The sequence below is a fragment of the Streptomyces sp. NPDC059906 genome, assembly GCF_042730645.1.
GTDB lineage: Bacteria > Actinomycetota > Actinomycetes > Streptomycetales > Streptomycetaceae > Streptomyces > Streptomyces rubrogriseus.
Map to the genome: position 1 here is coordinate 1 of NZ_JBHWKU010000024.1, position 57,010 is coordinate 57,010.

At 71.6% G+C, this 57,010-nt stretch carries 52 protein-coding genes (1 of these 52 cut by a window edge); 29 read left to right on the forward strand and 23 right to left on the reverse strand.

From position 1 onward, the window contains the following. The 4 genes from ACFV9J_RS29150 to glgB all read left to right on the forward strand — a co-directional run. On the forward strand, positions 1–522 hold a 522-nt coding region (locus ACFV9J_RS29150; RefSeq protein ID WP_385358899.1), incomplete at its 5' end, for a DUF3459 domain-containing protein. Beyond that, positions 519–2,225: a maltose alpha-D-glucosyltransferase gene (treS, locus tag ACFV9J_RS29155; protein WP_385358901.1), complete on the forward strand. Its 1,707-nt coding sequence runs from the start codon at positions 519–521 to the stop codon at positions 2,223–2,225. The genes ACFV9J_RS29150 and treS, both read left to right, overlap by 4 nt. A 275-nt stretch (positions 2,226–2,500) precedes the next feature. Beyond that, positions 2,501–3,895: a maltokinase gene (locus ACFV9J_RS29160; RefSeq protein WP_385358903.1), complete on the forward strand. Its 1,395-nt coding sequence runs from the start codon at positions 2,501–2,503 to the stop codon at positions 3,893–3,895. 40 nt (positions 3,896–3,935) lie between these two features. Beyond that, positions 3,936–6,302, forward strand: a complete 2,367-nt coding sequence (gene glgB / locus ACFV9J_RS29165) for a 1,4-alpha-glucan branching enzyme (protein WP_385358906.1) — start codon at positions 3,936–3,938, stop codon at positions 6,300–6,302. Positions 6,303–6,333: 31 nt separating this feature from the next. Here the strand turns inward: glgB and ACFV9J_RS29170 are convergent, their stop codons facing one another. The 4 genes from ACFV9J_RS29170 to ACFV9J_RS29185 form a co-directional block, all read right to left on the reverse strand. Then, positions 6,334–8,601, reverse strand: coding sequence for a HelD family protein (locus ACFV9J_RS29170; protein WP_385358908.1), 2,268 nt, complete (start codon positions 8,599–8,601; stop codon positions 6,334–6,336). Positions 8,602–8,735: 134 nt separating this feature from the next. Further along, a complete protein-coding gene (locus tag ACFV9J_RS29175) occupies positions 8,736–9,050 on the reverse strand; it encodes a thioredoxin (protein WP_385359113.1) in 315 nt (104 codons plus the stop codon). 14 nt (positions 9,051–9,064) lie between these two features. Then, positions 9,065–9,463, reverse strand: a complete 399-nt coding sequence (locus ACFV9J_RS29180; protein ID WP_003973561.1) for a MerR family transcriptional regulator — start codon at positions 9,461–9,463, stop codon at positions 9,065–9,067. Between the two features lie 167 nt (positions 9,464–9,630). Beyond that, positions 9,631–11,031 (reverse strand): cation:dicarboxylate symporter family transporter, encoded by a 1,401-nt coding sequence (locus ACFV9J_RS29185; protein ID WP_385358910.1) that lies wholly within the window; start codon positions 11,029–11,031, stop codon positions 9,631–9,633. A 154-nt stretch (positions 11,032–11,185) separates the two neighbouring features. Between ACFV9J_RS29185 and ACFV9J_RS29190 the strand changes: the two genes are divergently transcribed. Both ACFV9J_RS29190 and ACFV9J_RS29195 read left to right on the forward strand, forming a co-directional pair. Then, entirely contained in the window at positions 11,186–12,868 is a 1,683-nt protein-coding gene (locus ACFV9J_RS29190; protein WP_385358911.1) for an ATP-binding protein, read from the forward strand. Between the two features lie 121 nt (positions 12,869–12,989). Continuing rightward, complete coding sequence (locus ACFV9J_RS29195) at positions 12,990–13,679, forward strand: response regulator (protein WP_362102799.1); 690 nt, start codon at positions 12,990–12,992, stop codon at positions 13,677–13,679. Positions 13,680–13,700: 21 nt separating this feature from the next. Here ACFV9J_RS29195 and ACFV9J_RS29200 read toward each other — a convergent pair whose 3' ends face one another. Further along, positions 13,701–13,838: a hypothetical protein gene (locus ACFV9J_RS29200; RefSeq protein WP_385358914.1), complete on the reverse strand. Its 138-nt coding sequence runs from the start codon at positions 13,836–13,838 to the stop codon at positions 13,701–13,703. A 107-nt stretch (positions 13,839–13,945) separates the two neighbouring features. Here ACFV9J_RS29200 and ACFV9J_RS29205 point away from each other — a divergent pair, with 107 nt between their 5' ends. The 4 genes from ACFV9J_RS29205 to ACFV9J_RS29220 all read left to right on the forward strand — a co-directional run bounded on the left by ACFV9J_RS29205 (position 13,946) and on the right by ACFV9J_RS29220 (position 17,892). Then, positions 13,946–15,322: an extracellular solute-binding protein gene (locus ACFV9J_RS29205; RefSeq protein ID WP_385358917.1), complete on the forward strand. Its 1,377-nt coding sequence runs from the start codon at positions 13,946–13,948 to the stop codon at positions 15,320–15,322. Beyond that, positions 15,319–16,260 carry a carbohydrate ABC transporter permease gene (locus ACFV9J_RS29210; protein ID WP_385358920.1) on the forward strand — a complete coding sequence of 314 codons (942 nt, stop codon included), beginning with the start codon at positions 15,319–15,321 and terminating at the stop codon, positions 16,258–16,260. Before ACFV9J_RS29205 ends, ACFV9J_RS29210 begins: the two co-directional genes overlap by 4 nt. Before the next feature lies 1 nt (position 16,261). Beyond that, positions 16,262–17,101 (forward strand): carbohydrate ABC transporter permease, encoded by an 840-nt coding sequence (locus tag ACFV9J_RS29215; RefSeq protein WP_385358922.1) that lies wholly within the window; start codon positions 16,262–16,264, stop codon positions 17,099–17,101. A 77-nt stretch (positions 17,102–17,178) separates the two neighbouring features. Next, positions 17,179–17,892, forward strand: a complete 714-nt coding sequence (locus ACFV9J_RS29220; RefSeq protein WP_385358924.1) for a helix-turn-helix domain-containing protein — start codon at positions 17,179–17,181, stop codon at positions 17,890–17,892. Positions 17,893–17,932: 40 nt separating this feature from the next. Here the strand turns inward: ACFV9J_RS29220 and ACFV9J_RS29225 are convergent, their stop codons facing one another. Beyond that, complete coding sequence (locus ACFV9J_RS29225) at positions 17,933–18,958, reverse strand: ATP-dependent 6-phosphofructokinase (RefSeq protein WP_385358926.1); 1,026 nt, start codon at positions 18,956–18,958, stop codon at positions 17,933–17,935. A gap of 150 nt (positions 18,959–19,108) precedes the next feature. Between ACFV9J_RS29225 and pta the strand changes: the two genes are divergently transcribed. The 3 genes from pta to pyk all read left to right on the forward strand — a co-directional run bounded on the left by pta (position 19,109) and on the right by pyk (position 23,927). Next, positions 19,109–21,202, forward strand: coding sequence for a phosphate acetyltransferase (gene pta / locus ACFV9J_RS29230; RefSeq protein ID WP_385358929.1), 2,094 nt, complete (start codon positions 19,109–19,111; stop codon positions 21,200–21,202). Further along, positions 21,199–22,422: an acetate kinase gene (locus ACFV9J_RS29235; RefSeq protein ID WP_385358931.1), complete on the forward strand. Its 1,224-nt coding sequence runs from the start codon at positions 21,199–21,201 to the stop codon at positions 22,420–22,422. Before pta ends, ACFV9J_RS29235 begins: the two co-directional genes overlap by 4 nt. A gap of 74 nt (positions 22,423–22,496) precedes the next feature. Next, positions 22,497–23,927 carry a pyruvate kinase gene (pyk, locus tag ACFV9J_RS29240; protein WP_385358933.1) on the forward strand — a complete coding sequence of 477 codons (1,431 nt, stop codon included), beginning with the start codon at positions 22,497–22,499 and terminating at the stop codon, positions 23,925–23,927. A gap of 89 nt (positions 23,928–24,016) precedes the next feature. Here pyk and ACFV9J_RS29245 read toward each other — a convergent pair whose 3' ends face one another. The 4 genes from ACFV9J_RS29245 to ACFV9J_RS29260 form a co-directional block, all read right to left on the reverse strand. Beyond that, positions 24,017–25,411: a hypothetical protein gene (locus ACFV9J_RS29245; protein WP_385358935.1), complete on the reverse strand. Its 1,395-nt coding sequence runs from the start codon at positions 25,409–25,411 to the stop codon at positions 24,017–24,019. Beyond that, on the reverse strand, positions 25,401–25,958 hold the full coding sequence (locus ACFV9J_RS29250; RefSeq protein WP_385358938.1) for a DUF6114 domain-containing protein: 558 nt from the start codon (positions 25,956–25,958) through the stop codon (positions 25,401–25,403). The genes ACFV9J_RS29245 and ACFV9J_RS29250 overlap by 11 nt, the downstream gene beginning before the upstream one ends. Positions 25,959–26,075: 117 nt before the next feature. Continuing rightward, entirely contained in the window at positions 26,076–26,711 is a 636-nt protein-coding gene (locus tag ACFV9J_RS29255; protein ID WP_385358940.1) for a DUF6230 family protein, read from the reverse strand. Positions 26,712–27,366: 655 nt separating this feature from the next. Then, on the reverse strand, positions 27,367–28,344 hold the full coding sequence (locus ACFV9J_RS29260; protein ID WP_385358942.1) for a tetratricopeptide repeat protein: 978 nt from the start codon (positions 28,342–28,344) through the stop codon (positions 27,367–27,369). A 282-nt stretch (positions 28,345–28,626) separates the two neighbouring features. Here ACFV9J_RS29260 and ACFV9J_RS29265 point away from each other — a divergent pair, with 282 nt between their 5' ends. Next, on the forward strand, positions 28,627–29,322 hold the full coding sequence (locus ACFV9J_RS29265; protein ID WP_385358945.1) for a TetR/AcrR family transcriptional regulator: 696 nt from the start codon (positions 28,627–28,629) through the stop codon (positions 29,320–29,322). Between the two features lie 23 nt (positions 29,323–29,345). Here ACFV9J_RS29265 and ACFV9J_RS29270 read toward each other — a convergent pair whose 3' ends face one another. After that, on the reverse strand, positions 29,346–30,314 hold the full coding sequence (locus ACFV9J_RS29270) for an NADP-dependent oxidoreductase (protein ID WP_385358948.1): 969 nt from the start codon (positions 30,312–30,314) through the stop codon (positions 29,346–29,348). Positions 30,315–30,383: 69 nt separating this feature from the next. Between ACFV9J_RS29270 and ACFV9J_RS29275 the strand changes: the two genes are divergently transcribed. Then, positions 30,384–31,397: a GlxA family transcriptional regulator gene (locus ACFV9J_RS29275; protein ID WP_385358951.1), complete on the forward strand. Its 1,014-nt coding sequence runs from the start codon at positions 30,384–30,386 to the stop codon at positions 31,395–31,397. 29 nt (positions 31,398–31,426) lie between these two features. On the opposite strand, the gene ACFV9J_RS29280 is transcribed toward ACFV9J_RS29275, so the two are convergent. From ACFV9J_RS29280 to ACFV9J_RS29300, 5 genes are all read right to left on the reverse strand, one after another. Further along, positions 31,427–33,127 (reverse strand): methylmalonyl-CoA mutase, encoded by a 1,701-nt coding sequence (locus tag ACFV9J_RS29280; protein WP_385358954.1) that lies wholly within the window; start codon positions 33,125–33,127, stop codon positions 31,427–31,429. A 93-nt stretch (positions 33,128–33,220) separates the two neighbouring features. Beyond that, positions 33,221–33,562, reverse strand: a complete 342-nt coding sequence (locus ACFV9J_RS29285; protein WP_361004581.1) for a DUF3817 domain-containing protein — start codon at positions 33,560–33,562, stop codon at positions 33,221–33,223. Between the two features lie 76 nt (positions 33,563–33,638). Next, positions 33,639–34,148: a MarR family winged helix-turn-helix transcriptional regulator gene (locus ACFV9J_RS29290; protein ID WP_385358957.1), complete on the reverse strand. Its 510-nt coding sequence runs from the start codon at positions 34,146–34,148 to the stop codon at positions 33,639–33,641. An 86-nt stretch (positions 34,149–34,234) separates the two neighbouring features. Continuing rightward, the gene (locus ACFV9J_RS29295) at positions 34,235–34,528 is read right to left on the reverse strand and encodes an MTH1187 family thiamine-binding protein (protein ID WP_043383196.1); all 294 of its coding nucleotides are present in this window, start codon (positions 34,526–34,528) and stop codon (positions 34,235–34,237) included. Next, positions 34,525–34,869 carry a DUF3817 domain-containing protein gene (locus ACFV9J_RS29300; protein ID WP_385358959.1) on the reverse strand — a complete coding sequence of 115 codons (345 nt, stop codon included), beginning with the start codon at positions 34,867–34,869 and terminating at the stop codon, positions 34,525–34,527. The genes ACFV9J_RS29295 and ACFV9J_RS29300 overlap by 4 nt, the downstream gene beginning before the upstream one ends. Positions 34,870–35,053: 184 nt before the next feature. Here ACFV9J_RS29300 and ACFV9J_RS29305 point away from each other — a divergent pair, with 184 nt between their 5' ends. The 4 genes from ACFV9J_RS29305 to ACFV9J_RS29320 all read left to right on the forward strand — a co-directional run bounded on the left by ACFV9J_RS29305 (position 35,054) and on the right by ACFV9J_RS29320 (position 37,689). Then, entirely contained in the window at positions 35,054–35,686 is a 633-nt protein-coding gene (locus ACFV9J_RS29305) for an AIM24 family protein (protein ID WP_385359115.1), read from the forward strand. Position 35,687: 1 nt separating this feature from the next. Continuing rightward, the gene (locus tag ACFV9J_RS29310) at positions 35,688–36,338 is read left to right on the forward strand and encodes an AIM24 family protein (protein ID WP_007444719.1); all 651 of its coding nucleotides are present in this window, start codon (positions 35,688–35,690) and stop codon (positions 36,336–36,338) included. Next, entirely contained in the window at positions 36,335–37,111 is a 777-nt protein-coding gene (locus ACFV9J_RS29315) for an AIM24 family protein (RefSeq protein ID WP_385358961.1), read from the forward strand. Before ACFV9J_RS29310 ends, ACFV9J_RS29315 begins: the two co-directional genes overlap by 4 nt. A gap of 101 nt (positions 37,112–37,212) precedes the next feature. Then, the gene (locus ACFV9J_RS29320; protein WP_385358963.1) at positions 37,213–37,689 is read left to right on the forward strand and encodes a MarR family winged helix-turn-helix transcriptional regulator; all 477 of its coding nucleotides are present in this window, start codon (positions 37,213–37,215) and stop codon (positions 37,687–37,689) included. 36 nt (positions 37,690–37,725) lie between these two features. Here the strand turns inward: ACFV9J_RS29320 and ACFV9J_RS29325 are convergent, their stop codons facing one another. Next, positions 37,726–39,165 (reverse strand): sensor histidine kinase, encoded by a 1,440-nt coding sequence (locus tag ACFV9J_RS29325; RefSeq protein ID WP_385358965.1) that lies wholly within the window; start codon positions 39,163–39,165, stop codon positions 37,726–37,728. Continuing rightward, a complete protein-coding gene (locus ACFV9J_RS29330) occupies positions 39,162–39,830 on the reverse strand; it encodes a response regulator transcription factor (protein WP_385358967.1) in 669 nt (222 codons plus the stop codon). The genes ACFV9J_RS29325 and ACFV9J_RS29330 overlap by 4 nt, the downstream gene beginning before the upstream one ends. A 124-nt stretch (positions 39,831–39,954) precedes the next feature. Here ACFV9J_RS29330 and ACFV9J_RS29335 point away from each other — a divergent pair, with 124 nt between their 5' ends. Then, a complete protein-coding gene (locus ACFV9J_RS29335) occupies positions 39,955–40,719 on the forward strand; it encodes a PepSY domain-containing protein (protein ID WP_385358968.1) in 765 nt (254 codons plus the stop codon). Here the strand turns inward: ACFV9J_RS29335 and ACFV9J_RS29340 are convergent. The 3 genes from ACFV9J_RS29340 to ACFV9J_RS29350 form a co-directional block, all read right to left on the reverse strand. Then, complete coding sequence (locus ACFV9J_RS29340) at positions 40,650–41,948, reverse strand: MFS transporter (RefSeq protein ID WP_385358971.1); 1,299 nt, start codon at positions 41,946–41,948, stop codon at positions 40,650–40,652. The genes ACFV9J_RS29335 and ACFV9J_RS29340 overlap by 70 nt on opposite strands. A gap of 262 nt (positions 41,949–42,210) precedes the next feature. Beyond that, positions 42,211–43,167: a methylmalonyl Co-A mutase-associated GTPase MeaB gene (meaB, locus tag ACFV9J_RS29345; protein WP_011030222.1), complete on the reverse strand. Its 957-nt coding sequence runs from the start codon at positions 43,165–43,167 to the stop codon at positions 42,211–42,213. A 65-nt stretch (positions 43,168–43,232) separates the two neighbouring features. Further along, a complete protein-coding gene (locus tag ACFV9J_RS29350; RefSeq protein ID WP_385358973.1) occupies positions 43,233–44,465 on the reverse strand; it encodes an acetyl-CoA C-acetyltransferase in 1,233 nt (410 codons plus the stop codon). 149 nt (positions 44,466–44,614) lie between these two features. On the opposite strand from ACFV9J_RS29350, the gene mce reads away from it, so the two are divergent. The 7 genes from mce to ACFV9J_RS29385 all read left to right on the forward strand — a co-directional run bounded on the left by mce (position 44,615) and on the right by ACFV9J_RS29385 (position 54,579). Continuing rightward, on the forward strand, positions 44,615–45,055 hold the full coding sequence (gene mce, locus ACFV9J_RS29355) for a methylmalonyl-CoA epimerase (protein WP_385358975.1): 441 nt from the start codon (positions 44,615–44,617) through the stop codon (positions 45,053–45,055). Between the two features lie 233 nt (positions 45,056–45,288). Further along, positions 45,289–49,269 carry a polarized growth protein Scy gene (scy, locus tag ACFV9J_RS29360; RefSeq protein WP_385358977.1) on the forward strand — a complete coding sequence of 1,327 codons (3,981 nt, stop codon included), beginning with the start codon at positions 45,289–45,291 and terminating at the stop codon, positions 49,267–49,269. A 207-nt stretch (positions 49,270–49,476) separates the two neighbouring features. Then, complete coding sequence (locus ACFV9J_RS29365) at positions 49,477–50,409, forward strand: cellulose-binding protein (RefSeq protein WP_003973600.1); 933 nt, start codon at positions 49,477–49,479, stop codon at positions 50,407–50,409. A 123-nt stretch (positions 50,410–50,532) separates the two neighbouring features. Next, positions 50,533–51,525, forward strand: coding sequence for an ABC transporter ATP-binding protein (locus ACFV9J_RS29370; RefSeq protein ID WP_385358979.1), 993 nt, complete (start codon positions 50,533–50,535; stop codon positions 51,523–51,525). A gap of 2 nt (positions 51,526–51,527) precedes the next feature. Next, positions 51,528–52,298: an ABC transporter permease gene (locus ACFV9J_RS29375; protein ID WP_385358981.1), complete on the forward strand. Its 771-nt coding sequence runs from the start codon at positions 51,528–51,530 to the stop codon at positions 52,296–52,298. A 134-nt stretch (positions 52,299–52,432) separates the two neighbouring features. Further along, positions 52,433–53,713 (forward strand): ABC transporter ATP-binding protein, encoded by a 1,281-nt coding sequence (locus ACFV9J_RS29380; RefSeq protein WP_385358984.1) that lies wholly within the window; start codon positions 52,433–52,435, stop codon positions 53,711–53,713. After that, complete coding sequence (locus ACFV9J_RS29385) at positions 53,710–54,579, forward strand: ABC transporter permease (RefSeq protein ID WP_385358986.1); 870 nt, start codon at positions 53,710–53,712, stop codon at positions 54,577–54,579. Before ACFV9J_RS29380 ends, ACFV9J_RS29385 begins: the two co-directional genes overlap by 4 nt. A 17-nt stretch (positions 54,580–54,596) precedes the next feature. On the opposite strand, the gene ACFV9J_RS29390 is transcribed toward ACFV9J_RS29385, so the two are convergent. Continuing rightward, a complete protein-coding gene (locus ACFV9J_RS29390; protein WP_385358989.1) occupies positions 54,597–54,929 on the reverse strand; it encodes an ATP/GTP-binding protein in 333 nt (110 codons plus the stop codon). 256 nt (positions 54,930–55,185) lie between these two features. On the opposite strand from ACFV9J_RS29390, the gene ACFV9J_RS29395 reads away from it, so the two are divergent. Continuing rightward, the gene (locus ACFV9J_RS29395) at positions 55,186–56,214 is read left to right on the forward strand and encodes an LLM class flavin-dependent oxidoreductase (protein WP_385358991.1); all 1,029 of its coding nucleotides are present in this window, start codon (positions 55,186–55,188) and stop codon (positions 56,212–56,214) included. 83 nt (positions 56,215–56,297) lie between these two features. On the opposite strand, the gene ACFV9J_RS29400 is transcribed toward ACFV9J_RS29395, so the two are convergent. Then, positions 56,298–56,690 (reverse strand): SCO5389 family protein, encoded by a 393-nt coding sequence (locus ACFV9J_RS29400; protein ID WP_003973607.1) that lies wholly within the window; start codon positions 56,688–56,690, stop codon positions 56,298–56,300. 279 nt (positions 56,691–56,969) lie between these two features. Between ACFV9J_RS29400 and nucS the strand changes: the two genes are divergently transcribed. Then, positions 56,970–57,010 carry the start of an endonuclease NucS gene (gene nucS / locus ACFV9J_RS29405; RefSeq protein ID WP_385358993.1) on the forward strand. It continues 631 nt past the right edge of the window, so 41 of the gene's 672 nt are visible here — the first part of the coding sequence; its start codon is at positions 56,970–56,972; its stop codon lies beyond the right edge, outside the window.

Genomic DNA, 57,010 nt, shown 5'->3' on the forward strand with positions numbered 1-57,010 from the left:
ACCCTCTCCCCCACCTGGGGCATCTACAGCGGCTACGAACTCTGCGAGAACACCCCCCTGCGCCAGGGCAGCGAGGAATACCTCGACAGCGAGAAATACCAGCTCACCCCCCGCGACTGGACCCGCGCCGCCCGCGAGGGCACCACCATCGCCCCCCTCATCACCCGCCTCAACACCATCCGGCGCGAGCACCCCGCCCTGCGCCAACTGCGCGATCTGCACTTCCACCCCACGGACAAGGAAGAGGTGATCGCCTACTCGAAGCGGCAGGGGTCGAACACGGTTCTGGTGGTCGTGAACCTCGACCCCCGCCACACCCAGGAGGCGACGGTCTCGTTGGACATGCCGCAACTCGGCCTGGACTGGCACGAGTCGGTGCCGGTCCGCGACGAGCTGACCGGCGAGACCTACCACTGGGGCAGGGCCAACTATGTGCGCCTGGAGCCGGGCCGTACGCCCGCGCACGTCTGCACGGTTCTGCGACCGTCCCACCCGCAGATCGGAGGGTCACCCACCACATGATCGTCAACGAGCCCGTGCCGGACACCTTCGAGGACACCCCCGCCAAGGACCGGGACCCGGACTGGTTCAAACGAGCCGTCTTCTACGAGGTCCTCGTCCGCTCCTTCCAGGACAGCAACGGCGACGGCATCGGCGACCTCAAGGGCCTGACCGCCAAGCTGGACTACCTGCAATGGCTGGGCGTGGACTGCCTGTGGCTCCCACCCTTCTTCAAGTCACCCCTGCGCGACGGCGGTTACGACGTCTCCGACTACACCGCGGTCCTGCCCGAGTTCGGCGACCTGGCCGACTTCGTGGAGTTCGTGGACGCGGCCCACCAGCGCGGCATGCGCGTGATCATCGACTTCGTCATGAACCACACCAGCGACCAGCACCCGTGGTTCCAGGAGTCCCGCAAGAACCCGGACGGGCCGTACGGCGACTACTACGTCTGGGCCGACGACGACAAGCAGTTCCAGGACGCGCGGATCATCTTCGTCGACACCGAGGCGTCCAACTGGACCTACGACCCGGTACGCAAGCAGTACTACTGGCACCGCTTCTTCTCCCACCAGCCGGACCTCAACTACGAGAACCCGGCCGTGCAGGAGGAGATGATCTCCGGGCTGAAGTTCTGGCTGGACCTGGGGATCGACGGTTTCCGGCTGGACGCGGTGCCGTACCTCTACCAGGAGGAGGGCACCAACTGCGAGAACCTCCCGCGCACCCACGACTTCCTGAAGCGGGTGCGCAAGGAGATCGACGCGCAGTACCCGGACACTGTGGTGCTGGCCGAGGCCAACCAGTGGCCGGAGGACGTGGTCGACTACTTCGGCGACTACACGGCCGGCGGCGACGAGTGCCACATGGCCTTCCACTTCCCGGTGATGCCGCGCATCTTCATGGCGGTCAGAAGGGAGTCCCGCTACCCGGTCTCCGAGATCCTCGCCAAGACCCCCGCGATCCCGTCCGGTTGCCAGTGGGGCATCTTCCTGCGCAACCACGACGAGCTGACCCTGGAAATGGTCACCGACGAAGAGCGCGACTACATGTACGCGGAGTACGCCAAGGACCCGCGGATGCGCGCCAACATCGGCATCCGGCGCAGGCTCGCCCCGCTCCTCGACAACGACCGCAACCAGATCGAGCTGTTCACGGCCCTGCTGCTGTCCCTGCCCGGCTCGCCGATCCTCTACTACGGCGACGAGATCGGCATGGGCGACAACATCTGGCTCGGCGACCGCGACGCCGTGCGCACCCCCATGCAGTGGACGCCCGACCGCAACGCCGGCTTCTCGTCGTCCGACCCGGGCCGCCTGTTCCTGCCCACGATCATGGACCCGGTCCACGGTTACCAGGTGACGAACGTCGAGGCGTCCATGGCCTCGCCCTCCTCCCTGCTGCACTGGACCCGGCGCATGATCGAGATCCGCAAGCAGAACCCCGCCTTCGGCCTGGGCACCTACACCGAACTGCCCTCCTCCAACCCGGCCGTCCTGGCCTTCCTGCGCGAACACGAGGACGACCTGGTGCTGTGCGTCCACAACTTCTCCCGGTTCGCGCAGCCGACGGAGCTGGACCTCAGCGCCTTCGACGGACGCCATCCGGTCGAGCTGTTCGGCGGGGTCCGCTTCCCGGCGGTCGGCGACCTGCCGTACCTGCTGACCCTGGCGGGGCACGGCTTCTATTGGTTCCGACTCCGACGAGGGGAACACGTTGCGTAGTGATACGATTACGCCGCCCTGGTGAACAGGGCCCGAGCCCGCCGGGTGGGTGGCTCGGTCATCAACTGCGCGCGCTTGTCGCGTGAAACCTTTCCGAGCGATCGGCAAGGACACGCTCCTGCTTCGGGTGGCGTGAACACCAATGGTTCCGCCTGCGCAATCTGTAGGCACGGCCTCAGGCCACCATCCGGGCGGGACGGTTTTCTCCGTCCCGCCCCGGGCACCCCTCACGCAACCCGACGCTCCTCCGCACCCGAAGCGGAAAGGACGCGACCATGTCGGAAGCCGTCACACGCACCGTCACGAGCCCGCCAGGCCTCCTTGCGTCACTTGATCCACTACTGCGGGACTGGCTGCCACGACAACGCTGGTTCGCCAGCAAGGGGCGTCCGGTCACCGGGTTCTCGCTGGTCGCCGCCACCGAACTGCTCCCGGCCGACGCCCGCCTCGGCCTCCACCACGTGCTGGTCCGCGCCCACCAGCAGCTCGTGCCCGCACCGGGCGCGCCCGAGGAATCGGGCGACTGCTACCAGCTCCTCATAGGTATGCGCGAGGCGCTGCCACCCCGGCTGACACCCGCGCTGATCGGGCATGTGACCGAGGGCCCCCTGGCCGGACGCACCGCCTACGACGCCCTGTACGACACCCGGCCCACCGAGGTGCTCCTGGAGGCGCTGCGCGCCCGGGCCCGCATCGGCGGGCTCCGCTTCGAGCGGGACCGGGACCGGGAGATCCGCACCGGACTGGTGCCGCGGGTGATGACCGCCGAGCAGTCGAACTCGTCGGTCGTGTACGGAGATACGTTCATCCTCAAGCTGCTGCGGCGGATCGTGCCCGGCGTCAACCCCGACCTGGAACTGCCGCTGGCCCTGGCCCGCGAGGGCTGCCCCCGGGTGCCCGCACCGGCGGGGTGGATGGTGGCGGACCTGTCCGGCCGGTCCTGGGTGCTGGGCGTGCTCCAGCCCTATCTGCAGGGTGCGACCGACGGCTGGGAGCTGGCGCTGCGCGAGCTGGCCAAGGGCGAGGACTTCGCCGCCGAGGCCCGGTCGCTCGGGCGGGCCACCGCCGAGGTGCACACCGCGCTGGCCCGCGCGCTGCCGACGGTCACCCTCGGCCACGCCCAGGCGCGGCAGCTCGCCGACGGCATGATCGAGCGGCTGGCTCAGGCGGCGCGGGCCGTGCCCCTGCTCCGGTCGTACGCGCCCGGGCTGCGGACGGCGTTCACGGCGTTGGCGGACCTGGCTTCGGAGGGCCGTACCTGGTCGGCGCAGCGCGTCCACGGCGACCTGCACCTCGGCCAGTGCCTGCGCTCCCCCGACGGGCAGTGGTCCCTGATCGACTTCGAGGGGGAACCGGCGAAGCCCCTGGCCGAGCGCCGGCTGCCGCAGCCCGCGGTGCGGGACGTCGCGGGGATGCTGCGCTCCTTCGACTACGCCGCGCACTCGGCCGACGTACGGGTGCCGGGCTGGGCCGAGTCCTGCCGGGCCGCGTACTGCACCGGATACGCGGAGGCGGGCGGCCACGACCCGCGCACCGACCCGGTGCTGCTGCGCGCCTACGAGACGGACAAGGCGGTCTACGAGGTCCTGTACGAAGCCCGGCACCGTCCCGACTGGATCGAGGTGCCCCTGTCGGCGGTGCGCCGCCTGTCCGTGCCCGAACCGGCCTGACGTCCCCGCCCGCTCCCACCGCACCCAGGAGGCTTCTCCCGTGACCCCCCGCCCCTCGTCCAGCGGCCCCGACCCGAAGAAGACGACCGGGAAGAAACCGGCCGGGAAGACGCCGACCGGGAAGAAGCCGGCCAAGGCCGCGAAGAAGAAGGCGCCCCGGAAGACCACCGCCACCGCCACAGCCGCAGCCACCGCCTCCGTCCCCGGGGCAGAGGTCGCCGTCTCCCCCGCCCCCGACGCCGCCGACCGGGAGCGGCTGCTCGCCGGCACGCACCACGATCCGCACGGGGTGCTCGGCGCCCACCGGGTGCCCGGCGGGGTCGCGTTCCGGGTGTTCCGGCCGTACGCCCTGGCCGTGACCGTGCTGTCCGGGGAGCTGCGGGTCGGGCTGCACGACGACGGGGACGGCTTCTTCTCCGGCCTGGTGCCGCTGCAGGACGTCCCGGTCCACCGGCTCCTCGTGACGTACGAGGGGACGGAACAGGAGGTCGAGGACCCGTACCGCTTCCTGCCCACCCTGGGCGAGCTGGACCTGCACCTGCTCGGCGAGGGGCGGCACGAGCAGCTGTGGCGGGCGCTCGGCGCGCACCCGACGACGCACGACGGGGTGGCGGGCACCCGGTTCGCGGTGTGGGCGCCGAACGCGCGCGGTGTCCGGGTGGCCGGCGGCTTCAACTTCTGGGACGGCACCGGCCACCCGATGCGCTCCCTCGGCTCGACCGGGGTGTGGGAGCTGTTCCTGCCGGGCGTCGGCGCGGGCGAGCTGTACAAGTTCGAGATCACCCGGCCCGACGGCTCCCGCACCTTCCGCGCCGATCCGCTGGCCCGCCGTACGGAGGTGCCGCCCGCCACGTCCTCCGTCGTGCACTCCTCGGACTACGCGTGGGGCGACGGGGAGTGGCTGGCCCACCGCGCGGACGCGCCCGCGCACGAGGCGCCGATGTCCGTGTACGAGGTCCACCTGCCCTCCTGGCGTCCCGGCCTGACCTACCGGCAACTGGCCGAGCAGCTCCCCGCCTACGTGGCCGACCTCGGCTTCACCCACGTCGAGCTGATGCCGGTCGCCGAGCACCCCTTCGGCGGCTCCTGGGGGTACCAGGTCACCGGCTTCTACGCGCCCACGGCCCGGCTCGGCGACCCCGACGACTTCAGGTACCTGGTCGACCGGCTGCACCGGGCCGGGATCGGCGTGCTGATGGACTGGGTGCCGGCGCACTTCCCGCGCGACGACTGGGCACTGGCCGAGTTCGACGGGCGCCCGCTGTACGAGCACTCCGATCCGCTGCGGGCCGCGCATCCGGACTGGGGGACGCTGGAGTTCGACTTCGGGCGCCGTGAGGTGCGCAACTTCCTGGTCGCCAACGCCGTGTACTGGTGCGAGGAGTTCCACATCGACGGGCTGCGCGTGGACGCGGTCGCCTCGATGCTGTACCTGGACTACTCGCGCGAGCCGGGCCGGTGGACGCCGAACGAGCACGGCGGCCGGGAGAACCTGGACGCGGTGGCGTTCCTCCAGGAGATGAACGCGACGCTGTACCGGCGGGTGCCCGGTGTCGTGACGGTGGCGGAGGAGTCGACGGCCTGGGACGGGGTCACGCGGGCCACGCACCACGAGGGACCGAGCGGCTTCGGCGGGCTCGGCTTCGGGCTGAAGTGGAACATGGGCTGGATGCACGACTCGCTCGACTACATGAGCCACGAGCCGGTGCACCGCAAGCACCACCACGGGGAGCTGACCTTCTCCATGGTGTACGCGTACAGCGAGAACTACGTGCTGCCGATATCCCACGACGAGGTGGTGCACGGCAAGCGGTCCCTGGTGTCGAAGATGCCCGGCGACTGGTGGCAGCAGCGCGCCGACGAGCGGGCGTACCTGGGCTTCATGTGGGCGCACCCCGGCAAGCAACTGCTCTTCATGGGGCAAGAGTTCGCGCAGGGCGCGGAGTGGTCGGAGGCGCACGGCCCCGACTGGTGGCTGCTGGACCCGGAGTACGGGGCGTCGGCGGACCACCGGGGCGTGCGCGACCTGGTGCGGGACCTGAACACCGTCTACCGGGCGACGCCCGCGCTGTGGCGGCGCGACACCCACCCTTCCGGCTTCTCCTGGGTGGTCGGCGACGCGGCCGAGGACAACGTCCTGGCGTTCCTGCGCCTGGACGCCGACGGCACCCCGCTGCTCGCGGTGTCGAACTTCGCCCCGGTGGTCCGCTCCGGCTACCGCCTCGGCGTCCCCGACGACGTCCCGGCCTGGCACGAGGTGCTCAACACCGACGCGGCGCGGTACGGCGGCGGTGACGTGGTCAACCCGGACCCGGTCAAGCCGGAGGCGCAGGGGTGGCACGGCCGGCCGGCGAGCATCCGGCTGACCCTGCCGCCCCTGGCGACGGTGTGGCTGCGTCCGGCCTGACCGGGCGGCCCGCCCGTCAGTCCGCGTCCACTCAGTCCGCGTCCACCAGTCCCTTCGGCAGCGGCTCGCTGTGCAGGACGCCGAGGTGCTGGGTGGCGCGGGTGAGGGCGACGTACAGGTCGCTGGTGCCGTAGCGGCCGGGCTCGACGACCAGGACGGAGTCGAACTCCAGGCCCTTGGACTGGCGCGGGTCGAGCAGGACGACGCGGTGGGTGAGGTCGGGCTCGGCGTCCGCCGTCACGCCGTCCAGGCGGGCCGCCAGGCCCCGGTGCAGTGCGCGCGGGGCGATGACGGCGAGGCGGCCCTCCTCGGGGGTCAGCTCCCGGACCGCCTCGGCCACGGCGGCCGGGAGGTCGCCGGTGGCGCGGACCCAGGGGCGTACGCCGGTCGAGCGCACCGAACTCGGCGGCGCGAACTCCGGGTTCTCGGCGCGGACCACGGCCGCCGCGAGGTCCATGATCTCGGCCGGGGTGCGGTAGTTGACGCCGAGGCGGGTGTGCTCCCAGCGGTCCTCGACGTAGGGGGCGAGGATCTTCGACCAGGAGCCGACACCGGCCGCCTCCGCGGTCTGCGCCGGGTCGCCGACCAGGGTCATCGAGCGGGTGGGGCAGCGGCGCATCAGCAGCCGCCAGGCCATCGGGGACAGCTCCTGCGCCTCGTCCACGATGATGTGCCCGAAGGCCCAGGTGCGGTCGGCCGCGGCGCGTTCGGCGGCGCTGCGGTGGTCGTCCTCCTCCTGGCGTTCGGCGAAGCGTTCGGCGTCGATGATGTCGTGCGCGGACAGGACCTCGGCGTCCTCCTCGTCCTTGTCCTCGAACTCGTAGGTGCGGGACGCGTACGACACGTCGAGGACGCCCTGCGCGTAGGCGATCTGCTCCTCGCGCTCGCGTTCGGCGCGGGAGCGGGCCACCCGGTCGTCCACGCCGAGCAGTTCGGCGGCCTCGTCCAGCAGGGGCACGTCGGCGACGGTCCAGCGCCGGGTGACCGGGCGGCGCACGGCGGCGGCGTCCTCGGCGGGCAGGAAGGCCTCGGGGGCGGCGAGGAGGTCGGCGACCAGGCGCTGCGGGGTGAGCCGGGGCCACAGCTGGTCGACGGCGGCCCAGACCTCGGGGTTCTCGGCGAGTTCGTCGCGGATCTGGGTGATGTCGCTGGGGTCGAGGAGGTTGCTGCCGTCGTAGGGGTCGGTGCCGATGCGCTCGGCGACCATGTCGGTGAGGGTGTTGAGGATGTGGCCCTCGAAGTGCTCGCGGGCGGCGTTGTGCGGCAGCTTGGCGGCGCGGGTGCGCTCGCGGGCGACGTTGACCAGGTCGTCGTCGAGCATGAGGATGTCGCGGTCGTGCTCGATCGCGATCACCGGGTCGGGCAGTGCCTGCCGGTCGCGGACCGCCTCGGCGAGGACGTCGGCCAGGTCGGCCCGGCCCTTCACGGCCGCCGCCTCGGGGGTGTCCGTCGCCGTGGCCTTCACGCCGGGGAACAGCTCGCCGACGGTGGCGAGGAGCACGCCGGTCTCGCCGAGCGAGGGCAGCACCTCGCCGATGTAGCCGAGGAAGGCGGGGTTGGGGCCGACGATGAGGACGGCGCGCTTGGCGAGCAGTTCGCGGTGCTCGTACAGGAGGTAGGCGGCGCGGTGCAGGGCGACCGCGGTCTTGCCGGTGCCGGGGCCGCCCTCGACGACCAGGACGCCGCGGTGCGGGGCGCGGATGATGCGGTCCTGGTCGGCCTGGATGGTCTGGACGATGTCGCCCATGCGGCCGGTGCGCGCGGAGTTCAGCGCGGCGAGCAGCACGGCGTCGCCGGAGGGGTCCTCGTGGCCGGTGCGGGTCTCGTCGCCGAGGTCGAGGATCTCGTCGTGCAGGGCGGTGACCGTGCGGCCCTCGCTGGTGATGTGCCGGCGGCGGCGCAGCCCCATCGGGGTGTGGCCGGTGGCCAGGTAGAAGGGGCGGGCGACACCGGCCCGCCAGTCGATGAGGACGGGGGTGCGTTCGGCGTCGTCGGCGCGCAGGCCGATGCGGCCGATGTGGTGGCCCTCCCCGGAGGTGAGGTCGATCCGGCCGAAGCAGAGGGAGCCGTCCACCGCGTTGAGCGCGGCGAGCAGCCCGGAGCGCTCGGCGACCAGGATGTCCCGCTCCAGGCGGGCCTGCTGGGGGGTGTTGCCCTGCGCGAGCGCGTCGGTCACGGAGTCCTCGGCGTCGCCGCGCAGCGCGTCCACGCGCGCGTACAGTCCGTCGATGAATTCCTGCTCGTGCAGCAATTCATCGTCCGGAAATTCGGTGTTTGACAATTCCACTCCCGGCCGCATATACTGTGCCTACTGAACTTCTTCGCGACCTCATTCTTCTGAAGTCACGAATCAACGAATATACGCAGAGAAATCCCCCGAGCGCAATTGCTCGGGGGATTTTTCTGTGCCGGCCAGTCCGTGTGCCGGGCCGGTCAGACCACGTCGGCCAGCTCCTCCAGCAGCCGCCGCTTGGGCCGGGAGCCGACCATCGACTTCACCGGCTCACCGCCGCGGAACACCATGAAGGTCGGCATCGACAGCACCTTGTACGCGTTCGTGGTAGCCGGGTTCTGGTCGACGTTCAGCTGCACCACCCGCAGCCGGTCGCCCTCCTCCTCGGCCAGGGCGCTGAGCACCGGCGCCATCTGCCGGCAGGGCGGGCACCAGTCGGCGGTGAACTCCACCAGCACGGGCAGGTCGGAGCCGATCACCTCCGCCGCGAAGTCCGCGTCCGTCACCTCGGGCACCCCGTTGGCCGTCCTCATCCGTGTCCTCCCAGTTCGCACTTGGGCTCCGGACCCCCCGGAGCCGCCGCCTCGGCCCGCGTCAGCTGCGCGGCGACCTGCGCGCGCACCGACGTGAGCTGCTCGATCAGCGTGTCCAGCTCGGCCAGCTTGCGCCGGTAGACCACGAGGGACGCGGGGCAGGAGTCGCCCTCGGGGTGCCCGGCGCGCAGGCACTCCACGAAGGGGCGGGTCTCCTCCAGGTCGAACCCGAAGTCCTGGAGGGTCCTGATCTGCCGGAGCAGCTTCAGGTCGTCCTCGTCGTAGGTCCGGTAGCCGTTGCCGCCCCGCCGCGCGGGCAGCAGGCCCCGCGACTCGTAGTACCGCAGCGTCCGCGTGGTGGTCCCGGCCCGTGCGGCCAGCTCGCCGATTCGCATACGGACGAACGTAAGCCTTGACGCGGACGTCAAGGCAAGAAGCCCCGCGCCGGGGGGAGGGCGCGGGGCTTCTTCGGGGGGCCGGGCGGCTGAGCAACGGGGGGAGCACCTCAACCGCCCGGGGTGTGCGGGAGCCGCCCCGGCATGCGGGGGGCGCCGTACGGCCGTCAGGCCTTCGCCAGCTCCTTCTCGCCGCCCTGCTCGGGCAGGTCGGGCGCGCCGGCGCCGTCACCGTCCGCGGCGCCGTGGCCGTCGTCCAGGAGGGTCTTCTCGTCGAACGGGGCCCGGCCGGCCAGCACCTCGTTCACCCGGTCCTTGTCGATCTCCTTGGTCCAGGTGCCGATGAGGACGGTGGCGACGGCGTTGCCGCCGAAGTTGGTCAGCGCGCGGGCCTCGCTCATGAAGCGGTCGATGCCGACGATCAGGCCGATGCCGTCCACCAGGGCGGGCTTGTGCGAGGACAGGCCGCCGGCCAGCGTGGCGAGACCGGCGCCGGAGACACCGGCGGCGCCCTTGGAGGCCACCAGCAGGAAGAGCAGCAGCGGGATCTGCTCGCCGATCGACATCGGCGTGCCCATGGCGTCCGAGATGAACAGCGAGGCCATGGTCATGTAGATCATGGTGCCGTCGAGGTTGAACGAGTAGCCGGTCGGGACGGTGATGCCGACCACCGGCTTGCTGACGCCCAGGTGCTCCATCTTCGCGATGAGGCGCGGCAGCGCCGACTCGGAGGAGGAGGTGGACAGGATCAGCAGGAACTCGCGGCCCAGGTACTTGAAGAGCGAGAAGACGTTGATCCCGGCGACGACGCGCAGCACCGTACCGAGGACCAGGAAGAGGAAGATGACGCAGGTCGCGTAGAAGCCGAGCATCAGCACGGCCAGGCTCTTGAGGGCGTCGACGCCCGCCGAGCCGGTGACGGCGGCGATGGCGCCGAACGCGCCGACCGGGGCGGCCCACATGATCATCGCCAGGACGCGGAAGACCAGCCGCTGGATGTGCTCGATGCCGCGCAGGACGGGCTGCCCGGCGCCGCCCATGGCCTGCAGCGCGAAGCCGCAGAGCAGGGCGATCAGCAGGGTCTGGAGCACCTCGCCCGCGGTGAACGCGGAGACGATGGTGGTCGGGATGATGCCCATCAGGAAGTCGACGGTGCCCTTGGCCTCCGCGTCGACCTGCGCCTGGCCGGTCTCCTTGACGGCGTCGGTGACCGCGAGGCCGGTGCCCGGGTCCAGGATGTTGCCGACGATCAGGCCGATGGCGAGCGCCACCAGCGACATCACCAGGAAGTAGCCCAGGGCGATGCCGCCGACCGCGCCGACCTTGGCGGCCTTGCGGACCGAGCCGATGCCCAGCACGATCGTGCAGAAGATGATCGGCGAGATCATCATCTTGATCAGGTTCACGAAGCCGGTGCCGAGCGGCTTCAGCTCGGTGGCGAAGTCCGGGGCGATCAGACCGACGGCGATACCGAGGGCGACCGCGATGATCACGGCGATGTAGAGATAGTGCGTGCGGTCGCGCTTGGCTTTGGGTGCGGCAGGTGCCGTAGCGGCGTTGCTGGTCACGGCGGCCCTCCTTGACGACGTCGTCGGCATCACCGGCGTGCGGCTCACGTCCGGGGGTGTGTAGCGGGGACGGGGTGACTATCTCCCGGCGTGTGAGCGCGGTCACCCTTGCGTTCATTTAGTTCACAATCCAGCCACGAGGGAGACTGGCGGCATGCACCTCCGCGTCCCGAGACCCCGCAGCCTGGCGGGGCAGCTCTTCGCCATGCAGGCCGTCCTGATAGCGGTCGTCGTGGTCGGCTACGCGCTGTTCAGCTACATCAGCGACCGGGGGCAGGCGGAGGAGGCGGCCGGGCGCCAGGCCAGGGCGGTGTCGCTGTCGATCGCCGACTCGCCGTCCGTGGCGGAGGCCATCCGCACCTCCGACCCGACGGCGCGCCTCCAGCCCTACGCGGTGCGCGTGATGCAGGACACCGACGTGGACTTCGTGACGATCATGAACCCCGAGGGCATCCGCTGGACCCACCCCGACCCGAAGCAAATCGGCCATCCCTTCCAGGGCCACATCGGGCGCGCGCAGCGGGGCCAGACCTTCACCGAGACCTACACGGGCACGCTCGGCCCCTCGGTCCGGGCGGTCACGCCGATCACGGACGACGGCCGGATCGTCGGCCTGGTCTCCGCCGGGATCAAGGTCGAGGAGATCAGCAAGCGGGCGCAGGAGCAGCTCACGGCCCTGTCGGGGGTGGCGGCCGGGGCACTGCTGCTCGGCGCGGTCGGTACGTACGTGATCAACGCGCGGCTGCGCCGGCACACCCACGGGATGAACGCGGACGAGCTGAGCCGGATGCACGACTACCATCAGGCGGCGCTGCACGCGGTGCGGGAGGGGCTGCTGATGCTGGACGGGCAGTACCGTGTCGCGCTGATCAACGACGGCGGACGGGAGCTGCTCGGCGTGCGCGGTGACGTGGTCGGCGCCTCGGTGGCGGACCTGGGCCTGCCGTCGCAGCTGACGGGGGCACTGCTGGCGTCGGAGCAGCGGGTGGACGAGGTGCACCTTGCGGCCGACCGAGTGCTGGTGGTGAACACCTCCCCGGTCTCCGGCGGTGAGCGCCGGGGCACGGTGGTGACACTGCGGGACGTGACGGAGCTGCAGTCGCTGACGGGCGAGCTGAACTCGGAGCGCGGTTTCACCCAGGCGCTGCGTTCGCAGGCGCACGAGGCGGCGAACCGGCTGCACACGGTCGTCTCGCTGATCGAGCTGGGACGGGCGCAGGAGGCCGTGGAGTTCGCCACGGCGGAGCTGGAACTGGCACAGGCCCTCACCGACCAGGTGGTGGCGGCGGTGGGCGAGCCGGTGCTCGCGGCGCTGCTGCTGGGCAAGACGGCGCAGGCCAACGAGCGGGGAGTGGAGCTGGTGGTGTCGCAGGACAGCCGACTGGACGACGGACTGCTGCCGCCGTCGCTGCCCGCCCGGGACCTGGTGACGATCCTGGGCAACCTGGTGGACAACGCGGTGGACGCGGCGCAGGGGGCGGTGCCGTCGCGGGTGACGGTGGCGGCGTACACGGAGGGCACGGAGGGTGCCGGTTCCGGCGGCTCCGAGCTGGTGCTGCGGGTGTCGGACACCGGCGCCGGGGTCGATCCCGCCCACGCCGACCTGGTCTTCCAGCGGGGCTACTCGACCAAGCCGGCCGGGGAGGGCGGACGCGGCCTGGGCCTCGCCCTGGTCCGGCAGGCGGTGCGGCGGCACGGCGGCACCCTGACCGTGGCGGAGGCGGAGGGCGGCGGCGCCCGCTTCGAGGCCCGGCTGCCGCTGGGGGCTGCCGGGGGCGGCGGTGCGACCGAGGCCGCGGTGGCGGGCGGCAGACCGGGCTCCGGGGGTGCGGTGTGAGACGGCCACGGACCATGGGGGCCGTCCCGGTCGGCGCGGGTCGCCCGATCGCCGCCGACGCGCACCGTGCGGCTCACGGAATCCGCCGCCCCGGCGCGACGGCTCACCCCGGGGGTGCCGTATGAGCACCGCCGCGCAGCCCATCCGGGTCCTGGTCGTCGAGGACGACCCGGTCGCCGCCGACGCGCACGTGATGTACGTCGGCCGGGTGCCGGGGTTCGTCGCGGTCGGCAAGGCGCACACGGGTGCGGAGGCCCGCCGCATGCTGGACCGCACGCCGGTCGACCTGCTCCTGCTCGACCTGCACCTGCCGGACGTGCACGGACTCCAGCTGGCCCGGTCGCTGCGCGCGGCGGGACACCACACCGACGTGATAGCGGTGACGTCGGCACGGGACCTGACGATGGTGCGCGAGGGGGTGTCGCTGGGCGTCGTCCAGTACGTCCTGAAGCCCTTCACCTTCGCCACCCTGCGCGACCGCCTGGTCCGCTACGCGGAGTTCCGGGGCACCGCCGGGGAGGCCAGCGGCCAGGACGAGGTGGACCGCGCCCTGGCCACCCTGCGCGCCCCCGGCCCGGCGGCCCTGCCCAAGGGCCTGAGCGGCCCGACCCTGGAACGCGTGACGGGCGCCCTGCGCGGCTCCTCCGAGGGCCTCACGGCGGCCGGGGTCGCCGAGGCGGTGGGCATCTCCCGCATCACGGCCCGCCGTTACCTGGAACACCTGGTGGACGCGGGCCGGGCGGGCCGGAGCCCGCAGTACGGTCAGGTGGGGCGGCCGGAGTTGGTGTACCGGTGGGTGCGGGGCCGGTGAGCCGTACGCCAAGGGGACCGCTCACGCCGCCTTCGTGTACCAAGCGATCTGTGAGGCGAGCCCCGCCACGACAAGCGCCTCCAGGACCGAGAGCCCGACGACACCGGCGAAGCCCTCCGCGCGCTCATCCGGGACATCAAGGCCGGGAAGGCCGATCACCTCCTCCAGGGGTAATCCCGCGCACACGCATTGACCTGACTAGACCATTCCTCTTACGTTCGCCACGCAGCCGTCCAGGCCACAGTGTCGTGTGCCCGTAGGAGGTCATGCCCGTGCGTCCCACCGTCCGGTTCACCGCCCTGTTCACCCTCACCGCGCTCGCCTCGACCTCGCTCGCCGCGTGCTCAAGCGGCTCCGGCAGCGATCCGGACACGGTGAAGGTCTCCTTCAAGCAGTCGACGGACAACTCCATCAAGGTGATGGACACCTACCTCGGCGACATCAAGAAGCAGTTCGAGAAGGCCAACCCGGGGAAGAAGGTCGAACTCATCCCCATCAAGGCGCCGGACTCGGAGTACTACACCAAGCTCCAGCAGATGCTCCGCTCCCCCAAGACCGCACCCGACCTGGTCTACGAGGACACGTTCCTCATCAACTCCGACATCACCAGCGGGTATCTGAAACCGCTCGACGACTACCTGGCCGAGTGGAAGGACTGGGACCAGTTCATCGACACGGCGAAGGCCGCGGCCAAGGGCGAGGACGGCAAGACGTACGGCGTGCCGGACGGGACGGACACCCGGGGACTCTGGTTCAGCAAGGACGTGTTCGCCAAGGCGGGGCTGTCCGCCGATTGGCAGCCGAAGACCTGGGACGAGGTTCTCGACGCCGCCCGCACCATCAAGGAGAAGGTTCCCGGCGTCACCCCGATCAACGTCTACACCGGCAAGCCCGCCGGCGAGGCCGCGACCATGCAGGGCTTCGAGATGCTGCTGTACGGCACGGGGGACGGCGGCTCCGATCCGCTGTACGACAAGGGCAGCAAGAAGTGGATCACGGCGGGGCAGGGGTTCGAGGACTCCCTGGCCTTCGTCGAGACCGTGTACAAGGAGAAGCTCGGCCCCGAGGTCTCCGACGCGCTCGATCCCAACTTCGGCACCAAGGTGCGCGGGGAGCTGCTGCCGCAGGGCAAGCTCGGGATCGCTCTCGACGGCTCCTGGCTGCCGCAGGACTGGCTGGAGGGCAGCGGGCACGAGTGGCCCGAGTGGTCGAAGGAGCTGGGGCTCGCCGCCATGCCGACCCAGAACGGGCAGGCCCCGGGGCGGGTGAGCATGTCGGGCGGCTGGACCTGGGCCATCCCGGCCAAGGCAAGCAACCCCGATCTCGCCTTCGAGTTCATCAAGACCATGCAGACCAAGGCGAACGCCCAGAAGTGGTACGTCGCCAACTCCGGCATCTCCGTCCGCGAGGACGTCGCCGCCGACCCCGCCTACGTCGACGCCCAGCCCGGCATCAAGTTCTTCACCGACCTCGTCGCCGACACCCACTACCGGCCCGCCTACCCGGCGTACCCGAAGGTGTCCGTCGCCATCCAGGAGGCCATGGAGGGCGTGACGACCGGTGACAAGTCGGTCGAGGAGGCGGCGCGCGGCTACGACGAGGCGCTCAAGGAGGCCACCGACAACCAGGTGGTGAGCAAGTGACGGCCACCGCGCCGGAGCACGCCGGGCCAGAGGTGCGGAAGGCGTCCGCGTCTCCGGCCTCCAGCACCCGGCCCGGCAGCGTCCGGCGCTCCCTCATCCGCGCACTGCCCGTCTCCCCCGCCGTCGTCCTGCTGCTGCTCTTCCTCGCCGGTCCGATCGTCTACTGCGTCGTCATCGCCTTCACCGACCTCCAGCTCACCGGGCAGGCCCAGGAGTCCTTCGTCGGGTTCGACAACTTCACCCGCGCCTTCAAGGACGAGGCGTTCCTCAACGCCGTATGGCTGACCCTGGTGTTCACCGTGCTGTCCTCGCTGATCGGGCAGAACACGCTGGGGCTCGCCCTGGCCTCGCTGATGCAGCGGGCGTCGAAGCCGGTCCGCACGCTCACCGGTGGCATCGTTGTCACGGCCTGGGTGCTGCCGGAGGTGGTGGCGGGCTTCCTGCTCTACGCCTTCTTCCGGCGCGAGGGCACCCTCAACGCCATCCTGGACTGGCTCCACCTGCCCTCCCAGAACTGGCTGTTCACGCTGCCGATCCTGGCGGTGTCCTTCGCCAACGTGTGGCGGGGCACGGCGTTCTCGATGCTGGTGTACTCGGCCGCGCTGAACGAGATCCCCAAGGAGGTCACCGAGGCCGCCGAGGTCGACGGCGCGAGCGGCTGGCGCCGGATGTGGCACATCACGCTGCCGATGATCCGGCGCTCCATCGGCACCAACCTGATGCTCAACACGCTGCAGACCCTGTCGGTCTTCGGGCTGATCTGGGTGATGACGCGGGGCGGGCCGAGCGGCAAGAGCCAGACGCTGCCGCTGTTCATGTACGAGCAGGCCTTCCAGAACAGTCTGATCGGGTACGGCACGGCGGTGGCGCTGCTGCTGTTGCTGATCGGCTCGCTGTTCTCGGTCGTGTACCTGCGCCTGCTGCGGACGGAGGTCTGAGATGGCCCATACCCCCGCCTCCCGGCGCAACCGGCGCCGCACCGCCGCCGACGCCGGGCTGCTGGTGGCGGCCGCGGCGTTCGTGCTGCCGCTGGCCTGGGTGGTGCTGTCCGCCCTCGACCCGCACGCGAGCCTGCGGGTCAAGGTCCCCGACGGGGTGACGCTGGACAACTTCGACGCGATCCTCACCCCGGAGATCACCTTCACCCCGCTGCTCAACAGCCTGATCCTGTGCGGCGGGGCGACGCTGCTGACGGTGGTGTGCGCGGTGCTCGCCGCGTATCCGCTCTCCCGCTTCCGGTCGCGGCTGAACCGGCCCTTCCTGCTCACCATCCTGTTCGCGACCAGCCTGCCGATCACGGCGATCATGGTGCCGGTCTACGCCCTGTTCGTGCGGGTCAACATGATCGACACCATGCAGGGGACGATCTTCTTCTTCGCCGCCTCGCAACTGCCCTTCGCGATCTGGCTGATGAAGAACTTCATGGACGGGGTCCCGAAGGAACTGGAGGAGGCGGCGTGGACGGACGGGGCGTCGTCGTTCCAGTCGCTGCTGCGGATCGTGCTGCCGCTGATGGGGCCGGGGGTGGCGGTGGTGACGGTGTTCTCGTTCGTGATGATGTGGGGGAACTTCTTCGTCCCCTTCATGCTGCTGCTCTCCCCGGACCAGATGCCCGCCTCGGTCAGCATCAACGACTTCTTCGGCAACCGGGGCATGGTGGCGTACGGACAGCTGGCGGCGTTCTCGATCGTCTACTCCACGCCGGTCGTGCTGCTGTACGTGCTGATCTCCCGGCGGCTGGGCGGCGGCTTCGCGCTGGGCGGGGCGGTCAAAGGGTGAGCCGCGCCCCCGTACGTTCCTACAATCCGTATCGCTGGCCGAACAGCCCGTAGTCAGCATCGCCGCGGACCCCTACGGTGTGGCGCGTGCGCCGACCCTCACCCGGCCCGAGTCAGTCGGGCCCTCCGTTCAACGCCCTCGCCGCCCGCCGGCTGCGTGCCGCCCTCAACATGGGACCCGAGCACGTCGCCCACGGCATCCGGGTCTCGTACGGGCTGCCGTACGTCTCCCCCGACCTCGTCATCGCCTGGGAGCGGGGGACCGCCTTCCCCGAGGGGCCGGAGCTGACCGCGCTCGCCGGGGTGCTGTGGTGCTCGCCCGGTGAGCTGATCGGGCGGCCGCAGTCCCTGCGCGAGCACCGCGTCGCCCGCGGTCTGGCACCCGAGGACGTGGCCCGCGCGGTCGGCCTCGGGCTCCCGGCCTACCTGCGGATGGAGGAGGCGGACGACTGGCGCGGCACCGACCGCCAGTCGGCCCAGCTCGCCGACGTGCTCGGTCTCACGCTGCCCGACTTCGTGACCGTCACGGGGCGCGAGGAGAAGCTGGCCGACCTGCTGACGAGCGCGGTGACCACCCGCTGGCAGGGGTGTGTGCGCCCGATCGCCAAGCTGGCACCGCTGGACCGGCGCGTCCTGGAGAACGTGCTCCAGGTGCTGCACCAGGACTACCAGGGGCGGATGGCCGCCACCCTCAGCTGGGGCGGCGGCGCCCCCGACTCGAGCGCCGGGGGCCGGGACTTCCTCGACCGGATCGTGGACCACTTCTGGACGGCGGTCGAGAAGCACCCGTAAGCGGGTCGGAGGTCTGGAGATCCAGGGTCTGGAAGAGGGTCTAGAAGACCGACTCCGCCTCGTCCATCCGGTCCTTCGGGACCGTCTTCAGCTCGGTGACCGCCTCCGCCAGCGGCACCATCACGACGTCGGTGCCGCGCAGCGCCGTCATCCGGCCGAAGTCTCCCCGGTGCGCGGCCTCCACCGCGTGCCAGCCGAAGCGGGTGGCGAGGACACGGTCGTACGCGGTCGGTACGCCGCCGCGCTGGACGTGGCCGAGGATGACCGGCTTGGCCTCCTTGCCGAGCCGGCGCTCCAGCTCGAAGGCGAGCGCGGTGCCGATGCCCTGGAAGCGCTCGTGGCCGAACTTGTCGATGGCGCCCTTGCCGTAGTCCATGGAGCCCTCGGCGGGGTGGGCGCCCTCGGCGACGCAGACGACGGCGAACTTCTTGCCGCGGGAGAAGCGCTCCTCGACCATCTTGACCAGGTCGGCGGGGTCGAAGGGACGCTCGGGCAGGCAGATGCCGTGGGCACCGGCGGCCATGCCGGACTCCAGGGCGATCCAGCCGGCGTGCCGGCCCATGACCTCGACGACCATCACGCGCTGGTGGGACTCGGCGGTGGTCTTGAGCCGGTCCATGGCCTCGGTCGCGACACCGACGGCGGTGTCGAAGCCGAAGGTGCGGTCGGTGGAGGAGATGTCGTTGTCGATGGTCTTCGGCACGCCGACCACCGGGAGCCCGGCGTCGGACAGCATCCGGGCGGCCGTGAGGGTGCCCTCGCCGCCGATCGGGATCAGGGCGTCGATGCCGAAGTTCTGGATCATGTCCGAGGCGTTCTCGCAGGCCTCGCGGAGCCGGTCGCGCTCCAGGCGGGAGGAGCCGAGAATGGTGCCGCCGCGGGCCAGGATGCCGCTCACGGCGTTGAGGTCGAGGGTGCGGTAACGGCCGTCCAGCAGTCCCGCGTAGCCGTCCTCGAAGCCGATGACCTCGTCGCCGTAGTTGTCCACCGCTCGGTGCACGACCGACCGGATCACTGCGTTCAGGCCGGGGCAGTCGCCGCCTGCGGTGAGAACTCCGATACGCATCGTGCTGTGTCTCCTGCTCGCTGTTGACACCGGTGAGCCGATTCAATTGTTCCACGGCCCGGGCGGCGGTGGTTGCTGACGGGCGCCTTAACCATCGCCGGGGGTACTGTCAAGAGGATTCCGCTCACCCCTACGAAACGGAGAGCACGCGTGACGCGCAGCGTGTACGTGACCGGTATCGACCGCGGCGACGGCCGCCAGGTCGTCGAGCTGGGGGTCATGGAACTCCTGACCCGGCAGGTCGACCGGGTCGGCGTCTTCCGTCCCCTGGTGCACGACGGGCCGGACCGGCTCTTCGAACTGCTGCGCGCCCGCTACCGGCTCTCGCAGGACCCCGCGACGGTCTACGGCATGGACTACCAGGAGGCCTCCCTCCTCCAGGCCGAACAGGGCGTGGACGAGCTGGTGTCCGCGCTGGTCGACCGCTTCCACCTGGTCGCGCGGGACTACGACGTCGTCCTCGTCCTCGGCACCGACTACGCCGACACCCAGTTCCCGGACGAGCTGTCGCTGAACGCGCGGCTCGCCAACGAGTTCGGCGCCTCCGTCCTCCCCGTCGTCGGCGGCCGCCGGCAGAGCGCCGAGTCGGTGCTCGCGGAGACCCGCAACGCCTTCCGCGCCTACGACGGCCTCGGCTGCGACGTGCTGGCCATGGTGACCAACCGGGTCGCGCGCGAGGACCGGGACGAGATCGCCGAGCGGCTCGCGCACCGGCTGCCGGTGCCGTGCTGGGTGGTGCCGGACGAGCCCGCCCTCTCCGCGCCGACGGTCTCCCAGATCGCGCACGCCCTGGGCGCCGGGATCGTCCTCGGCGACGACTCCGGGCTGGCGCGCGACGCGCTGGACTTCGTCTTCGGCGGGGCCATGCTGCCCAACCTGCTGGCCGCGCTGACCCCGGGCTGCCTGGTGATCACGCCCGGCGACCGCGCCGACCTGGTGATCGGCACGCTGGCCGCGCACAGCGCCGGCACCCCGCCGATAGCCGGGGTACTGCTGACGCTGAACGAGGTGCCCGGCGAGGGCATCCTCACCCTCGCCGCCCGGCTGGCCCCCGGCACGCCGGTGCTCTCGGTGCCGGGCACCAGCTTTCCCACCGCCGAGCGGCTCTTCTCCCTGGAGGGCAAGCTGGGCGCGGCCACCCCGCGCAAGGCGGAGACCGCCCTCGGCCTCTTCGAGCGGTACGTCGACACCGCCGAGCTGAACAAGCGGGTCTCCGCGCCCAGCAGCGACCGCGTCACGCCGATGATGTTCGAGCACAAGCTCCTGGAGCAGGCCCGCTCCGCCCTGCGCCGGGTGGTCCTGCCGGAGGGCACCGAGGAGCGGGTGCTGCACGCGGCGGAGGTGCTGCTGCGCCGGGGCGTGTGCGAGCTGACGCTGCTCGGTCCGGTCGAGCAGATCCGCAAGAAGGCCGCCGACCTGGGCATCGACCTGGCCGGTGCCGAGCTGATCGACCCGGCCGCCAGCGAGCTGCGCGACTCCTTCGCCGAGAAGTACGCCGCCCTGCGCGCCCACAAGGGCGTGACCGTGGAGCTGGCGTACGACGTGGTCTCCGACGTGAACTACTTCGGCACGCTGATGGTGCAGGAAGGGTTCGCCGACGGCATGGTGTCGGGGTCGGTGCACTCGACGGCGGCGACCATCCGCCCGGCCTTCGAGATCATCAAGACGAAGCCGGACGCCGCCATCGTCTCCTCCGTCTTCTTCATGTGCCTGGCCGACAAGGTGCTGGTCTACGGCGACTGCGCGGTCAACCCGGACCCGGACGCGGAGCAGCTCGCCGACATCGCCGCCCAGTCGGCGTCGACGGCGGCGCGGTTCGGGGTGGAGCCGCGGATCGCGATGCTGTCGTACTCGACCGGCACGTCCGGTTCCGGCGCGGACGTCGACAAGGTGCGCGAGGCCACCGAGCTGGTCCGCTCGCGCCGCCCCGACCTGAGCATCGAGGGGCCGATCCAGTACGACGCGGCGGTCGAGCCGTCGGTCGCCGCGACCAAGCTGCCCGGTTCGGCGGTCGCCGGGCAGGCCAGCGTGCTGATCTTCCCCGACCTGAACACCGGCAACAACACGTACAAGGCGGTGCAGCGCTCGGCCGGCGCCATCGCGGTCGGCCCGGTGCTCCAGGGTCTGCGCAAGCCGGTCAACGACCTGTCCCGGGGCGCGCTCGTGCAGGACATCGTCAACACCGTCGCCATCACGGCGATCCAGGCCCAGCAGTCCCCGACCGAGAAGGCGTCCGCCCAGTGAGCTCCACGCGTGTCCTCGTCCTCAACTCCGGCTCCTCGTCGGTGAAGTACCAGCTGATCGACATGCGCGACGGGGAGCGGCTGGCGGCCGGTCTGGTCGAGCGCATCGGCGAGCGGACGTCGCGGCTGAAGCACACCCTGGTGGCCACGGGCGCCAGCCGGGAGCAGGAGGGCCCGATCGCCGACCACGAGGCGGCCCTGAAGGCGGTCGCCGCCGAGCTGGGCCGGGACGGTCTGGGCCTGGACTCCCCGGAGCTGGCCGCGATCGGGCACCGGGTGGTGCACGGCGGCGAGTTCTTCAGCGAGCCCACTCTCATCGACGAGAACGTGCTGACCGAGATCGAGCGGCTGATCCCGGTCGCTCCGCTGCACAACCCGGCCAACCTCACCGGCATCCGCACCGCGCAGGCGCTCCGTCCCGACCTGCCCCAGGTGGCGGTCTTCGACACCGCGTTCCACACGACGATGCCAGCGGCCGCGGCGCGCTACGCGATCGACCCGAAGATCGCCGACCGGTACCGCATCCGCCGCTACGGCTTCCACGGCACCTCGCACGCGTACGTCTCCCGCGAGACCGCGCGGCTGCTGGGCAGGGCGCCGGAGGACGTGAACGTGATCGTGCTGCACCTGGGCAACGGGGCGTCCGCCTCGGCCGTGCGGGGCGGCCGGTGCGTGGACACCTCCATGGGGCTGACGCCCTTGGAGGGGCTCGTGATGGGTACGCGGTCGGGAGACATGGACCCGGCCGTCATCTTCCATTTGATGCGTGTTGGCGGAATGTCCCCCGACGAGATCGACACTCTTCTCAACAAGAGGAGCGGTCTGTTCGGTCTGTGCGGTGACAACGACATGCGGGAGATCCGCCGCCGGGTGGACGAGGGCGACGAGCAGGCGGGGCTGGCCTTCGACATCTACATTCACCGGCTCAAGAAGTACATCGGCGCCTATTACGCCGTTCTCGGACGCGTGGACGCGGTGGCGTTCACGGCGGGGGTCGGGGAGAACTCGGCGCCGGTGCGCGAGGCGGCCGTGGCCGGACTGGAGGGGCTCGGCCTGGCGGTCGACGGCGGGCTGAACGCCGTACGCGGCGACGGAGCCCGGCTGATCTCGCCCGCGGGGGCGCGGGTGGCGGTGGCGGTGGTACCGACGGACGAGGAAATGGAGATCGCGACACAGACCTACGCGCTGGTAATTGAATCGGGAAATCCCCATCTCACCTGAGCGGCATCCCGCCCTTTTGTATTTTCCGCCAGACGGAATATTCCGCGCCGAAACAAACCGATAGGATGGCACCCATGCGCCGTTCGAAAATCGTCTGTACTCTCGGCCCCGCGGTCGACTCCCACGAGCAGCTCGTCACGCTGATCGAAGCCGGCATGAACGTGGCCCGCTTCAACTTCAGCCATGGCAGCCACGCCGAGCACCAGGGCCGTTACGACCGGGTCCGGGCCGCCGCCAAGGAGACCGGCAGGGCCATCGGTGTCCTCGCCGACCTGCAGGGCCCGAAGATCCGCCTGGAGACCTTCGCGGAGGGTCCCGTCGAGCTGGTGCGCGGTGACGAGTTCACCATCACCGCCGAGGACGTCCCGGGCGACAGGACGATCTGCGGCACGACGTACAAGGGCCTGCCCGGTGATGTCACCAAGGGCGACCAGGTGCTCATCAACGACGGCAACGTCGAGCTGAAGGTCACCGAGGTCGAGGGGCCCCGGGTGAAGACGATCGTCATCGAGGGCGGCGTCATCTCCGACCACAAGGGCATCAACCTGCCCGGCGCGGCGGTCAACGTCCCCGCGCTGAGCGACAAGGACGTCGAGGACCTCCGGTTCGCGCTGCGCATGGGCTGCGACCTGGTTGCCCTCTCCTTCGTCCGGGACGCCAAGGACGTCGACGACGTGCACCGCGTCATGGACGAGGAGGGCCGCCGGGTCCCGGTGATCGCCAAGGTGGAGAAGCCCCAGGCGGTCGACAACATGGAGGACGTCGTGATGGCGTTCGACGGCGTGATGGTCGCCCGCGGCGACCTGGCCGTCGAGTACCCGCTCGAGAAGGTCCCCATGGTGCAGAAGCGCCTGATCGAGCTGTGCCGGCGCAACGCCAAGCCGGTGATCGTGGCGACCCAGATGATGGAGTCGATGATCACCAACTCCCGGCCGACCCGCGCCGAGGCCTCCGACGTGGCCAACGCGATCCTGGACGGCGCCGACGCGGTCATGCTGTCGGCGGAGTCGTCGGTGGGCGCGTACCCGATCGAGACCGTCAAGACGATGTCGAAGATCGTCACCGCCGCCGAGCAGGAGCTGCTCTCCAAGGGCCTCCAGCCGCTGGTGCCGGGCAAGAAGCCGCGCACGCAGGGCGGTTCGGTGGCCCGTGCGGCCGCCGAGATCGCCGACTTCCTGGGCGGCAAGGGCCTGGTGGCCTTCACCCAGTCCGGCGACACCGCCCGCCGGCTCTCCCGCTACCGCGCGGCCCAGCCGATCCTCGCCTTCACCACCGACGAGTCCACCCGCAACCAGCTGGCGCTCAGCTGGGGAGTGGAGCCGCACGTGGTGCCGCTGGTGAACACCACGGACGAGATGGTCGACCTGGTGGACCAGGAGACGGCCCGCCTCGGCCGGTTCAGCGACGGCGACATCGTCGTGATCACCGCCGGTTCGCCCCCCGGCGTGCCCGGCACCACCAACATGGTGCGAGTCCTCCACCTGGGCGAGACGCGACGCGGCTGACCGCCCCCTCCCTGTCTCCCGGTGGTACGCACTGAGGGCGCCCCCTTTCGTGGGGGCGCCCTCGGCGGTTGTGGCTCGCCGCCGCGTTCTCAGCCGGTGATGTACTGGTGCAGCCCGGGAACGTGCAGGGTGCCGCCGAACTGGCCGGCCTGCACCACCTTCACGTTGGTGAAGTAGATCAGCGGGATGTCCAACGGCGGCGGGTTCTCCGGGTCGAAGGTGATCGGGATCAGCCCGAGCAGGTTGCCCGAAATACTCTCGGTGTACATGACCGTGTCGCCGTCGCGGATCGTGGACGTGGAGCCCTTGGCCGCCTGGACGTGGTGAGTCTTGCCGGTCGTGTCGTCCTTGACGATCTGGTGCAGATCGCCGATGTCGGTGCCTTTGGAGATGACGTACTTCAGGACCTTCTTCGTCGCCCCGCTGGCCGTCTTCACCTCGACGACGCCCTTGTAGGAGGCACCCTTCAGGGTGAGTGAGCTGGCCTCCAGGTACCAGGGGTCCTCCGGCACGGGCAGGGTGTTGTCGACCCCGCCCTCGTCGTCGGTGGCGGTCGGGCAGTCCTCCGGGTCCACCGCGGCGCTCTCGGACGGGCTGGCGCTGGGCGAGGCGGTGGCCTCGTCCTTGGCCTTCTCCGCGGCCTTCTCGGCGTCCTCCGTGGCCTTGTCCACCGTGTCCTTGGTGTCCTCGGCCGCCTTCGACGCCGCGTCGGTCGCGCCGTCCACGGTGTCCTTCACCGTGCCGGTGACCTTGTCGGTGGTCTCCTTCACGACGTCGGACGCGTCGTCGCCGGCGCTCTGGGACGCCGAGGGGGTCGGCGTCGGGCTCGGGGTCTCCTCGGCCTTCTTGCCACCGGTGAAGATGCCCTCTATGGCGTCGCCGATGCCCTCCAGCAAGCCGCCCTTCTCCGACTCGGAGGGGGAAGGCTCGGCGGCGCTCGCACCGACCGATTCCTGACCTTCGGACGCGGAGGGGCTCGGAGCGGGCTCGGACTTGTCGCTGACGTCGGCCTTGTCACCGGCGGCCGTGCCGTCCCTGTCGCCCTTGTCGTCGGAACCTGAATCCGACGAAGAGGACGCGTCCTCGTCCGTGCCCGGCTTCTTGCCCGTGTCCCCGTCCGATGGCGAGGGGCTGGGCTCCGTCTCGTCCTGCTTGCCGTCGTCGGTCGCGGAGGGCGACGGTTCGGGCGACTCGGACGCGTCCTTCTCGGCGTCCGCCATGGCCTCGACACAGGCCTTGTACTCGTCCGCCGTCAGGCTGTTGGACGACGGCGTGCCCTGGTCGTTCCCGTCCGCGAGGGCGAGGGTCGGTGTGAACCCAAGCCCCATGAGGACCGCCGTGGGCATCGCCGCCAGGGCTATCGCTTTGCCGGTGGGCACATGGAACCTGGTGAACAGTGGCTTCCTGGGCGCCGCGTGACGTGGCCCCGTTCTCGCACGGGATGTCTCCTCGTCCATCCCGGGCTTCACCTCGTCAGCCGGCACTGTGCCTCCCGTTCGCCCCGTTGGCCGGGCTCGTTCCTGACAGATCGTCGCCCCCGGGTGCGCTCAGGGACTGGGAGGAAGCCGCGTCGCCCCCCAAGCTCTCGGAGCCGCCGCCTTCACCCTGGTCGAACTTGGCCGACCCCGACCCGACCGGCTCCCCCGGCGCCCACGCCACGGCCAGGGCCCCGCCGACGAGCGAGAGCATGAAGCCGATGATGAAGCCACCGAAGTTGGCGACGGGAATGGACACCAGGGAGAGCAGAATCGCCGCGACGCCTGCGAAGACCCGCACGTGCTTCTGGAACCAGAGGCTGATGCCGAGGACCACCAGCAGCACGCCGATGATCAGAGAGCCGGCACCGGCCGTGGTGGACATGGCCACCGTCAGGTTCCCGAACTTCAGGTGCGCATACGGGAAGTACATGATCGGGAAGCCCCCGAGCAGGACGAGCAGACCGGCCCAGAAGGGCCTGGCACCCCGCCAGCCTCGGAACTGCAGCCTCCGACGGGTGAACTGGCCGGCTGCGGCAGGAGTCTCGGCGCTCATGAAAAACAGCTCCCTGGTACAGCATTGCTGTGGTGATGATGCGGGCCGCCTCGTAGCAAGGCGGCCCGGTGGACTGACGGGCGGGAGCGCGGCCGGCCCCCGCCCGTCAGCGAGGGCTCAGTAGCACTCGACGCCTTCGCCGGAGCCCTTCTTCAGCGACATGTGCAGCCCGCTGAGCTGGAAGGTACCGGCCGTGGTCGCCCACGCGGTCTGCTTCACGTCGGTCAGCACGGCCGACTTCGCCTGCTGGGAGAAGCCACCCGGACTGGCGTGGTCACCGCTCTTGATGCGGGGACCCTTGTCGATCGCCCCGGCCGCCACGCCGATGTCGATGTCCTTGAACGTGGCGTCCGCCTGGAGGTCCTGGACATCGATGTAGAGCTGCTTGGCGTGAACCTGCTTGTCTTCGTCCTCGCTGTCACCTGCCTCCAGCCTCAAGGTGACGGTGCCGATCAGCGGAATGTTCGGGGTGACGACCGACTGGCACATCTTCTTGATCGTGGCGGAATCAAACGCCGAAACGGCCACGGCGTGATTGCCGTTCACGCCCTCGTCGTAGGCTCCGTACTGCGAGAAGCCTGTGCCCTCGAGCCGGTCGGCGGTCACCTTGAACGACTGACCCGACACACTGAACGACGCGGCGAGAGCGCCCTGCGCGAGCGCGACGCCTATCGCCGCCGTCGCGGCGACGCTGGGCACCATCACCACAGCGAACCGCTTCCATCTGGTCCCGCCACGCACCTGGGACTCCATATTTCCTCCTTCTCGGACGTACATCTCCTGGCCTCGGCCCCGTCGCCAGTCGGCGACTCGGCCCGGCAGGGATGGGAGAAGTGCTACGTCCTCGGGAAGGAGAGCGCCTGTCCTCGGCGGCACGTACCACGCGCCCGAACAACCGGCGATCACCCCCGAGCGACAACCACTGGTCGCGCCTGACACGCATCACGCACAACCCTGCTGGACAGGCTTCGCCGGATGAGCGAAGACCCCCCTGCCCAAGGGCCGGCACCACTGCCGCCGGCCCTGCTCGGTGGGGACCCAGGAACCCCCGCGACCCGACCGGCTGTCGGGGTACGGGAATGGACCGAGCGTCGCCGATCGTGGTGCATTCTCGCCGTCGGCACAAGGGGGTTCGTTACTGGCTAGTAGCGGCCGCGTGACCGCGGGACGACGCACCGGGCCCGAACGGCGACGCTGGGTGTGCCAAGAGGGCGGAACAAAACTATTGATCGATGGACAGAGTCCGACAGATCGACGCCCTCGACTTACTGGCAGTAACAGCGGCCGCGATTACCAAGTTTTGGTAAAGCGCGGCCGCAGTGACGCCTCTTCGACAGCTCCTTCACATACGCAACACGTCGGCGGCGTTTGAAACGCCGGCCACGCCTGCCACGTCGGCCGGAGCCGACTAGAACAGGGCGCGCGCGAGCGCCCGGCGCGCCGCGGCCACCCGCGGGTCGTCGGCGCCGACCACCTCGAACAGCTCCAGCAGCCGCAGCCGGACGGCGTCCCGGTCGTCGCCCGCCGTGACGCGCACGGTGTCGATGAGGCGCCCGAAGGCGTCCTCCACGTGACCGCCCACCAGGTCCAGGTCGGCGGCGGCGATCTGCGCCCGGGCGTCGCCCGGCCTGTCGGCGGCTTCCTGACGGACCTTCTGCGGATCGGCGTCCTGCACCCGCTGGAGCAACTCGGCCTGGGCCAGGCCCAGTTTGGCCTCCGTGTTGCCCGGCTCCTCGGCCAGCACGTTCTTGTAGGCCTGGACGGCGCCGCCCAGGTCGCCCGCGTCCATCGCCTGCACGGCGGCGTCGAGGGCCGCGTCGTGCGGCCCGGCGGGGCGCTCGGGGGCGGCGGGGCGCTCGGCGCCCGGCTCCGCCTCGGGGTCGACGACGAGACCGGTCAGGCCGAAACGCTCCTCGCCGACCTGCACCAGCTGGTCCAGGGTCTGCCGGATCTGCTGTTCGCCCGCGGCCCCCTGGAAGAGCGGCAGCGCCTGTCCGGCGACGACCGCGAACACGGCCGGGATGCCCTGGACGCCGAACTGCTGCATCAGCATCTGGTTGGCGTCGACGTCGATCTTGGCGAGGAGGAAGCGCCCGTTGTACTCGACGGCGAGCCGCTCCAGGACCGGGCTCAACTGCTTGCAGGGCTCGCACCACTCGGCCCAGAAGTCGATGACGACCGGGACCTCGGTGGACCGCTGCAGGACATCGCTCTCGAAGCCGGCCTCGTCGACCTCGATGACGAGGTCGGCCGGGGAGACGGCGCCCGCGCCGCCGGTCCGGGCCGCTTCGGCGCGCGCCTGCTCCGCCTTCGCCTTGGCCTCCTGGGCCTGCTTCACCGCGGCGAGGTCGACGACCCCGCTCATGGACATGTTCCGTGGCTGCATGGGTCTATCCTCCCCCGTACGGCGCGCGCGTGTGAAAAGCGGGTCGAAAGCCCGCCCGGATGTGTGCTGTTCGGTCTGTGTACTGCCCGATGTGTGTGCTGCTCGGCGCCGGGTCCCCACCCCACGCCCGTGGTCGTCGCTGGGGCGCGGGCGGACCCGCGCTTTCGCTACGGGTCGTAGCGTAATGCCAGGACGGCCCGTCGGAACACCCCACCGCCAGACCCCGTCGCGGTGATCTGTCTCACGACCGGCCGCGTGTTACCCGCCGGTTAAGGTCGGGGGATGCAGAGCAGCACCCCAGCCGGCCGTGCCGGGCGCCCGCGCAGTGCCGCGGCGGACACCGCGATCCTGGCCGCGACGCGGGCCGCCCTGGTCGACCTCGGCTGGTCGAAGCTCACCCTGGGAGACGTCGCCACCCGGGCCGGGGTTGCCAAGACGACGCTCTACCGCCGCTGGGCGGGCAAGAACGAGCTGGTCGTGGACGCGGTGGCGGAGCTCTTCGACGAACTGGAGCTACCCGATCGCGGTTCCCTCGCCGCCGACATCGAGGGCGTGGTGCTCCAGTTCGCGGCGATCCTGGCCCGTCCGGAGGCCAGGAGCGGCCTGATGGCGGTGGTCGCGGAGTCCACGCGGGACGACGCGCTGCGCGAGCGCATCCGCACCTCGATCGTCGAACGGCAGAAGCGCCTGGTACTGGAGGGCAGGGCCCGCGCCCAGGCCCGCGGCGAGCTGCCGCCGGAGACCGACGCGGCCGAGGCCGCCCGTACGGCGGACCTCATCTTCGACGTGGTGGCGGGCGCGGTGGTGCACCGCACGCTGGTCAGCGCCCGGGCCGCGGACGAGGAGTGGGTGCGCGGCCTGACACAGGTACTGCTGTGGGGCCTGGCCGGCGCCGACGGCGCCGACGGCGCCGACGGGGGCGGCGGAGACGGCGGCCCGGGCGGCGGGGCCGACGCGGAACCGGCCGCGCCCCGGTAGGACGCGGCCGGTTCGGGGCCCGCTCAGCGCACGGTGAGGACCAGCTTGCCCGTGGTGCGGCCGGTCTCCCCCTGGGCGTGCGCCCGGGCGCCCTCGGCGAGCGGGAAGGTGCCGGACACGTGGGCGCGCAGGCTCCCCCGTTCGACGAGTTCGGCGATGGCGCGCATTCCGGCGTGGTCGTGCTCGACGAGCAGGACGACGGCGCGGACCCCGGCCCGCTCGGCCGCGGCGCCGGTGTGCGCGTCGCCCGGCAGCAGGGAGACGACGATGCCGCCGGGGCGGAGCACGCCCACGGAACGGGTGGCGGTCTCCCCGCCGAGCGTGTCGAGGACGACGTCGTAACGCTCCTCGGTGTCGGCGAAGTCCGCGGAACGGTAGTCGACGCAGGCGTCCGCACCGAGTTCGCGCAGGAACGCGTGCTTGGGCGCGCTGGCGGTGCCGGTGACGTGCGCGCCCCGCTCCTTGGCGAGCTGTACGGCGAGATGGCCCACGCCGCCGGCCGCCGCGTGGATCAGCACCCGCTGCCCGGCCCGGAGGCCGGCGGTGTCGACGAGGGCCTGCCAGGCGGTGAGCGCGGCCAGCGGGAGGGCGGCGGCCTGGACGTGGTCGGTCCCGGCGGGCTTGGCGGCGAAGGCGCGGGCCGGTCCGGTCACGTACTCGGCGTGCGAGCCGTGCCCGTGCGGGTAGGGCAGCATGCCGAAGACCTCGTCGCCGGGCCGGAAGAGGGTGACGCCGAAGCCGGTCTCCACCACGGTGCCGGAGACGTCCCAGCCGAGGGTCAGCGGCGGGGGCGGCAGGAAGATCTTCAGTGCGCGGTGCTTGAAGTCCGTGGGGTTGAGCCCGGCCGCGTGCACGGCGACGAGGATCTCGCCCGGTCCCGGTTCGGGCCGCGGCAGTTCGGTGGGCCGCAGCACCTCGGGGCCGCCGAGGGCCGTCTGGTGCAGGGCGAGCATCACGGGGGCGGGCTTCTCAGGAGTGTCCGTCGAGGTCATGCCCCCATGCTGGCCGCCGGCCCGGGCCCGGACCATGGCAAGAAGGTCAGCCTCCGATACATTTCTGCCATGCTCGCCGACGCCGCCGCCCGCGCGGCCGAACTGGACCGCCTGATGCGCCCGGCGCCCCGCCCCGGCGCCCACAAGGTCGCCGTCCTCGCCCTGGACGGCGTCTACCCCTTCGAACTCGGCATCCCGCACCGGGTCCTGGGTTCCGCCGACGGGCGCTACGAGGTGCTGTCCGCGAGCGTCGACGGGCGGCCCGTGCGCACCGACTCGGACCTGACCGTCACCCCGGCGCACGGCCCCGAGGTGCTGGCCGGGGCGGACACCGTGATCGTGCCGCCGTACGCCGTCACGGCCGCGTCGGCCGCCGTGCCGGATCCGCGGGCGCTCGCCGCCCTGGCCCGCGTCCGCCCCGGCGCCCGCCTGGTGTCGATCTGCACCGGCGCCTTCCTGCTGGCCGCCGCCGGCCTCCTGGACGGACGCCGGGCCACCACCCACTGGGCGCTCACCGACCACTTCCGGGAGCTGTTCCCCCGGGTGCGGCTGGACGCCGACGTGCTCTTCGTCGACCACGGCGACGTGCTGACCTCCGCGGGTGCGGCGAGCGGCGTCGACGTCTGCCTGCACCTGGTGCGCCAGGACCACGGTAGCGAGGTGGCCAACCAGGTGGCCCGCCGCTGCGTCGTACCGCCGTACCGGGACGGCGGCCAAGCGCAGTACATCGAGCGGCCGGTGCCACCGGCGAGCGGGACGGGCACCGGCCCGACCCGCGACTGGGCGCTGCACCGGCTGGGCCGCCCCCTGTCCCTGGACGAGCTGGCCGCGCACGCGGCGATGAGCACCCGCACCTTCGCCCGGCGCTTCAGGGAGGAGACCGGTCTGAGTCCCGGCCGCTGGCTGACCCAGCAGCGGCTGCGGCGGGCCCGGCACCTGCTGGAGTCCAGCGACCTGTCGGTGGAACGGGTCGCCCACGAGGTCGGCTTCGCCACCGCCACCTCACTGCGCCGCCACCTGGCCGCCGAGGCGGGAGTCGCCCCCTCGGCGTACCGGCGCACGTTCCGCGCCTCGGTGCCGTAGGAGGCGCCCCCGGCGGGTGTCGGCCTGGCTCAGAACCCCGCCGGTTCCGTGTACACCCCCCACTCGTCGCGCAGTACACCGCAGATCTCGCCCAGCGTCGCCTCCGCGCGCACCGCGTCCAGCATCGGCTCGATCATGTTGCCGCCGGAGCGGGCGGCGGCCAGCATGGCGTCCAGGGCGCCGCGCACGGCCGCGTCGTCGCGGGCGTCCTTGCGCTCGCCCAGCACCCGCACCTGCTCGCGCTCGACCTCGTGGCTGACCCGCAGGATCTCCAGGTCGCCGGTGACGGAGCCGGTGTGGACGTTGACGCCGACCACCTTCTTGTCGTCCTTCTCCAAGGACTGCTGGTAGCGGAAGGCGGACTCGGCGATCTCGCCGGTGAACCAGCCGTCCTCGATGCCGCGCAGCAGGCCGGAGGTGATCGGCCCGACGGGGTGCTGCCCGTCGGGGTGGGCGCGCAGCCCCCGCTCCTTGATCCGCTCGAAGATCTTCTCGGCGTCGGCCTCGATGCGGTCGGTCAGCTGCTCGATGAACCAGGAACCGCCCAGCGGGTCGGCGACGTTGGCGACGCCGGTCTCCTCCATCAGCACCTGCTGGGTGCGCAGGGCGATCTCGGCGGCCTGCTCGCTGGGCAGGGCGAGGGTCTCGTCGAGCGCGTTGGTGTGCAGGGAGTTGGTGCCGCCGAGCACGGCCGCCAGCGCCTCCACGGCGGTGCGCACGACGTTGTTGTACGGCTGCTGCGCGGTGAGCGAGACACCGGCGGTCTGGGTGTGGAAGCGGAGCCACTGGGCCTTGTCGGTCCGCGCCCCGTACACGTCGCGCATCCAGCGGGCCCAGATCCGGCGGGCCGCGCGGAACTTGGCGATCTCCTCGAAGAAGTCGAGGTGCGCGTCGAAGAAGAAGGAGAGGCCGGGCGCGAAGACGTCCACGTCGAGCCCGCGGCTGAGCCCCAGCTCCACGTATCCGAAGCCGTCGGCGAGCGTGTACGCCAGCTCCTGCGCGGCCGTCGCGCCCGCCTCGCGGATGTGGTACCCGGAGACGGAGAGCGGCTTGTAGGCGGGGATGCCGGCCGCGCAGTACTCCATGAGGTCGCCGATGAGCCGGAGGTGGGGCTCGGGCTGGAAGAGCCACTCCTTCTGGGCGATGTACTCCTTGAAGATGTCGGTCTGCAGCGTGCCGTTGAGCACGGAGGCGTCGACGCCCTGGCGCTCGGCGGCGACCAGGTACATGCAGAACACGGGCACGGCGGGCCCGCTGATCGTCATGGAGGTCGTCACGTCCCCGAGCGGGATGTCCTGGAACAGCACCTCCATGTCGGCGGCCGAGTCGATGGCCACCCCGCAGTGCCCGACCTCGCCCAGCGAGCGCGGGTCGTCGGAGTCGCGGCCCATCAGCGTCGGCATGTCGAAGGCGACCGAGAGCCCGCCGCCGCCGTTGCGGAGGATCATCTTGTAGCGCTCGTTGGTCTGCTCGGCGTTGCCGAACCCGGCGAACTGCCGGATGGTCCACGTACGCCCCCGGTATCCGGTCGGATGCAGGCCGCGGGTGAAGGGGTACTCGCCCGGCCAGCCGATCCGCTCGAAGCCCTCGTACTCGTCACCCGGGCGGGGCCCGTACACCGGCTCCACGGGGTCTCCGGAGAGCGTGGTGAAGTCCGCGTCGCGCTTGCGCGCCGCGTCGTACCGGGCCTGCCAGCGAAGGCGGCCCTCCTCTATGGCATGAGCGTCCATGCCTTCAAATTTACTAGGACGTCCAAGTAAATGTCGATGGGGTACCGCCGTACGGGTGTCCGTACGGCGGTGGGACGGCTCGTGAGGGGCCGGTTACGCCTTGACGGGGGCGGGCGCCTCGGCGGCGGCGACCTTCGCGTCCAGCTCCTGGGTGACCCTGCGCTCCACGAAGAACGCCGCGGTCGGAACCGTCCCGGCGAGCAGCACCCAGAGCTGCTTCTTCACCGGCCACTTCGCCTTGGAGCCCAGGTCGAAGGCGAAAACCAGGTAGATCACGTACAGCCAGCCGTGGGCGATGCTGACGACCTGGGTGAAGTCGGCGGCGCCGCCCAGATCCAGGGCGTACTTCGCGATCATGCCGAGGCACAGGGCGATCAGCAGCACACCGGTGACGTACGCCATGACCCGGTAGCGGGTCAGCACGCTTTTTTTCATGGCTCCGAGCGTAACCGCCCGTTTCGCGCGATCTTCGACCGGGTCGGGCGACTCGCCGGGCCCGGTCGACCCGCGCTCAGTCCTCCTCGAAGTCCCCGGCAGCGACCCGCAGCGGCCTGAGCATCGCGAAGATCTCCCCGCACTCCTCGGCGTCGTACGCGCCCAGGCCGAAGTCCATCGCCATCAGGTCGCGGGTGGCCGCCTCGACGACCTCGCGGCCCTTGTCGGTGATGGTGGCCAGCGTGCCGCGGCCGTCGTTGGGGTTGGGGCGCTTGGCCACCAGGGCGGAGCGCACCAGGCGGTCGACGGTGTTCGTCACGGAGGTGGGGTGCACCATCAGGCGCTCGCCGATCTTGGACATCGGCAGTTCGCCCGACTTGGAGAAGGTGAGCAGCACCAGCGCCTCGTAGCGCGCGAAGGTCAGCCCGTACGGCTTGACCACGGCGTCGACCTCGCCCAGCAGGATCTGCTGGGCCCGCATGATCGAGGTGATCGCCGCCATGGAGGGCACACCGCCCCAGCGCTGTGCCCAGAGTTCGTCGGCTCGGGCGATGGGATCGAAGGAGAGACTGAGGGGCTTCGGCACGGCAAGAGACCTTACCGGCCGGTCACATGCCGGTCAGCCCCGTCTCGCCTTTCGATACCACCGGCCCGCCGCGTACGACCGCCGCGTCATTCCGCGAGGTGGCGCTCGACCGTCTCGACCTTCGATGTGAGGCCGTCCGTCACGCCGGGGCGGATGTCCGCCTTGAGGACCAGGGAGACCCGCGGCGCGCGTGCCTCGACGGCCGCCACGGCCCGCCGGACGACGTCCATGACCTCGTCCCACTCGCCCTCGACGGAGGTGAACATCGCGTCGGTGCGGTTCGGCAGCCCGGACTCGCGGACCACGCGGACGGCGTCGGCGACGTACTCCCCCACGTCCTCGCCGACGCCGAGCGGCGTCACGGAGAAGGCGACGATCATGCGCCCACGATCCCTTCCTGGCGGGCGCGGGAGGCGATGACCGCGCTCTCGGCCTCGCGCTTGAGCTTGCGCTCGGCGAAGAAGCCGCCGGTCGGCAGGACCGAGAGGACGAAGTAGAGGGCGGCGGTCTTCAGCGGCCACTTGGCGCGGTTCCAGGCGTCGGCCCAGAAGATCACGTACAGCACGAAGAGGACACCGTGGATCATGCCCATCGCCGGGACCGCGTTGAAGTCGGTGGTCCGCTTCAGGACGGAGCAGACGAGCAGGAGGAGGAACGAGATCGCCTCGGGTGCCGAGACCAGGCGGAGGCGGCGGAGGGCGGTGGCGGTCTTGAGGTCCACGGGTCACCTTCGGAAGGGAGGGATGCGCCGGCGGCGCGGGCGGTGTGCGGTCCGCCTTGTGAACGGAAGCACAATCGTTCGCCCATTGTGGCAAACAATGCCCCAAGGGATGGACTCAGGGTCGTTCTCCACCCGTGGGCCCTGTTCTGTCCACCCGTGACGGGGCTACTTTCGCAGCGTGGCGATGTTCCGACTTCAAGGCAGCAAGGTCCTCGCCGTCGACATGACCCAAGACGCCGTGAAGGCGAAGAACGGCTCGATGGTCGCGTACGACGGGGAGATGGCCTTCAAGAAGCTGAGCGGCGGCGGTGAGGGCATCCGGGGGATGGTGACCCGGCGGATCACCGGCGAGCAGATGACGGTGATGGAGGTGAGGGGGCAGGGGACCTGCTGGTTCGCGGACCGGGCCTCGGAGATCACCCTGGTGGGGCTCCAGGGCGACAAGCTGTACGTCGAGTCGAGCAACTTCCTGGCGGCCGACGCGGGGCTGCGCACCGGGACCAGTTTCACGGGCACGCGCGGCGCCTCGCAGGGCAACGGGCTGTTCACGACGACGATCGAGGGGCACGGGCAGGCGGCGATCATGTCCGACGGCCCGGCGGTGGTGCTGCGGGTCAGCGCCCAGTACCCGCTGACCGTCGACCCGGGGGCGTACGTGGCGCACCAGGGGAACCTGCGGCAGTCCTTCCAGTCGGGTGTGACCTTCCGCACGCTGCTCGGGGAGGGCGGCGGGGAGGCCTTCCAGATCCGCTTCGAGGGCGACGGACTGGTGTACGTGCAGCCGAGCGAGCGGAACACGATCGCGGGGGATGTGTGAGATGGCCTTCGAGGAGATCAATTCCAAGATGGTCCGGGCGACCGTCGCACCGGGGCAGCGGCTGTTCAGTCAGCGCGGGGCGATGCTCGCCTACCAGGGCGAGGTGTCCTTCACCCCCAATCTGCGCGGCGGGCAGGGCGGCGTCATGTCGATGATCGGCCGCCGGGTGGCGAACGAGGACACGCCGCTGATGACCGTCGAGGGCAGCGGCACCGTGCTGTTCGGGCACGGCGGCCACCACGTCCAGGTGATCAGCCTGTCGGGCGACACCCTGTACGTGGAGGCGGACCGCCTTCTCGCCTTCGAGGGCACCCTGGAGCAGAGCACGGTGTTCCTGGGCTCGCAGGGCGGGGTCATGGGCATGGTGCGGGGCCAGGTGAGCGGGCAGGGGCTGTTCACCACGTCCCTCAAGGGCCACGGCTCGGTGGCGGTGATGGCCCACGGGGGCGTCTTCGAGGTGCCCATCACCCCGCAGCGCCCGGTGCGCGTCGACCCGCAGGCCTACGTCGCCCACCACGGCGACGTGCGCAACAAGCTGTCCACGGCCCTGGGCTGGCGGGACATGGTGGGACGCGGCTCCGGCGAGGCGTTCCAGCTGGAGCTGAGCGGCAGCGGCACGGTGTTCGTCCAGGCGTCGGAGGAGAAGCTGTGAGCACGGTCCACCACGACCCGGCGACGCTGCCGGCCGACGACAACGTCAACGCGTACACCTTCTGCGTGGAGTTGAAGGGGAGCCAGTGGTTCCTGCAGAAGGGGAAGATGATCGCCTACTACGGGACGATCGACTTCAACGGGATCGGGCACGGCCGGCTGGACCGTCTGGTGCGCACGTCGTTCCATTCGCCTCTGCACGCGAGCGACTGGGTCGTGGCGGAGGGCTCGGGCAAGATGCTCCTCGCCGACCGGGCCTTCGACGTGAATTCCTTCGACCTGGAGGACGGCAACCTGACCATTCGCTCGGGCAATCTGCTCGCTTTTCAGCCAAGCCTCGCGCTCAAGCAGTCGATCGTGCCGGGCTTCCTGACGCTGATCGGAACCGGGAAGTTCGTGGCCGCGTCCAACGGTCCGGTGGTGTTCATGGAACCGCCGATCCGGGTGGACCCGCAGGCCCTGGTCGGCTGGGCGGACTGCCCGTCCCCGTGCCACCACTACGACCACGGGTACATGACCGGCCTACTGGGCGGTCTACGTGCGATGACGGGGCTCGGCGGGGCCTCCGGGGAGGAGCACCAGTTCGAGTTCGTGGGCGCGGGGACGGTGCTGCTGCAGTCGAGCGAGGCGCTGATGGCGGAGCAGGCCGTGGGGACTCCTCCGCAGCAGGCGGGGGTGCCCGGCGGCGGGGCTCCCGGAGCGCCGGGAGGCCGGTCGGGGGTACCGGGACTTCCCGGACAGCTGGGGGACCTCCAGCGCCGCTTCGGGCTGTGAGCGGTAATCTGCGGAGTGTGACATCGAACGCGTGCGCACCGTCACCGTCACGGAAAACCCCTCACTAGTTCGCCTTTCAACCTTTTAGGTAGACTTCATTCATGGAGACCGAGACGGCCACTCGCTGGCTGACCGATACGGAGCAGTGTGCTTGGCGCACCCACCTGGAGGTCAACAGGCTGTTGACGCACCAGCTCGAGAAGGACCTGCAGCCGTTCGGCCTGACAATGAACGACTACGAGATCCTGGTGAACCTCTCCGAGTCGGAGGGCGACAGAATGCGGATGAGCGACCTGGCCACCGCCACGATGCAGTCCAAGAGCCGCCTCTCCCACCAGATCACCCGCATGGAGAACGCCCACCTGGTCCGGCGGGAGAACTGCGAGTCCGACCGGCGCGGGCTCTTCGCCGTCCTCACCGAGCACGGCATGGAGACGATGCGGAAGGTCGCGCCGCACCACGTGGCCTCCGTGCGCAGGCACTTCATCGACCTGCTGGCCCCGGAGGACCTGACGGAGCTGGACAAGGCGCTCAAGCCCATCGCGGAACACCTGCGCGGGCAGCGGGGACGCCCCTGAGTCCCTGATCGCCCTTCCCTGATCACCCGTCCCTGATCACCCGTCCCGGGCCGTGCGGGCCCGGGCACCCGGCAGGCGGAGCTCGAACAGGGCGCCGCCTGCCGGTGCGTCGTGCACGGTGAGCGTGCCGCCGTGCCGCAGGGCGACGTCGCGGGCGATGGCCAGTCCGAGACCGGCCCCGCCGTCGTCGCGGCTGCGGGCGTCGTCGAGCCGTACGAACCGCTCGAAGATCCGCTCCCGGTCGGCGGCCGGCACACCTTCGCCGTCGTCGGCCACGGCGACCACCGCACTGTCCCCGTCCCACCGCACGGACACCTCCACCGCCGAGCGGGCGTGCCGCTCGGCGTTGTCCAGCAGATTGGCCAGCACCCGCCCCAGCTGCCCGCGCGATCCGGCCACACTCACCACGCCCTCGTCCCCCCGCACCCGCACCCCGGTCCGCCCCTCGGCCGCCTCCCGCGCGAGCGCCGCGAGGTCGACCCGGGCGTCGGCGGGCCGCTCCCCCGCGTCCAGCCTGGCCAGCAGCAGCAGATCGGCGGCGAGCCGCTGGAGCCGTACGGTGTCCGCCACGGCGCCGTCCAGATCCAGCAGCTCGGGATGCGCGGCGGCCACCTCCAGCTGGGTGCGCAGCGACGCGATCGGGCTGCGCAGCTCGTGCGAGGCGTCGGCGACGAAGCCGCGCTGCCGCTCCACCGAGGACTCCAGGGCGGCCAGCGTCTCGTTGGTGGTGGTGGCGAGCCTGGCCACCTCGTCGTGGGTGCCCGGCACCGGGACGCGCCGGGCCAGGTCCTCGCTGGCGGTGATCGCGGCCATCTCGCGCCGGATGCCCTCCACCGGGCGCAGCGCGCGCCGGGTGACCAGCCAGGTCACCCACGCCACGACCGCGAGCAGCAGCGGGAAGCCGATCAGCATCACCGTCAGCGCGGTGTTCACGGCGCCGTGTTCGGCGGAGAGCGGGGCTCCGGCGTAGACGGTGAGCGTGCCCCGGTCGTCGGTCTTCACCGGGACGGCGGCGAAACGGTAGTCCTCCGTGTCGCCGTCGATGGTCGCCGAGCCGTCGCTGACGGTGATCCGTCCGCCGACCTCACCGGGGTCGAGGGACACGCCGGAGTCGTCATCGTCGTCGTCATCGTCCTCCCCGCCCGGGGAGGCGGCGGGCCGCGGCTGCACCATGTCGACGCCGGTGCCGCTGATCCGCTCCAGGTCCTCGCTCGCGGCGACCAGCACGCCGTCGTCGTCGACGACCTGCACCGGCCGGTCGTCCACGTCCAGCGACAGGTCCGCGTACGGCGTCCCGACGGCCAGCTCCGTCGCCACCTCCCGCGCGGAGCGCTCCGCCTGGGTGCCCGCCTCGCCGAGCAGGTTGGAGCGCAGGGAGAGCAGGACGGCGGTGCCGGCCGCGACGAGGGCGACGGCGACCACGAGGGTGGCGGCGAGCGTGGCACGGGCCCGCACCGAGGCGAAGAGGCGGCTCACCGCTCGGTCTCCAGCCGGTAGCCGGCGCCGCGCACGGTCCGGATGAGCCCGGCGCGCAGCTTGCGCCTCAGCGCGCTGACGTACACCTCGACGATGTTGGGGTCGCCGTCGTAGGCGAAGTCCCAGACGTGCTCCAGGATCTCCGCCTTGGAGACCACCTGCCCGGCCCGCACCACGAGCTGCTCCAGGACGGCGAACTCCTTGGCGGTGAGGGTGACCTCGTCCTCGCCGAGGAAGACCCGGCGGGCGGCCGTGTCGACCTTGAGATCGCCGTGGACGTGCACGGGCGAGGCACCGGCGCCCTGTCCCCGCCGCCGCAGCAGGGCCTTCACCCGGGCGACGAGGACGACGTAGGAGAAGGGCTTGGTGAGGTAGTCGTCCGCGCCGGTGTCCAGTCCCTCGGCCTCGTCGTACTCGCCGTCCTTGGCGGTGAGCATCAGGATGGGCACGTCGTGCCCGGCGGCGCGCAGGGCGGCGCAGACCCGGTAGCCGTTGAGGCCGGGCAGCATGATGTCGAGGATGACGAGGTCGTACACGCCCTCGCCCGCCCGGTGCAGTCCCTCCAGGCCGTCGTGGACGACGTCCACGGCGTATCCCTCCGCGGTGAGGCCCTTGGCGAGCGACACGGCGAGGCGCTTCTCGTCCTCCACGATCAACAGGCGCATGGGTAAAGAGTGGCAAAGGCGAGCTGAAGATCGCTTCAGGTGGCTTCAGGTTGGCCTCAGCGTCGGTCCGCGACAGTGAACACGTCGAAAACGACGGGACTCTGGACGACTCGGAGGAAACAGCATGAAGCGCAACATCGTGATCGCCGCGGTCACCGCGGCCGCACTGGTCGGCGGCGGTACGGCGACGGCGCTGGCCACGACGGGGGACGACGACCGGGGTGCGACCTCCCGCGCGGACGTCGCCGACGCGTCGGCCGTCACCGTGTCGGACGACGGCGGCGTACGGGACGAGGCCGACGACCGTGCCGACGACCGGCGCGACGATTCCGGCGCCGCCTCCTCGAAGGTGACGGTTGCCGACGCCCTCGCCGCCGCGCTGGCGGACACGCCGGGCACGGCCGTCTCCGCCGAGCTGGACGACGAGGACGACGACGGGGACGACGACGGCGACGACCGCCGGGAGCGCGCGGCCTGGGAGGTCGACGTCCTCTCCGGCGACGGCACCTGGCACAGCGTCCGGGTCGACCCGGCCACCGGCAAGGTCCTCGCCTCCGAGCGGGACGACGACGAGGACGACACCGCAGAGGTGCGCGCGGCCCTGAAGGGCGCCTCCGTCGACGCCGCCGAGGCGGCGAAGGCGGCGGCAGGACACGGCACCGTCACCTCCGTCGAGCTGGACGAGGACGGCGACCACGGCGACGGCAGGCCCGCCTGGGAGGTCGAGACGCACGCCTCCGGCCAGGGCGAGCAGGACTGGCGGGTCGACCCGAAGACCGGAAAGGTCACGGCCGACCGCTCGGACGACGCGCACGGCGCTCACGACTCGGACGACGACGACGCCGACGACTCCGGCAGCTCCGACGAGGCCGACGACACCGACGGCTGAGCCCCCTCTCCGGCGCGCCGGGCCGACCCGCGGCGGTACCCCGGCACCAGTGCCGCCGCCGCGGCGACCGCGCCGGCGACCGCGAAGCACACCGGCAGCGGAAGGCGCTCCACCAACAGCCCCACGACGGCGGCACCGGCCGACATCCCCGCGTTCACGGCGGTGTTGCACCAGGCGCCCGCCCGGACCCGGAAACCGGGGGCCACGCTCTCGTCGGCGATCAGGTACGCCGTGGTCAGCGCCGGGGCCACGAACAGGCCCGCGCACATGACGGCCAGGACCAGCGTGCCGAGTCCGGGTGCGAGGCCCGCGGCGGCGAGGCAGAGGCCGACACCGGCCGCGAAGAACGGGAGCCGCGCCCGGGTGGGCGAACTCCAGGCGACGGCGCCGTTGGCGAGACCGCCGACCGCGGAGCCCGCCGACAGCGCCGCGAGCACCCAGGCGACCGTGCCGTCCCCGAGGCCGCGCTCCCCCGCGAAGGCCACGACGAGGAGGTCGACGGCGCTCACCGAGACACCGACGGCCGCCGCGACGACGACGGGCTGCAGCAGCGCCCGGCCCTGCCCCGGGACACCTCGCCCGGGTGCGGGGCCGTCGCTCTTCCCCCGCCCCGCCGGGCGCAGTGCCGCGGTCGCCGGTGAGGTGATGAAGGCGAGGGTGCCGACCGCCACCAGCACCGCGCTGAGCACGACGCCGACCACCGGCGAAGCGACGGCGACGATGCCGCCGACCAGGAGCGGGCCGGAGACGAAGAGCAGTTCCTCGGCAACGCCGTCCACGCTGTAGGCCCGCTGCAACAGCAGCCGGTCCGGGAGCAGTTCGGCCCACACCGCGCGCATCGTGGGGCCGAGCGGGGGCGTGCAGGCGCCCGCGAGCCCGGCGGTCACCGCGAGGACGGCCTCGGGGGTACCCGGACGCCGGCAGGCCACCGCGAGCACGCAGAGCAGGGCGGCGTAGAGCAGGGCCATGGGCAGCAGGGCCCGGCGCGGACCGTGCCGGTCGACGAGGGAAGCACGGTAGGGGGACAGGAAGACGCTCGTGGCGCCGAAGAGCGCCATGACCAGCCCGGCCACGGCGTACGACCCGGTGGACCGGGTCAGGGAGAGCATCAGGGCGAGGGAGACCGTGCCGTACGACAGCCGCCCGACGAGGGCGGCCGCGAACGTGCGGCGGGCATGGGGGACACGGAGCACGGCGGCGTACGAGGGCCGTGAGAGTGGCGTGGACACGCGATGGGTTCCTCTGCGGGAAGGCAACAAGGGGACGCCGATGCGCGCGACGGCCGGATGCGGCGGTCGCGTGCGGGGCGGCCCCTAGGCCAAGAGGAGGAACACGCGGGCAACTCTAGCCCGTCCGGCGCTTGAGGACGAGGCCGTTCAGGCCGAAAGCGGGGGTCTGGGGGCGGCAGCCCCCAGGGTCGGGAAGGGAAGGGGCGGCGGGGGCGAACGAAATCCCACCCCGGACAGCCGCCCCGAGCCGCTCACCCCTCCGTCAGCCCCGCGTCAGCCCCGCCACCAGCTCGTCCGCCGCCCGGTAGGGATCAAGTTCCCCCGCGACGATGCGCTCCGCCAGCGCGCCCAGGCGCCGGTCCCCGTGCAGGTCACCGATGCGCTCCCGCAGCGTCGTGACGGCGATCGTCTCGACCTCGCGGGCGGCGCGGGCCCGGCGGCGCTCGGTGAGCACGTCCCGTTCCTCCATCCACGCCCGGTGCTTCTCCAGCGCCTCGACCACCTCGTCGACGCCCTCGCCGCGCGCGGCGACCGTCTTGACGATGGGCGGCCGCCAGTCGCCGGCGGCGCGGGCCTCGCCGAGGCCCAGCATGTGGTTCAGCTCGCGGGCGGTGGCGTCCGCGCCGTCACGGTCGGCCTTGTTGACGACGTAGACGTCGCCGATCTCCAGGATTCCGGCCTTGGCCGCCTGGATGCCGTCGCCCATGCCCGGGGCGAGCAGGACGACGGAGGTGTCGGCCTGGGAGGCGATCTCGACCTCCGACTGGCCGACGCCCACCGTCTCCACCAGGACCACGTCGCAGCCGGCCGCGTCCAGCACGCGGATCGCCTGCGGCGCGGCCCAGGCGAGCCCGCCGAGGTGGCCGCGGGTGGCCATCGAGCGGATGTAGACGCCCGGGTCGGAGGCGTGCTCCGACATCCGCACGCGGTCGCCGAGCAGGGCGCCGCCGGAGAAGGGGGAGGACGGGTCGACCGCGAGGACGCCGACCCGCCTGCCCTGCTTGCGGTACGCCGTGACCAGCGCCGAGGTGGACGTCGACTTGCCGACGCCCGGAGAGCCGGTCAGGCCGACGACGTACGCGTTGCCGGTGAGCGGCGCGAGCGCCTCCATGACCTCCCTGAGCTGCGGGGACGCCCCCTCCACCAGGGAGATCAGCCGGGCCACGGCCCGCGGCCGGCCTTCTCGGGCCTGGGCCACCAGTGAGGAGACGTCCTGCATCACAGCTCCGTTCAACTCCGTTCGGTGAGGTCTCGTACCTCTGGCGAGATCTCGTGTCTCTCGGGTCAGGCCCCGGGCACCCGCACGATCAGCGCGTCACCCTGACCGCCGCCGCCGCACAGCGCGGCCGCGCCGACGCCGCCGCCGCGCCGCTTCAGTTCCAGGGCGAGGTGCAGCACCAGCCGGGCGCCGGACATGCCGATCGGGTGCCCGAGGGCGATGGCACCACCGTTGACGTTCACCTTTTCGGTGGACACGCCGAGGTCCTTCATTGACTGCACGGCGACGGCCGCGAAGGCCTCGTTGATCTCGATGAGGTCGAGGTCGCCGACCTCCAGGCCCTCCTTCTTGAGGGCGTGCCGGATGGCGTTCGACGGCTGCGACTGCAAAGAGTTGTCCGGGCCCGCGACATTGCCGTGGGCGCCGATCTCCGCGATCCATTCCAGGCCCAGTTCCTCGGCCTTGGCCCGGCTCATGACGACCACGGCCGCCGCGCCGTCGGAGATCTGCGAGGAGGAGCCGGCGGTGATGGTGCCGTCCTTGGCGAAGGCCGGACGCAGCTTGCCGAGCGACTCGGCGGTGGTGTCCCCGCGGATGCCCTCGTCCTTGCTGAACAGCACCGGGTCGCCCTTGCGCTGCGGGATCTCGACCGGGGTGATCTCGGCCTCGAAGACGCCGTTCTTCTGGGCGGCGGCGGCGCGCTGGTGGGACAGGGCGGCGATCTCGTCCTGGGCGGCGCGCTCGATGCCGAGGCGGGTGTTGTGCTTCTCCGTGGACTCGCCCATGGCGATGTCCTCGAAGGAGTCGGTCAGGCCGTCGTACGCCATGGCGTCGATCATCTGGACGGCGCCGTACTTGTAGCCCTCGCGGGACTTGGGGAGCAGGTGCGGGGCGTTGGTCATGGACTCCTGGCCGCCCGCGACGATCACGTCGAATTCACCCGCGCGAATGAGCTGGTCGGCGAGTGCGATGGCGTCGAGGCCGGAGAGGCAGACCTTGTTGATCGTGAGCGCGGGGACGCTCATCGGGATGCCGGCCTTGACGGCGGCCTGCCGGGCGGGGATCTGCCCGGCGCCGGCCTGGAGCACCTGCCCCATGATCACGTACTGGACCTGGTCGCCGCCGATCCCGGCGCGGTCGAGGGCGGCCTTGATGGCGAAGCCGCCGAGGTCGGCCCCGCTGAAGGACTTCAGGGAGCCGAGCAGCCGCCCCATCGGGGTGCGCGCACCCGCGACGACGACGGAGGTCGTGCCGTTCGTTCCAGAGGTTCCAAAGGTGTCAGTGGTTCCAGAAGACATGAGCTGCGGTCCCCTTTTCCGGCCCGCACAGGCCGAGGAGTGAACGAGGGTTTACTCGAATGTACTGAGCGGTATCCCGCCCGTCACCGGGCTGTCGGTGTGATCGCGCGCACGTTGCGTAACCACCTCCGGAGCGCTGCACTGAAACCATGCTGACGCGAATCGACCACATCGGAATCGCCTGCCGCGACCTCGACGCGACCGTCGGGTTCTACCGTGCCACCTACGGCTTCGAGGTGTTCCACACCGAGGTCAACGAGGAACAGGGCGTGCGCGAGGCCATGCTCAAGATCAACGATACGTCGGACGGGGGCGCCTCGTACCTCCAGCTCCTGGAGCCGACCCGGGAGGACTCCGCGGTCGGCAAGTGGCTGGCGAAGAACGGCGAGGGCGTCCACCACATCGCCTTCGGCACGGCGGACGTGGACGCGGACGCCGCGGACATCCGGGGCAAGGGCGTACGCGTTCTGTACGACGAGCCCCGGCGCGGTTCCATGGGGTCGCGGATCACCTTCCTGCACCCCAAGGACTGCCATGGCGTACTGACAGAACTGGTCACATCGGCGGCCGTTGAGTCACCTGAGCACTGACCCTCGTACATAGGGGCCGGTAGGGTTGGGTGCGGTCGCCGCTCAGTCCAGGGTGACCCGGTCCTGTCGCCCTGGGCGCCGGGACCGCCGGGGTCGTGTTTCGGGGGGCGGGCGACGGGGCAGCAGCACATGCTCCGCCGTTGATCTGACACCATTCCCCGGGGGCCCCGTCCGTCGGACGGACGGAGCTCGTTCGGGAAGATTTGCGACCAGGGGACGGATGGGACCGCGCAGTGCGGGGCTACGAGAGCCAGGAGCGAGAGCCGGCGGCTGACGTCGACCACCTCTCTCGGTTCGAGGCCGAGATGAAGCGGCTGAAGACCGAGCGGGAAAAGGCGATCCAGCACGCCGAGGACCTCGGCTACCAGGTCGAGGTGCTGCGCGCCAAGCTGCACGAGGCGCGGCGCACCATCATGTCCCGGCCCGCCTTCGACGGCGGCGACATCGGGTACCAGGCCGAGCAGTTGCTGCGCAACGCGCAGACGCAGGCCGACCAGCTGCGCGCCGACGCGGAGCGGGAGCTGAGCCAGGCCCGGGCGCAGACCCAGCGGATCCTCCAGGAGCACGCCGAGCAGGCCGCCCGGCTCCAGGCGGAGCTGCACCAGGAGGCGGTCACCCGCCGCCAGCAGCTCGACCAGGAGCTGGCCGAGCGCCGGCAGACCGTCGAGTCGCACGTCAACGAGAACGTGGCCTGGGCGGAGCAGCTGCGCGCCCGCACCGAGCAGCAGGCCCGGCGCCTGCTCGACGAGTCCCGTACCGAGGCCGAGCAGGCCATGACCGCGGCCCGCGCGGAGGCGGAGCGGCTGACCTCCGAGGCCCGGCAGCGGCTGCGCAGCGACGCGGAGAGCGCCCGCACCGAGGCCGAGCAGATCCTGCGCCGGGCGCGCACCGACGCGGAGCGGCTGCTGAACGCCGCCTCGACGCAGGCGCAGGAGGCGACCGACCACGCGGAGCAGCTGCGCAGCTCCACCGCCACCGAGTCGGAGTCCACCCGGCGCGAGGTCCAGGAGCTGAGCCGGGCCGCCGAGCAGCGCATGTCGGAGGCCGAGGAGGCGCTGCGCAAGGCGCAGACCGAGGCCGAGAAGGTGGTCGCCGAGGCCGAGGAGGCCGCGGCCAAGGCGCTGTCGAGCGCCGAGGCGACCAACGAGCAGCGCACCCGCACCGCCAAGGAGCAGGTCGCCCGGCTGGTCGGCGAGGCCACCAAGGACGCCGAGAGCACCAGGTCCGAGGCCGAGCAGGTGGTCGAGGACGCCCGTGCCGAGGCCGAGCGGATCGTCGCCGAGGCCGCCGAGAAGGCCCGCACGATCACCGCCGAGGAGTCGGCCACCCAGCTGTCCAAGGCGGCCAAGACGGCCGAGGACGTGCTGGACAAGGCGTCTCAGGACGCCAAGCGCACCACCAAGGCCGCCACCGAGGAGGCCGAGCGGATCCGCACCGAGGCCGAGGCCGAGGCGGACCGGCTGCGCGGCGAGGCGCACGACATCGCCGAGCAGCTCAAGGGCGCGGCGAAGGACGACACCAAGGAGTACCGCGCCAAGACGGTCGAGCTGCAGGAGGAGGCGCGCCGGCTGCGCGGCGAGGCCGAGCAGCTGCGGGCGGACTCGGTCGAAGAGGGCGAGAAGATCCGCGCCGAGGCCCGCAAGGAGGCCGTGGCGCAGATCGAGGAGGCGGCGAGGTCCGCCGAGGAGCTGCTGGCCAAGGCCAAGGCGGACGCCGACGAGCTGCGGCAGACCGCGACGGCGGACGGCGAGAAGGTCCGCGCCGAGGCCATCGAGCGGGCGACGACCCTGCGCCGGCAGGCCGAGGAGACCCTGGAGCGCACCCGCGCGGAGGCCGAGCGGCACCGCGCGGAGGCCGCCGAGCGGGTGGAGGAGCTCCAGGCGGAGGCGGAGCGGGCCGCCCGGGAGCTGCGCGAGGAGACCGAGCGCGCCGTCGAGGCCCGGCGGGAGGAGGCCGCCGAGGAGCTGACGCGGCTGCACACCGAGGCCGAGGAGCGCCGCACCGCCGCCGAGGAGGCGCTGAGCGGGGCCCGCGAGGAGGGCGAGCGGATCCGCCGCGAGGCCGCCGAGGAGAGCGAGCGGCTGCGCACCGAGGCCGCGGAGCGGGTCCGTACGCTCCAGCAGCAGGCCGAGACGGAGGCCGAGCGGCTGCGCACCGAGGCCGCCGCGGACGCGTCCGCCTCCCGCGCGGAGGGCGAGTCCGTCGCCGTACGGCTGCGCTCGGAGGCCGCGAGCGAGGCGGAGCGGCTGAAGTCGGAGGCGCAGGAGAGCGCCGACCGGGTGCGGGCGGAGGCGCAGAGTGCCGCCGAGCGCATCGCGGCCGAGGCGTCCGAGGCGCTGGCCGCCGCCCAGGAGGAGGCCGCCCGGCGCCGCCGCGAGGCGGAGGAACTGCTCGGCTCCGCCCGGCAGGAGGCCGACCAGGAGCGCACACAGGCCCGCGAGCAGAGCGAGGAGCTGCTGGCCTCGGCGCGCAACCGCGTGGAGGAGGCGCAGGCCGAGGCGGTCCGGCTGGTCGAGGAGGCCGACCGGCGCGCCACCGAGATGGTATCGGCCGCCGAGCAGCACGCGGCGCAGGTACGGGAGTCGGTCGCCGGGCTGCACGAGCAGGCCCAGGAGGAGATCACCGGGCTGCGCAGCGCCGCCGAGCACGCCGCCGAGCGCACCCGGACCGAGGCGCAGGAGGAGGCGGACCGGGTCCGCGCCGACGCCTACGCGGAGCGGGAGCGGGCGAGCGAGGACGCCGGACGGCTCAGGCGCGAGGCGCAGGAGGAGACCGAGGCCGCCAAGACGCTGGCCGAGCGGACCGTGTCCGAGGCCATCACGGAGGCCGACCGGATCCGCGCGGACGTCTCCGAGCACGCCCAGCGGGTGCGCACGGAGGCCTCCGACGCCATCGCCGAGGCCGAGCAGTCCGCGTCGCGCACCCGGGCGGACGCCCGCGAGGACGCCAACCGCATCCGGTCCGACGCGGCGACGCAGGCGGACACCCTGATCACCGAGGCGCGTACCGAGGCGGAGCGGCTCACCACCGAGACGGCGGCCGAGACCGACCGGCTCCGCACGGAGACGCTCGCGGAGGCGGAGCGCGTCACCGCCGAGGCGGCGAGCGAGTCCGAGCGGGTCAGGACGGAGGCGGCCACCGAGGCGGAGCGGCTGCGCACCGAGACGATCGCCGAGGCCGACCGGGTACGGGCCGAGGCGGGCGCCCGGGCCGAGCAGCTGGTCTCGGACGCCACCGGGGAGGCGGAGCGGCTGCGGGCCGAGGCTGCCGACACCGTCGGCTCCGCCCAGCAGCACGCCGAGCGGCTGCGCACCGAGGCGGAGCGGGTCCGCGGCGAGGCGGCCGCGGAGGCCGAGCGGGTCACCACGGCCGCCCGCGAGGAGGCCGAGCGCACCCTGGACGAGGCCCGCAAGGACGCCAACAAGCGGCGCTCCGAAGCCGCCGAGCAGGTCGACACGCTCATCACGGAGACCACCGCCGAGGCCGACAAGCTGCTCACCGAGGCGCAGCAGCAGGCCCAGAAGACCACCGCGGACGCCGAGTCGCAGGCCGACACGATGGTGGGCGCGGCCCGCTCGGAGGCCGACCGGATCGTCCAGGAGGCGACGGTCGAGGGCAACTCCCGGGTGGAGAAGGCCCGTACGGACGCCGACGAGCTGCTGGTCGGCGCCCGCCGGGACGCGACCGCCATCAGGGAGCGCGCGGAGGAGCTGCGCGAGCGGCTCACCTCCGAGATCGAGGAGCTGCACGAGCGGGCCCGCCGCGAGGCCGCCGAGACGATGAAGTCGGCCGGCGACCGCTGCGACGCGCTCATCAAGGCGGCCGAGGAGCAGCTCGCCAAGGCGGAGGCGAAGGCGAAGGAGCTGGTGTCGGAGGCCAACTCCGAGGCCGGCAAGGTGCGCATCGCCGCCGTCAAGAAGGCCGAGGGGCTGCTCAAGGAGGCCGAGCAGAAGAAGGCCACCCTGGTCCGCGAGGCCGAGGAGCTGAAGGCCGAGGCGGTCCGCGAGGCCCGGGCCACGGTCGACGAGGGCAAGCGCGAGCTGGAGGTGCTGGTCCGGCGCCGCGAGGACATCAACGCGGAGATCTCCCGGGTCCAGGACGTGCTGGAGGCGCTGGAGTCGTTCGAGGCGCCCGGCGGTGCGAAGGACAACGGGGTGAAGGCCGGAGCGACGGTGGGCGCCCCACGTTCGGGTGGCAAGTCGTCAGACGGCTAGCATTCGGGGTGGTTTGGGTGTCTGCTGGAGATCTTTGGCCGAGTCCCGACGGGACCCCTGCCCGAGGCTTTGGCAAGCCATCCGAGGGTCAGCCACTCAAAAGAGGTGTCATTCTCCGTATCAAACGTGCATCCGCTCGATGACACACCGCATTGGCGCCTAGGATTCCCTCTATCACCTCACCCGGTCTCTTTCGACAGGAACCCCATGAGCGACACTTCCCCCTACGGCTTCGAGCTTGTGCGGCGTGGGTACGACCGCGCTCAGGTGGACGAACGCATCTCCAAGCTCGTCTCCGACCGTGACAGCGCTCTCGCCCGCATCACCGCTCTGGAAAAGCGCATCGAGGAGCTCCACCTCGAAACCCAGAACGCCCAGGCCCAGGTCAACGACGCAGAGCCGTCGTACGCCGGTCTCGGCGCCCGGGTCGAGAAGATCCTGCGGCTCGCCGAGGAAGAGGCGAAGGACCTGCGCGAGGAGGCCCGGCGCGCGGCCGAGCAGCACCGCGAGCTGGCCGAGTCCTCGGCCCAGCAGGTGCGCAACGACGCGGAGTCGTACGCCGCCGAGCGCAAGGCCAAGGCCGAGGACGAGGGCGTCCGGATCGTCGAGAAGGCCAAGGGCGACGCCTCGCAGCTGCGTTCCGAGGCGCAGAAGGACGCGCAGTCGAAGCGCGACGAGGCCGACGCGCTCTTCGAGGAGACCCGCGCGAAGGCCGCGCAGGCCGCCGCCGACTTCGAGACGAACCTCGCCAAGCGCCGCGAGCAGTCCGAGCGGGACCTGGCCTCCCGTCAGGCCAAGGCCGAGAAGCGGCTCGCGGAGATCGAGCACCGCGCGGAGCAGCTGCGCCTGGAGGCGGAGAAGCTGCGCACGGACGCCGAGCGCCGGGCCCGCCAGACCGTGGAGACGGCGCAGCGCCAGTCCGAGGACATCGTGGCCGACGCCAACGCCAAGGCCGACCGGATCCGTTCGGAGTCGGAGCGCGAGCTGGCCGCCCTCACCAACCGCCGCGACTCCATCAACGCGCAGCTGACCAACGTGCGCGAGATGCTGGCGTCGCTCACGGGCGCCGCGGTGGCGGCCGCACCGTCGGTCGAGGACGAGTCGGTCTCCCGCGGGGTGCCGGCCCAGCAGTCCCGCTGACGCCCTTTCGTCCGGGCGGTTTCGGCTGCGCGGGGGGTACGCCTGCTGAATCCGTACGAACATGGGCGAGGCCTGCTGTCACTGGGGTGGCAGTGGGCCTCGTCCCGTTCTAGCGTGGTCGCCATGATCGAGCTCGAGGGGCTGACCAAGCGGTACGGCGAGAAGGTGGCGGTCAACAATCTCTCCTTCACCGTCAGACCGGGCATCATCACGGGCTTCCTCGGCCCCAACGGCGCGGGCAAGTCGACGACCATGCGGATGGTGCTGGGCCTGGACCGGCCGACCGCCGGGGACGTGCGGATCGACGGCAAGCACTACGACCAGCTGAAGGACCCGCTGACGTACATCGGCGCGCTCCTGGAGGCCAAGGCGTGGCACGGCGGGCGCAGCGCCTACAACCACCTGCTGTGCCTCGCGCAGAGCAACGGCATTCCCGCGAGCCGGGTGCGCGAGGTCCTGGACACGGTCGGGCTGTCGGCGGTCGCCAGGAAGAAGACCAAGGGCTTCTCCCTGGGCATGGGGCAGCGGCTCGGTATCGCCGGGGCCCTGCTGGGCGACCCGCGGATCCTGATGTTCGACGAGCCGGTCAACGGGCTCGACCCCGAGGGCATCCACTGGATCCGCAATCTGATGAAGACCCTGGCCTCCCAGGGCCGCACCGTCTTCGTCTCCTCCCACCTGATGAGCGAGATGGCGCTGACCGCCGACCACCTGGTGGTCATCGGCCAGGGCAGGCTGCTTGCGGACACCTCGATGGCCGAGTTCATCGCGGAGAACTCGCGCAGCTACGTCCGGATCCGCACCCCGCAGCGCGAGCAGTTGCTCGACGCGCTGCACGCGGCCGGGGTCACGGTCGTCGAGTCGGGCGAGGGGGTCCTGGAGGTGGACGGCGACAAGTCGGAGACGGTCGGCGAGCTGGCGGCGCGCCACCAGGTCGTGCTGTACGAGCTGAGCCCGCAGCGCGCCTCCCTGGAGGAGGCGTTCATGCAGCTGACCGCGGAGTCGGTGGAGTACCACGCGCACGACGGGCAGCCGCCCGGCGCGGTGCCGCAGCAGCAACAGCCACCGGGACAGCCTCCGCAGCAGCCGTGGGGCAGCGACTGGAAGAGGGGATGAGCATGGCGGCGACACAGGTCGTCCGGTCCGAGTGGACCAAGATCCGGTCGGTCGCGTCCACGGTGTGGACGCTGGGCCTCGCCGTGGTCGTCACCATCGCCCTCGGCATGCTGATCTCGGCGCTGTCGAAGAGCGAGTTCGGCGACATGAGCGAGCGGGACCAGCTCTCCTTCGACCCGACCTTCATCAGCTTCGCCGGCACCAGCCTCGGCCAGCTGGCGATGATCGTGTTCGGGGTGCTGGTCGTGGGCAACGAGTACAGCTCCGGCATGATCCGCACCTCGCTGGCCGCCGTGCCGCGGCGCGGCACCTTCCTGTTCAGCAAGATCGCGGTGGCCACCGCGCTCGCGCTGGTCGTGGCCATGGTCACCAGTTTCGCCACGTTCTTCCTCGGGCAGGCGATGCTCGGCGACCTGAAGGCGTCGATCGGCGACCCGGGCGTGCTGCGCGCGGTGTTCGGCGGCGGCCTCTACATGACCCTGATCGCGATGTTCTCGATGGGCGTCGCCGCGATGCTGCGCTCCCCGATGCTGTCGCTGGGCATCCTGATGCCGTTCTTCTTCCTGATCTCCAACATCCTGGGCAACGTCCCGGCGACGGAGAAGGTCGGCCGGTACCTGCCCGACCAGGCCGGCAGCAAGATCATGCAGGTGGTCACGCCGATCGACGACGACGTCCCGTACGGTCCGTGGGGCGGCCTGGGGATCATGGCCCTGTGGGTGATCGCGGCGCTCGTCGGCGGGTACGCGGTGCTGAAGCGGCGGGACGCCTGACCCCCTCCGTCCGGCCTCCGTACGGTGTCGGATTTTGCCCGCGCTTGAACGGAACCGTCAGCGCGTGGATATCCTCCTAACCCTTACGGGGGCGTGTGCCCTGCTGTCCCTGAACCTTCCGATGGGTGCGGAGCATGATCGAGGCTGTCGGCCTGACCAAGCGATACGGCGACAAGACCGCCGTGTACAACCTCTCCTTCCAGGTGCGGCCCGGTGCCGTCACCGGCTTCCTCGGGCCCAACGGCTCGGGCAAGTCGACGACGATGCGGATGATCCTGGGCCTGGACAACCCCACGGCGGGGCACGTGACCATCGGCGGCCACCCGTACCGCAGGCTGCCGAACGCCGCCCGCCACGTCGGGGCCCTCCTGGACGCCAAGGCGGTGCACGGCGGGCGGGCCGCCCGCAACCACCTGCTGAGCCTCGCCCAGCTGTCCGGCATCCCGGCCCGGCGGGTGGACGAGGTGCTCGGCGTGGTGGGCCTCCAGGACGTGGCCAAGCGGCGTTCCAAGGGCTTCTCCCTCGGCATGGGCCAGCGGCTCGGCATCGCCGCCGCGCTGCTCGGCGACCCCCAGGTACTGCTCTTCGACGAGCCGGTCAACGGCCTCGACCCGGAGGGCATCCACTGGGTGCGCAACCTGATGAAGGCGCTCGCCGCGGAGGGCCGCACCGTCTTCGTCTCCTCGCACCTGATGAGCGAGATGGCGCTGACCGCCGACCACCTGATCGTCATCGGGCGCGGCCAGCTGCTCGCCGACATGAGCGTGACGGACTTCATCTCGGCCAACTCCGCCGACTTCGCGCGCGTGCGGACGCCGGACACCGATCCGCAGCTGCGCGAGAAGCTGACCTCGGCGCTGACCGAGGCGGGCGGCCACGTGCTGCCCGAGCAGGACGGCGCGCTGCGGGTGACCGGGCTCGCCCTCCCCCGCATCAGCGACATCGCGCACGACACCGACGTACGGCTGTGGGAGCTGTCGCCGCACCAGGCCTCGCTGGAGGAGGCGTACATGCGGATGACGCAGGGCGCCGTGGACTACCGGTCGACCGCCGACCAGAAGGCGGGGCTCCAGCAGCCGCTGCCGCCCGGCGCGCAGCCGCCGATGCCGGTGCCCGGTCAGGGCCAGCCCGGGTGGTACGCGCCGCCGCCGCCCCAGCAGGGCGGTCAGCCCTTCGCCGCCCCGCAGGGCGCACCCGGCCAGGCCCCCGCGGGCCCGTACGGCGCCCCGGTGGCGCCCGGGGCGGTCCCGGGCGGTCAGCCGGCCAACCCGTACGCGGCCCAGCAGGCACCCCAGGCGCCCCAGGCACCGCCGGTGCCCCAGGCGCCCGCCGGCGCGCCGACGCCGCCCGCGGCGGGCCCCGCGCCCGCCGCCGCGCCCGTCACCGACCCGACCAAGCCCGAGGACGTCCGATGAGCACGCCCCAGCCCCCGACGCAGCAGGCCGCGCCCGACTGGCACGCGGCGCCCGGCTCGCCGTTCCCGACGTACACGTCGCCGATCCCGGTGGTGCGCACGACCCTGGTGCACGCGCTGGCCTCCGAGTGGACGAAGATCAAGTCGGTGCGCTCGACGATGTGGACGCTGGGCGTGTTCGTCCTGCTGGTCCTCGGCATCGGGCTGCTGACCGGCGCGGTGGTGGCGGGTTCGGACTCCGACCTGGCGGGCGAGAGCGCGCTGAGCCTCGGCTTCTTCGGCCTGCTGCTGGGCAGCATGTGCGTGATCACGCTGGGCGTGCTGACCACCGCCTCGGAGTACGGCACGGGGATGATCCGCACGACGATGACCGCCTGCCCCAGCCGCGGCCGGGTGCTGGCCGCCAAGGGCATCGTGTTCTTCCTGGTGGCGTTCGTGGTGACCCTGGTCTGCGCGACGCTGGTCGGGCTGGCCCACGTGTCCATGCTGGAGGGCAACGGCGCCGAGAACCCGACCGGCGCGGAGTGGCTGAAGGGCACCGTCGGCGTCTCGCTCTACGTCGCGCTGCTCGGGCTGCTCTCGCTGGCCATGGGCTCGATCATCCGGCACTCGGCGGGCGCCATCACCATCATGATCGGCGTCCTGCTCGCCCCGCTGGTGATCGCGCTGTTCATGTTCTCGGAGTCGCTCAAGGACGTGCAGCAGGCGCTGTTCGAGTACTCGATCCCGAACCAGATGAGCATCTTCTACGCCAACTCGCTGTCCGAGTCCGGGCCCTCGGGCTGGGACCCGCTGTGGATCGTGCTCGGTGTGACCGCGGCCGCGTTCGCCGCCGCCTTCGCCCTGCTGGAGAAGCGGGACGTGTAGGGCGGCCGGAGGGGCCCTCAGAACCTCGGCGCGTTACGGGACCGCTGCACCCGCGTGGTGCGGCGGTCCTTCGCGTTCCAGCAGGCCTTGTGCCAGTGCCGGCGGTCGTCGACGCCCGAGTGCGCGGGCCAGGCCACCACGTGCGGGACACCGTCCGGAATGAGCTGGTCGCAGCCCGGGCATCGGTACGACTTGCCCTGCGCGCTCGCGCCCGCCACGTGCCGTACGCTCCACTCCTCGCCCTGCCAGCCCTCCGAGGACTGCCAGCCGCCGTAGCGGCCGGAGCCGTCCTCCTCGGCGCTCCGGCCGGAGGAACCGGCTTCCTTGGGTCGGTTGCGACGCGGGGACACAGGACACCTCACGGAGCTATACAGGAAGCAGGGCTGCATCCAGCCTACGCGGCACGGACACGGGTACGCGTACGGCGCCGAACACCGCAACTCCCCCTGACCGGTGTTGTCCGTCCGGGCGCGTGGACCGTCCCACAACGGCCGATTCTGCAGACAATCCGTAAATTCCTTCGTCCGGCCGTGTCCTCGGCACGTGTCAGGCGGTTATGCCGTGTGGGGGAGCTCCACGTCGGGGCCGAGGAAGCAGGAAAAGGCAATGCGCGTAGGAAGTTTCGTGTTGGGTGCCCAGTTCCCGGGCCAGGGTCAGGGGGAGGCGCTGCACCGCGCGGTCCGCTCGGCCGAGGTCGCCGAGGAGGCCGGGCTGGACACGGTCTGGCTGGCCGAACACCACTTCGTGCCGTACGGCACGTGTCCGTCGGCCGTGACCCTGGCCGCGCTGCTGCTGGGCCGCACCCGGCGGCTGCGGGTCGGCACCGCGGTGAGCGTGCTGCCCACCGTCCACCCGGTGGCGCTCGGCGAGCAGGCCGCGCTGCTGCACGTCACCAGCGGCGGCCGCTTCTCGCTGGGGGTGGGCCGCGGCGGCCCGTGGGTGGACCTGGAGGTGTTCGGCGCGGGTCTTCAGGCGTACGAGAAGGGGTTTCCGGACTCGCTCGACCTGCTGCTGCGCTGGCTGCGCGAGCCGGCCGTCGGCGCCTCGGGCGACCGCTACCGCTTCCGCGAGGTGCCCGTCGTGCCGCGCCCGTCGGAGTCCCTGTCGGAGGAGCCGGGCCCGGAGGTCGTCGTCGCCTGCACCTCGCCGTCGAGCGTGCGGATGGCGGCCGAGCGGGGGCTGCCGATGCTCCTCGGGATGCACGTCGGCGACGAGGAGAAGGCCGAGATGGTCGCCCTGTGGCGGCGCCACGCGCGTGCGGCCGGGCATCCGGCGGCCCAGATCCACGGCGCCGGACACGTCTCGGCCGGTGTCTGCCAGATCGCCGACCGGCGCACGGACGCGGCCGAGACCCTGCTCAAGGCGATGCCGGGCTGGCTGCGGCAGGGACTGGGCGCCCATGTCACGGTGGACGGCCGGGCCCGGCAGATGCGCGACCCGCACGCCTACACCGAACTGCTCTGCGGGCTGCACCCGGTGGGCACGCCCCGGCTGTGCGCGGACCGGCTCGCGGCGACCGGCGAGCGGACCGGCATCTCCCGCTTCGCCCTGCTCGTCGAGGGCTCGGGAGACCTGGCGGCGACCGAGGAGAACGTACGGCGGCTCGGGGCCGAGGTACTCCCCCAGCTCCGCTGACCCGCCGGGCGGGGAGCTTGCCGCTCCGGTACAAGAACTGCACCTCCCACGTACGGAGCGGCAAGCGGGCGCTCTGGGGTGCCTCAGCAGTCGCGCAGTTCCGGCGACTGGTTCAGCAACTGGCTGCGCACCGAGGTGAACTTGGTCAGCGTCTCGTCGACGGAGGAGTCCAACGGGAACACCGCCACCCGGTGGCAGTTCTGGAAGGCCAGCCGCACCCCGAAGTGCCGCTGCAGTGCACCGCGTATGGCGTCACTCGCGAGCGCACGCAGGAGCTGACCGCGCGCCTGCTCGTCCGGCGGGGGCGTCTGGTTGTCGGCGAACGCTCCGCCGTCGACCTTCAGCTGTGCCACCAGGGAGCTGACCATCTCCCATGCGTAGGGCAGGGAGGTCCGGACGCAGTCGACGAAGTCTGCTTCGTCGACCTCGCCTCGCTCGGCCTGTTCGAGTAGGGCCGGTGAGACGTCGAGCGACATGGGTTCTCCTCTCGCACCCCCGACTGGCGGGGGTTGCCGGACAGTTAAGGGAGTGCACGATTCCGAACACGCTGCGTACACAGTTCGCGACCTCCCGTTCAATACCGTAAGCAACCGATCGTGACGGCACCAGGAGAATGCCCAGATGGACACCATCCGGTAGGCCCACAATCGGCCAGTGCGCAAGACGGGGCCAATGGGAGAAGTGGGACAGTGCGCGCGGTGCCCGGGTCCGGGCGAATCGCGTCGGGCCGGGCCGGTCGAGTAGCGTTGCCGACCATGCGTCTCGTCATTGCCCGCTGCTCCGTCGACTACGCCGG

Coding starts and splice junctions, on each gene's coding strand:
- treS (WP_385358901.1), top strand. CDS start 519: ATGATCGTCAACGAGCCCGTGCCGGACACCTTCGAGGACACCCCCGCC.
- ACFV9J_RS29160 (WP_385358903.1), top strand. CDS start 2,501: ATGTCGGAAGCCGTCACACGCACCGTCACGAGCCCGCCAGGCCTCCTT.
- ACFV9J_RS29170 (WP_385358908.1), bottom strand. CDS start 8,601: ATGCGGCCGGGAGTGGAATTGTCAAACACCGAATTTCCGGACGATGAA.
- ACFV9J_RS29180 (WP_003973561.1), bottom strand. CDS start 9,463: ATGCGAATCGGCGAGCTGGCCGCACGGGCCGGGACCACCACGCGGACG.
- ACFV9J_RS29190 (WP_385358911.1), top strand. CDS start 11,186: ATGCACCTCCGCGTCCCGAGACCCCGCAGCCTGGCGGGGCAGCTCTTC.
- ACFV9J_RS29195 (WP_362102799.1), top strand. CDS start 12,990: ATGAGCACCGCCGCGCAGCCCATCCGGGTCCTGGTCGTCGAGGACGAC.
- ACFV9J_RS29205 (WP_385358917.1), top strand. CDS start 13,946: ATGCCCGTGCGTCCCACCGTCCGGTTCACCGCCCTGTTCACCCTCACC.
- ACFV9J_RS29215 (WP_385358922.1), top strand. CDS start 16,262: ATGGCCCATACCCCCGCCTCCCGGCGCAACCGGCGCCGCACCGCCGCC.
- ACFV9J_RS29225 (WP_385358926.1), bottom strand. CDS start 18,958: ATGCGTATCGGAGTTCTCACCGCAGGCGGCGACTGCCCCGGCCTGAAC.
- pyk (WP_385358933.1), top strand. CDS start 22,497: ATGCGCCGTTCGAAAATCGTCTGTACTCTCGGCCCCGCGGTCGACTCC.
- ACFV9J_RS29250 (WP_385358938.1), bottom strand. CDS start 25,958: ATGAGCGCCGAGACTCCTGCCGCAGCCGGCCAGTTCACCCGTCGGAGG.
- ACFV9J_RS29255 (WP_385358940.1), bottom strand. CDS start 26,711: ATGGAGTCCCAGGTGCGTGGCGGGACCAGATGGAAGCGGTTCGCTGTG.
- ACFV9J_RS29260 (WP_385358942.1), bottom strand. CDS start 28,344: ATGCAGCCACGGAACATGTCCATGAGCGGGGTCGTCGACCTCGCCGCG.
- ACFV9J_RS29265 (WP_385358945.1), top strand. CDS start 28,627: ATGCAGAGCAGCACCCCAGCCGGCCGTGCCGGGCGCCCGCGCAGTGCC.
- ACFV9J_RS29270 (WP_385358948.1), bottom strand. CDS start 30,314: ATGACCTCGACGGACACTCCTGAGAAGCCCGCCCCCGTGATGCTCGCC.
- ACFV9J_RS29275 (WP_385358951.1), top strand. CDS start 30,384: ATGCTCGCCGACGCCGCCGCCCGCGCGGCCGAACTGGACCGCCTGATG.
- ACFV9J_RS29280 (WP_385358954.1), bottom strand. CDS start 33,127: ATGGACGCTCATGCCATAGAGGAGGGCCGCCTTCGCTGGCAGGCCCGG.
- ACFV9J_RS29285 (WP_361004581.1), bottom strand. CDS start 33,562: ATGAAAAAAAGCGTGCTGACCCGCTACCGGGTCATGGCGTACGTCACC.
- ACFV9J_RS29295 (WP_043383196.1), bottom strand. CDS start 34,528: ATGATCGTCGCCTTCTCCGTGACGCCGCTCGGCGTCGGCGAGGACGTG.
- ACFV9J_RS29305 (WP_385359115.1), top strand. CDS start 35,054: ATGTTCCGACTTCAAGGCAGCAAGGTCCTCGCCGTCGACATGACCCAA.
- ACFV9J_RS29310 (WP_007444719.1), top strand. CDS start 35,688: ATGGCCTTCGAGGAGATCAATTCCAAGATGGTCCGGGCGACCGTCGCA.
- ACFV9J_RS29320 (WP_385358963.1), top strand. CDS start 37,213: ATGGAGACCGAGACGGCCACTCGCTGGCTGACCGATACGGAGCAGTGT.
- ACFV9J_RS29330 (WP_385358967.1), bottom strand. CDS start 39,830: ATGCGCCTGTTGATCGTGGAGGACGAGAAGCGCCTCGCCGTGTCGCTC.
- ACFV9J_RS29335 (WP_385358968.1), top strand. CDS start 39,955: ATGAAGCGCAACATCGTGATCGCCGCGGTCACCGCGGCCGCACTGGTC.
- meaB (WP_011030222.1), bottom strand. CDS start 43,167: ATGCAGGACGTCTCCTCACTGGTGGCCCAGGCCCGAGAAGGCCGGCCG.
- ACFV9J_RS29350 (WP_385358973.1), bottom strand. CDS start 44,465: ATGTCTTCTGGAACCACTGACACCTTTGGAACCTCTGGAACGAACGGC.
- mce (WP_385358975.1), top strand. CDS start 44,615: ATGCTGACGCGAATCGACCACATCGGAATCGCCTGCCGCGACCTCGAC.
- ACFV9J_RS29365 (WP_003973600.1), top strand. CDS start 49,477: ATGAGCGACACTTCCCCCTACGGCTTCGAGCTTGTGCGGCGTGGGTAC.
- ACFV9J_RS29370 (WP_385358979.1), top strand. CDS start 50,533: ATGATCGAGCTCGAGGGGCTGACCAAGCGGTACGGCGAGAAGGTGGCG.
- ACFV9J_RS29375 (WP_385358981.1), top strand. CDS start 51,528: ATGGCGGCGACACAGGTCGTCCGGTCCGAGTGGACCAAGATCCGGTCG.
- ACFV9J_RS29380 (WP_385358984.1), top strand. CDS start 52,433: ATGATCGAGGCTGTCGGCCTGACCAAGCGATACGGCGACAAGACCGCC.
- ACFV9J_RS29385 (WP_385358986.1), top strand. CDS start 53,710: ATGAGCACGCCCCAGCCCCCGACGCAGCAGGCCGCGCCCGACTGGCAC.
- ACFV9J_RS29395 (WP_385358991.1), top strand. CDS start 55,186: ATGCGCGTAGGAAGTTTCGTGTTGGGTGCCCAGTTCCCGGGCCAGGGT.
- ACFV9J_RS29400 (WP_003973607.1), bottom strand. CDS start 56,690: ATGTCGCTCGACGTCTCACCGGCCCTACTCGAACAGGCCGAGCGAGGC.